At 67.8% G+C, this 46,846-nt stretch carries 48 protein-coding genes (1 of these 48 cut by a window edge); 21 read left to right on the top strand and 27 right to left on the bottom strand.

The window, feature by feature from the left end:
• Window positions 1-326: 326 nt before the first annotated feature.
• The 5 genes from AC5P8U_RS18355 to AC5P8U_RS18335 all read right to left on the bottom strand — a co-directional run bounded on the left by AC5P8U_RS18355 (window position 327) and on the right by AC5P8U_RS18335 (window position 5,231).
• The gene (locus AC5P8U_RS18355) at window positions 327-1,154 is read right to left on the bottom strand and encodes a methyltransferase domain-containing protein (protein ID WP_061478371.1); all 828 of its coding nucleotides are present in this window, start codon (window positions 1,152-1,154) and stop codon (window positions 327-329) included.
• Between the two features lie 63 nt (window positions 1,155-1,217).
• Window positions 1,218-2,213, bottom strand: a complete 996-nt coding sequence (dusB, locus tag AC5P8U_RS18350; protein WP_072167924.1) for a tRNA dihydrouridine synthase DusB — start codon at window positions 2,211-2,213, stop codon at window positions 1,218-1,220.
• Window positions 2,214-2,360: 147 nt separating this feature from the next.
• Complete coding sequence (locus tag AC5P8U_RS18345; RefSeq protein WP_065178745.1) at window positions 2,361-2,792, bottom strand: hypothetical protein; 432 nt, start codon at window positions 2,790-2,792, stop codon at window positions 2,361-2,363.
• Window positions 2,793-2,941: 149 nt separating this feature from the next.
• Complete coding sequence (locus AC5P8U_RS18340) at window positions 2,942-3,907, bottom strand: ribokinase (RefSeq protein WP_088497859.1); 966 nt, start codon at window positions 3,905-3,907, stop codon at window positions 2,942-2,944.
• A gap of 25 nt (window positions 3,908-3,932) precedes the next feature.
• Window positions 3,933-5,231, bottom strand: a complete 1,299-nt coding sequence (locus AC5P8U_RS18335) for a NupC/NupG family nucleoside CNT transporter (protein ID WP_072167869.1) — start codon at window positions 5,229-5,231, stop codon at window positions 3,933-3,935.
• A gap of 193 nt (window positions 5,232-5,424) precedes the next feature.
• On the opposite strand from AC5P8U_RS18335, the gene AC5P8U_RS18330 reads away from it, so the two are divergent.
• From AC5P8U_RS18330 to AC5P8U_RS18310, 5 genes are all read left to right on the top strand, one after another.
• Window positions 5,425-6,396, top strand: coding sequence for an aldo/keto reductase (locus tag AC5P8U_RS18330; RefSeq protein WP_072167870.1), 972 nt, complete (start codon window positions 5,425-5,427; stop codon window positions 6,394-6,396).
• Between the two features lie 198 nt (window positions 6,397-6,594).
• On the top strand, window positions 6,595-6,789 hold the full coding sequence (gene hemP, locus AC5P8U_RS18325) for a hemin uptake protein HemP (protein ID WP_005412278.1): 195 nt from the start codon (window positions 6,595-6,597) through the stop codon (window positions 6,787-6,789).
• A gap of 153 nt (window positions 6,790-6,942) precedes the next feature.
• Window positions 6,943-9,135: a TonB-dependent hemoglobin/transferrin/lactoferrin family receptor gene (locus AC5P8U_RS18320; RefSeq protein WP_353080554.1), complete on the top strand. Its 2,193-nt coding sequence runs from the start codon at window positions 6,943-6,945 to the stop codon at window positions 9,133-9,135.
• Between the two features lie 4 nt (window positions 9,136-9,139).
• Window positions 9,140-9,739 (top strand): ChuX/HutX family heme-like substrate-binding protein, encoded by a 600-nt coding sequence (locus AC5P8U_RS18315; protein WP_088497861.1) that lies wholly within the window; start codon window positions 9,140-9,142, stop codon window positions 9,737-9,739.
• A gap of 72 nt (window positions 9,740-9,811) precedes the next feature.
• Window positions 9,812-10,747, top strand: coding sequence for a DUF6607 family protein (locus AC5P8U_RS18310; protein WP_072167873.1), 936 nt, complete (start codon window positions 9,812-9,814; stop codon window positions 10,745-10,747).
• A 101-nt stretch (window positions 10,748-10,848) separates the two neighbouring features.
• On the opposite strand, the gene AC5P8U_RS18305 is transcribed toward AC5P8U_RS18310, so the two are convergent.
• Complete coding sequence (locus AC5P8U_RS18305; protein ID WP_111007866.1) at window positions 10,849-13,362, bottom strand: ABC transporter permease; 2,514 nt, start codon at window positions 13,360-13,362, stop codon at window positions 10,849-10,851.
• A complete protein-coding gene (locus AC5P8U_RS18300) occupies window positions 13,359-14,006 on the bottom strand; it encodes an ABC transporter ATP-binding protein (protein WP_072167875.1) in 648 nt (215 codons plus the stop codon). Before AC5P8U_RS18300 ends, AC5P8U_RS18305 begins: the two co-directional genes overlap by 4 nt.
• A 75-nt stretch (window positions 14,007-14,081) precedes the next feature.
• Here AC5P8U_RS18300 and AC5P8U_RS18295 point away from each other — a divergent pair, with 75 nt between their 5' ends.
• The 3 genes from AC5P8U_RS18295 to AC5P8U_RS18285 all read left to right on the top strand — a co-directional run bounded on the left by AC5P8U_RS18295 (window position 14,082) and on the right by AC5P8U_RS18285 (window position 16,952).
• Window positions 14,082-14,726, top strand: coding sequence for an arylesterase (locus tag AC5P8U_RS18295; RefSeq protein WP_061478363.1), 645 nt, complete (start codon window positions 14,082-14,084; stop codon window positions 14,724-14,726).
• Window positions 14,727-14,813: 87 nt separating this feature from the next.
• Window positions 14,814-15,527, top strand: a complete 714-nt coding sequence (locus AC5P8U_RS18290) for a response regulator transcription factor (protein WP_002811889.1) — start codon at window positions 14,814-14,816, stop codon at window positions 15,525-15,527.
• A gap of 153 nt (window positions 15,528-15,680) precedes the next feature.
• A complete protein-coding gene (locus tag AC5P8U_RS18285; RefSeq protein ID WP_005415333.1) occupies window positions 15,681-16,952 on the top strand; it encodes a sensor histidine kinase in 1,272 nt (423 codons plus the stop codon).
• A 231-nt stretch (window positions 16,953-17,183) separates the two neighbouring features.
• Here the strand turns inward: AC5P8U_RS18285 and AC5P8U_RS18280 are convergent, their stop codons facing one another.
• A complete protein-coding gene (locus tag AC5P8U_RS18280; protein ID WP_088497864.1) occupies window positions 17,184-17,885 on the bottom strand; it encodes an SGNH/GDSL hydrolase family protein in 702 nt (233 codons plus the stop codon).
• Between the two features lie 212 nt (window positions 17,886-18,097).
• On the opposite strand from AC5P8U_RS18280, the gene AC5P8U_RS18275 reads away from it, so the two are divergent.
• The 9 genes from AC5P8U_RS18275 to AC5P8U_RS18235 all read left to right on the top strand — a co-directional run bounded on the left by AC5P8U_RS18275 (window position 18,098) and on the right by AC5P8U_RS18235 (window position 25,472).
• Window positions 18,098-18,493, top strand: a complete 396-nt coding sequence (locus AC5P8U_RS18275; protein WP_072167877.1) for a diacylglycerol kinase — start codon at window positions 18,098-18,100, stop codon at window positions 18,491-18,493.
• A 30-nt stretch (window positions 18,494-18,523) separates the two neighbouring features.
• Window positions 18,524-19,273 carry a TerC family protein gene (locus AC5P8U_RS18270; RefSeq protein WP_072167878.1) on the top strand — a complete coding sequence of 250 codons (750 nt, stop codon included), beginning with the start codon at window positions 18,524-18,526 and terminating at the stop codon, window positions 19,271-19,273.
• Window positions 19,274-19,534: 261 nt separating this feature from the next.
• Window positions 19,535-20,695 (top strand): MFS transporter, encoded by a 1,161-nt coding sequence (locus tag AC5P8U_RS18265; RefSeq protein ID WP_072167879.1) that lies wholly within the window; start codon window positions 19,535-19,537, stop codon window positions 20,693-20,695.
• Window positions 20,696-21,239: 544 nt separating this feature from the next.
• Window positions 21,240-21,860: a LemA family protein gene (locus AC5P8U_RS18260; RefSeq protein WP_151355479.1), complete on the top strand. Its 621-nt coding sequence runs from the start codon at window positions 21,240-21,242 to the stop codon at window positions 21,858-21,860.
• A gap of 3 nt (window positions 21,861-21,863) precedes the next feature.
• The gene (locus AC5P8U_RS18255) at window positions 21,864-22,751 is read left to right on the top strand and encodes a TPM domain-containing protein (RefSeq protein ID WP_447897318.1); all 888 of its coding nucleotides are present in this window, start codon (window positions 21,864-21,866) and stop codon (window positions 22,749-22,751) included.
• Window positions 22,751-23,245 carry a TPM domain-containing protein gene (locus AC5P8U_RS18250; RefSeq protein WP_005415340.1) on the top strand — a complete coding sequence of 165 codons (495 nt, stop codon included), beginning with the start codon at window positions 22,751-22,753 and terminating at the stop codon, window positions 23,243-23,245. The genes AC5P8U_RS18255 and AC5P8U_RS18250 overlap by 1 nt, the downstream gene beginning before the upstream one ends.
• A 51-nt stretch (window positions 23,246-23,296) precedes the next feature.
• Window positions 23,297-24,184, top strand: coding sequence for a prolipoprotein diacylglyceryl transferase (lgt, locus tag AC5P8U_RS18245; protein WP_005415341.1), 888 nt, complete (start codon window positions 23,297-23,299; stop codon window positions 24,182-24,184).
• Window positions 24,181-24,975: a thymidylate synthase gene (locus AC5P8U_RS18240; protein WP_447897317.1), complete on the top strand. Its 795-nt coding sequence runs from the start codon at window positions 24,181-24,183 to the stop codon at window positions 24,973-24,975. Before lgt ends, AC5P8U_RS18240 begins: the two co-directional genes overlap by 4 nt.
• 5 nt (window positions 24,976-24,980) lie before the next feature.
• Window positions 24,981-25,472 (top strand): dihydrofolate reductase, encoded by a 492-nt coding sequence (locus AC5P8U_RS18235; protein WP_072167883.1) that lies wholly within the window; start codon window positions 24,981-24,983, stop codon window positions 25,470-25,472.
• Between the two features lie 86 nt (window positions 25,473-25,558).
• Here AC5P8U_RS18235 and AC5P8U_RS18230 read toward each other — a convergent pair whose 3' ends face one another.
• From AC5P8U_RS18230 to AC5P8U_RS18185, 10 genes are all read right to left on the bottom strand, one after another.
• On the bottom strand, window positions 25,559-26,206 hold the full coding sequence (locus AC5P8U_RS18230) for a DUF1287 domain-containing protein (RefSeq protein WP_111201129.1): 648 nt from the start codon (window positions 26,204-26,206) through the stop codon (window positions 25,559-25,561).
• Window positions 26,203-27,225 carry a symmetrical bis(5'-nucleosyl)-tetraphosphatase gene (locus AC5P8U_RS18225; RefSeq protein ID WP_447897316.1) on the bottom strand — a complete coding sequence of 341 codons (1,023 nt, stop codon included), beginning with the start codon at window positions 27,223-27,225 and terminating at the stop codon, window positions 26,203-26,205. The genes AC5P8U_RS18230 and AC5P8U_RS18225 overlap by 4 nt, the downstream gene beginning before the upstream one ends.
• Window positions 27,226-27,240: 15 nt before the next feature.
• Window positions 27,241-27,624: a Co2+/Mg2+ efflux facilitator ApaG/CorD gene (apaG, locus tag AC5P8U_RS18220; protein ID WP_008268668.1), complete on the bottom strand. Its 384-nt coding sequence runs from the start codon at window positions 27,622-27,624 to the stop codon at window positions 27,241-27,243.
• 13 nt (window positions 27,625-27,637) lie between these two features.
• Window positions 27,638-28,441, bottom strand: a complete 804-nt coding sequence (gene rsmA / locus AC5P8U_RS18215; RefSeq protein ID WP_061478350.1) for a 16S rRNA (adenine(1518)-N(6)/adenine(1519)-N(6))-dimethyltransferase RsmA — start codon at window positions 28,439-28,441, stop codon at window positions 27,638-27,640.
• On the bottom strand, window positions 28,438-29,418 hold the full coding sequence (pdxA, locus tag AC5P8U_RS18210) for a 4-hydroxythreonine-4-phosphate dehydrogenase PdxA (RefSeq protein WP_111008015.1): 981 nt from the start codon (window positions 29,416-29,418) through the stop codon (window positions 28,438-28,440). The genes rsmA and pdxA overlap by 4 nt, the downstream gene beginning before the upstream one ends.
• A 3-nt stretch (window positions 29,419-29,421) precedes the next feature.
• On the bottom strand, window positions 29,422-30,765 hold the full coding sequence (locus AC5P8U_RS18205; protein WP_151355186.1) for a peptidylprolyl isomerase: 1,344 nt from the start codon (window positions 30,763-30,765) through the stop codon (window positions 29,422-29,424).
• Window positions 30,762-33,242, bottom strand: a complete 2,481-nt coding sequence (gene lptD / locus AC5P8U_RS18200) for an LPS-assembly protein LptD (RefSeq protein WP_447897313.1) — start codon at window positions 33,240-33,242, stop codon at window positions 30,762-30,764. Before lptD ends, AC5P8U_RS18205 begins: the two co-directional genes overlap by 4 nt.
• An 89-nt stretch (window positions 33,243-33,331) precedes the next feature.
• Complete coding sequence (locus AC5P8U_RS18195) at window positions 33,332-34,270, bottom strand: histone deacetylase family protein (protein ID WP_188241497.1); 939 nt, start codon at window positions 34,268-34,270, stop codon at window positions 33,332-33,334.
• Window positions 34,271-34,279: 9 nt separating this feature from the next.
• On the bottom strand, window positions 34,280-34,834 hold the full coding sequence (locus AC5P8U_RS18190) for a cob(I)yrinic acid a,c-diamide adenosyltransferase (protein WP_111008017.1): 555 nt from the start codon (window positions 34,832-34,834) through the stop codon (window positions 34,280-34,282).
• An 8-nt stretch (window positions 34,835-34,842) separates the two neighbouring features.
• Window positions 34,843-35,427 carry a hypothetical protein gene (locus tag AC5P8U_RS18185; RefSeq protein WP_069139530.1) on the bottom strand — a complete coding sequence of 195 codons (585 nt, stop codon included), beginning with the start codon at window positions 35,425-35,427 and terminating at the stop codon, window positions 34,843-34,845.
• Window positions 35,428-35,536: 109 nt separating this feature from the next.
• On the opposite strand from AC5P8U_RS18185, the gene ubiH reads away from it, so the two are divergent.
• Both ubiH and AC5P8U_RS18175 read left to right on the top strand, forming a co-directional pair.
• Window positions 35,537-36,745 (top strand): 2-octaprenyl-6-methoxyphenyl hydroxylase, encoded by a 1,209-nt coding sequence (ubiH, locus tag AC5P8U_RS18180; RefSeq protein WP_053500463.1) that lies wholly within the window; start codon window positions 35,537-35,539, stop codon window positions 36,743-36,745.
• Window positions 36,742-37,923, top strand: coding sequence for a UbiH/UbiF family hydroxylase (locus AC5P8U_RS18175; protein ID WP_088496055.1), 1,182 nt, complete (start codon window positions 36,742-36,744; stop codon window positions 37,921-37,923). The genes ubiH and AC5P8U_RS18175 overlap by 4 nt, the downstream gene beginning before the upstream one ends.
• Window positions 37,924-38,097: 174 nt before the next feature.
• Here the strand turns inward: AC5P8U_RS18175 and AC5P8U_RS18170 are convergent, their stop codons facing one another.
• The 6 genes from AC5P8U_RS18170 to AC5P8U_RS18145 form a co-directional block, all read right to left on the bottom strand.
• A complete protein-coding gene (locus AC5P8U_RS18170; RefSeq protein WP_072167892.1) occupies window positions 38,098-38,496 on the bottom strand; it encodes an EF-hand domain-containing protein in 399 nt (132 codons plus the stop codon).
• Window positions 38,497-38,560: 64 nt separating this feature from the next.
• Window positions 38,561-39,628 carry a 23S rRNA (cytidine(2498)-2'-O)-methyltransferase RlmM gene (rlmM, locus tag AC5P8U_RS18165; RefSeq protein WP_188241494.1) on the bottom strand — a complete coding sequence of 356 codons (1,068 nt, stop codon included), beginning with the start codon at window positions 39,626-39,628 and terminating at the stop codon, window positions 38,561-38,563.
• Window positions 39,612-40,172: a nucleoside deaminase gene (locus AC5P8U_RS18160; RefSeq protein WP_005415358.1), complete on the bottom strand. Its 561-nt coding sequence runs from the start codon at window positions 40,170-40,172 to the stop codon at window positions 39,612-39,614. The genes rlmM and AC5P8U_RS18160 overlap by 17 nt, the downstream gene beginning before the upstream one ends.
• 97 nt (window positions 40,173-40,269) lie before the next feature.
• The gene (locus tag AC5P8U_RS18155) at window positions 40,270-40,992 is read right to left on the bottom strand and encodes a DUF6348 family protein (RefSeq protein ID WP_188241493.1); all 723 of its coding nucleotides are present in this window, start codon (window positions 40,990-40,992) and stop codon (window positions 40,270-40,272) included.
• Window positions 40,993-41,040: 48 nt separating this feature from the next.
• Window positions 41,041-41,694 carry a hypothetical protein gene (locus tag AC5P8U_RS18150; protein WP_188241492.1) on the bottom strand — a complete coding sequence of 218 codons (654 nt, stop codon included), beginning with the start codon at window positions 41,692-41,694 and terminating at the stop codon, window positions 41,041-41,043.
• Window positions 41,695-41,737: 43 nt separating this feature from the next.
• Complete coding sequence (locus AC5P8U_RS18145; protein ID WP_111008393.1) at window positions 41,738-43,486, bottom strand: glutamine--tRNA ligase/YqeY domain fusion protein; 1,749 nt, start codon at window positions 43,484-43,486, stop codon at window positions 41,738-41,740.
• A gap of 197 nt (window positions 43,487-43,683) precedes the next feature.
• Between AC5P8U_RS18145 and AC5P8U_RS18140 the strand changes: the two genes are divergently transcribed.
• Window positions 43,684-43,947, top strand: coding sequence for a putative signal transducing protein (locus AC5P8U_RS18140; RefSeq protein ID WP_005415362.1), 264 nt, complete (start codon window positions 43,684-43,686; stop codon window positions 43,945-43,947).
• Between the two features lie 30 nt (window positions 43,948-43,977).
• A complete protein-coding gene (gene msrA, locus AC5P8U_RS18135; protein ID WP_181503452.1) occupies window positions 43,978-44,643 on the top strand; it encodes a peptide-methionine (S)-S-oxide reductase MsrA in 666 nt (221 codons plus the stop codon).
• 640 nt (window positions 44,644-45,283) lie between these two features.
• Here msrA and AC5P8U_RS18130 read toward each other — a convergent pair.
• From AC5P8U_RS18130 to AC5P8U_RS18120, 3 genes are all read right to left on the bottom strand, one after another.
• A complete protein-coding gene (locus tag AC5P8U_RS18130; protein ID WP_447897606.1) occupies window positions 45,284-46,240 on the bottom strand; it encodes a transaldolase in 957 nt (318 codons plus the stop codon).
• Window positions 46,241-46,290: 50 nt separating this feature from the next.
• Window positions 46,291-46,695, bottom strand: a complete 405-nt coding sequence (gene rnk, locus AC5P8U_RS18125) for a nucleoside diphosphate kinase regulator (RefSeq protein WP_049414505.1) — start codon at window positions 46,693-46,695, stop codon at window positions 46,291-46,293.
• Between the two features lie 123 nt (window positions 46,696-46,818).
• Window positions 46,819-46,846: the 3' end of a LysR substrate-binding domain-containing protein gene (locus AC5P8U_RS18120; protein ID WP_111008012.1), read on the bottom strand. It continues 935 nt past the right edge of the window; the window shows 28 of its 963 coding nt (coding positions 936-963); its start codon lies off the right edge, out of view; its stop codon occupies window positions 46,819-46,821.

The following is a 46,846-nucleotide window of genomic DNA, read 5'->3' as shown; positions in this document are numbered from 1 at the left end:
TGAAGGGACATCGGCGTTGGCAGCCACGCATGGCGTGGCTCTACTGCGTCGATCAGCGCCCGCAGCCGGTGCCGTTGAGTAGATCCACGCCATGCGTGGATGAAGGGACATCGGCGGTGGCAGCCACGCATGGCGTGGCTCTACTGCGTCGATCAGCACCCGCAGCCGGCGCCGTTGAGTAGATCCACGCCCTGCGTGGATGGCGGGACATCGGCGGTGGCAGCCACGCATGGCGTGGCTCCACTGCGTCGATCAGCGCCCGCAGCCGGCGCCGTTGAGTAGATCCACGCCATGCGTGGATGCGGGAGCATTAGTGCCGCGTCGGCTCAATACACCGTCGCGCGGCCCTGCACGAACGAGTAGAAGAACACCGCATTCGGGTCGTTCTGCACCAGGCGGAACTCGCGGCGCATGCCTTCCACGGTGTCCTCGTCCACCGAGCCGGCCTGCAGCAGCTGGTCGGCCGCCGACAGCAGCAGCTGCTCCCAGAACGCGATCATGGTCTTGCGACGCGCCGGTTCGCGGTTGTCCAGGTGGATGGTCTTGATCTCGGTATGCACGTCGCGGAAGCCGCCCGCTAGCAGCAGGTTGCCCAGCTTGGCGCCGACGAACGGGTCGCCGCCGTGGTCGTACTGGAAGTCGTTGAAGGCCATCCAGTAGCGCCAGATGTGCGGCGAGTACGGGTCGAGCAGGAACGAGGCATTCATCACTTCGGTGATGTAGACCGGCGAACCCGGTGCCAGCACGCGGCGCACTTCGCTCAGCACGCGGGCAGGGGAGGGGACGTGTTCCAGCACCCAGCACAGGAACGCCGCATCGAAGCTGCGGGCCTCGAACGGCAGTTCGCCGGCATCGGCCTGCTGCAGGGTGTAGCGGTCGCTGCACCACGGCGTGCGCGCCAGGTTCTCGCGCGCCGTGGCCAGCTGCGTTTCGCTCAGGTCCACGCCGGTCACGTGCAGCTCGGGGAAGCGGCGCAGCAGGATCTCGGTCTGCGCACCGACGCCGCTGCCGACTTCCAGCAGGCGCCGTGCACCGCTGTAGTCGATCTGGCCGAAGATGCTCGATTCCAGCAGGCGCGCCTGGGTCATCAGGCGCTGCTGTTCGGTGCCGGAAAACCCGTGCAGGTAGGTCGGAGAGGAGATCGGCGGGGTCATGGAGGCGGGCTCTGGGAGTTCAATTCGGTCGAGCAGGCTCGACGTTGTGACGCGGCAGTGCGGTCAGGCCGCCGAAGGCAGCGCCGGTTCCCCGGCAATCAGGCGGTCGAAGTACTCGGTGGTCAGCGCGATCTGGCTCTGCGGGTCTTCGGCACGGTTGACCACCGCACGGAAGGCGGCGTTCTCCGGCCGGTCCCTGGCATACCAGCCCAGGTGCTTGCGCGCGATGCGCACGCCCTGCGGTTCACCGTAGAACGCGTGCAGCGCATGCAGGTGGCCGAGCAGGATGTCGCGCACTTCGGCCAGCGATGGCGGCGGCAGTTCCTGCCCGGTGGCCAGGTAATGCGCCACTTCGCGGAAGATCCACGGCCGGCCCTGCGCCGAGCGGCCGATCATCACCGCATCCACGCCGGTCTGCTGCAGCACGTAGGCGGCCTTCTGCGGCGAATCGATATCGCCATTGGCGATCACCGGAATGCGCAGCGCGGCCTTGATCTCGCCGATGGTGGCGTACTCGGCCTGGCCGGTGTAATGCTGGTCGCGGGTGCGGCCGTGCACGGCCAGCGCGGCGATGCCGCTGTTTTCGGCAATCCGGGCAATGACGGGCCCATTGCGGTGGTCACAGTCCCAACCGGTGCGGATCTTCAGGGTGACCGGCACGTCCACCGCGTTGACCACGGCTTCGAGGATGCGCGCCACCAGCTGCTCGTCGCGCATCAGCGCCGAGCCGGCCCAGGCGTTGCACACCTTCTTGGCCGGGCAGCCCATGTTGATGTCGATGATCTGCGCGCCGTGGTCGACGTTGTAGCGCGCGGCTTCGGCCAGCTGCTGCGGCTCGGTGCCGGCGATCTGTACGCTGATCGGTGCCGGTTCGCCGTCATGGTCCATGCGGTGGATCGACTTGCGCGTGTTCCAGAAGCGCGGGTCGCTGATGGTCATTTCCGAGGCGGCCAGTCCCGCGCCCAGCCGTTTGCACAGCAGGCGGAAGGGCTTGTCGGTGACGCCGGCCATGGGCGCCAGCACGACGTTGGGGGCAATGGTGTACGGGCCGATCTGCATGCGCCCATTGTAGAGCGCGGGCGCGGCCTGGGCGGTGTCGGCGGGCCCCGGGTTCAGGCCGATCGGCACCGACCTCATGCCGTACCGGCATCAGCAGATGCTTGACGGTTGCTTCCGCCGCCCCCAAGGGCGGGCGATGGTAGGTGGCTAACCCAGGCTCTGCCAGGCCTGGCGGGTACCCAGGGCGAAGGCCAGCCCCAGGCCCAGGCAGGCCAGCGAACTGACCACCCAGAAGCGCCGGCCGTTGTACCCCGGCCGGAACAACGCCAGGCCGAAGCCCATCGCGGCGCGCAGCAGCAGCAAGGCAGCGATGGCGGGCAGGACCAGGCGACTGGCCGGCAGTGGCGAATGCCAGCCCGCGGCGGCCAGTGCGTACAGGGTCCAGGCCACCAGCAAGGCAGTGATGCCGGCGGTCATCAGCGGTGGCCACCAGTGCCCCGCATGCGCGAGCCGGACCACGCGCTGGCCGGCACCGAAGTATCTGTACCACGCGGCGCCGAAGGCGATGCAGCCGATATGCAGCAGCGCCGCAGCGGCACTGCCTGCGGCCGCGACCAGCAACCAGGGGAATCCGTCCATGTCCTGCCCGTGCAAGGAAGCTGCGCGGATCGTGAGCGAGGGGCAGGATGTGGGCAATGCGACAGGCGGTCGCAGGGGCTGGGCAATGGGCAAAAGAAAGGCCCAGGTGCCTGTACACCCGGGCCTTGTCATCCACGCGTGGCGTGGAATTACTTGGCTTCGGCGTCGGCCGGGGTGAAGCGCGGCATTGCCGCTGCAGCGCCTTCCTTCTCGGTCGAGCGACCGGCGAACTGGTTGGCAAAGCGCACGTGGCGGGCGAACGGGGCGTCGGCCACCTGCGCCAGCGACGCGGCCAGCGCACCGTTGAAGGCATCACCGGCACCGGTGGTGTCGATGGCCTGCACCTGCTCGGCGCCGACGCGGTAGTACGGCTGGCTATCGCCGCGCAGGTTCTCGTCGGCATGCGAGACGAACACGCCCACCGAACCCAGGGTCACCACCACGGTACCGTTGCCGACCAGCTTGCGGCAGAGCGCATGCAGGCTGGCGCCATCCAGCGCGGCGACATCGTTGGCATCCACGCGCTCACCGACATGGCGGCCGAGCAGCGCGGCGAACTCGGTCTCGTTCGGGGTGATCACATCGGCCAGCTTGAGCAGGCCGATGGTCGAGGGCGCGTCGGCCGGTGCGGTGTTGAGCACGGTGGTGACACCGGCCTCGCGGGCCGTGGCCAGCGCCGCTTCGATGGTCTGCACCGGCGATTCCAACTGTACCAGCACTACCTTGGCGCCGGTCAGCAATGCCTGCTGCTGTTGCAGGAAGTCGGTGCTGAGCGCGGCGTTGGCGCCCGGGCCGATCACGATGGTGTTGCGGCCACGCGCGTCCACGTAGATGCCCGCAGTGCCGGTCGGCTCGCTGCTGGCTTCGGCAATCAGGCCGAAGCCATCGTGCGCGGCCAGTTCGCGTGCGGTGGCGCCGCCGGCGTCATCGCCCAGCGCGCACACGAAGTGCGTGTCGGCGCCGGCGCGGCAGGCCGCGACCGCCTGGTTGAAGCCCTTGCCACCGGGGCCGGTGCTGTAGCGGCCGGCAATGGTCGCACCCGGTGCCGGCAGCGACTCGCACCGCCACACGTGATCGACATTGAAGGAACCGACGACAACGACACTGCTGCTCATAGGAAATCTTTTCTCAACCAGGGGTTCAACTGAAGTGCGTCAGCACGCCGGCGATGGTCGCCGTCATGAAGGTGGCAATGGTACCGCCCAACACCGCGCGCAGGCCGAACTTGGCCAGATCGTGGCGACGTTCCGGCGCCAGGCCGCCGATGCCGCCGATCTGGATCGCGATCGAGCTGAAGTTGGCAAAGCCGCACAGCGCGTAGGTGGCGATCAGGCGACCTTCGTCGGACAGGCTCACGCCCGCTACCTGGCCGTTCACGATCTGCGACAGCTCGGTGTAGGCCACGAACTCGTTGATCACGACCTTCTGGCCGATCAGCGAACCGACGGTGGTGGCATCAGCCCACGGGGTACCGATCACCCAGGCAATCGGGGCCAGCACGTAACCGAAGATGGTCGACAGGTTGGTCGGCTTGCCGATGGCAGCGGCCAGGCCGGTCACATCGCCGATCCAGGTCAGCGGGGCGTTCAGCAGCGCGATCAGGGCGATGAAGGCCAGCAGCATCGCGCCGATGTTCAGCGCCAGCTTCAGGCCGTCACCGGCACCGGCAGCGGCCGCGTCGATGATGTTGCTGGAGGTCTTCTCGACTTCCATCTTCACCGTGCCGCGGGTCAGCGGGGTGCCCGTTTCCGGAATCAGCAGCTTGGCCACGACCAGGGTGGCCGGTGCGGCCATGATGCTCGCCGCCAGCAGGTGCTTGGCGTAGAAGGCCTGCTGCACCGGGTCGCCGCCGCCGAGCATGCCCACGTAGGCCGCCAGCACGCCGCCGGCGATGTGGGCCATGCCGCCGATCATCATGGTCAGCAGCTCGGACTGGGTCATCCTGGCGATGTACGGGCGCACGGTCAGCGGCGCCTCGGTCTGGCCGATGAAGACGCTGGCGCAGACGCTGGTGGTTTCCGCGCCGGACACGCGCATCACCTTGGTGATCGACCAGGCCATCACGCGCACGATCGCCTGCATGACGTTGAGGTGGTACATGACCCCCATCAGCGCCGAGAAGAAGATGATGGTCGGCAGCACCTGGAAGGCGAAGATGAAGCCGTAGTTCTTGGTGTCCATCAACGAGCCGAAGATGAAGCCCGAACCCTCGTTGACGAAGCTCAGGACCTTGACGAAGCCCTTGCCCAGCGCATCGAACACGTCGCGCCCGCCCGGCACCAGGATCACCAGCGCCGCGAAGGCGATCTGCAGGGTGATACCGGTGGCAACCAGCTTCCAGTCAACCGCACGCTTGTTGTTGGAAAACAACCAGGTGATGCCGATCAGCACCGCCAACCCGAACAGGCCGAAGCCGATCCTGCCCAAACCTTCGACCATGTGAGTGACTCCCCTGGGGCGTCGCGAAAAACGGGAAGCCTAGTGCAGGGCAGGGGCCGGGGCAAGAAAAAGCAGCGTGCGCGCGCCCATCGGTACCGATCAGGCCAGCAACGGCAAGGGCTTGCGGCCGGCGGCGGCAGGTAGAATGGGGCTCGATCCCGGCCCGGATGCGGGCCCGCAGCAGGAGATTTGCATGCAATACCGCCGCCTGGGCTCCACCGGCCTGCCGATTTCCGCCCTGTCCTTCGGCGCCTGGGTGACCTTCGGTGACCAGATCCCACGCGACGAGGCCCGCAACCTGGTGGCTGCCGCCTGGGACCACGGCGTCAACTTTTTCGACAACGCCGAGGGCTATGCCAACGGCCGCGCCGAACAGGTGATGGGCGATGTGATCGCCGACCTGCGCCTGCCGCGCGACGGCATCTGTGTCTCCAGCAAGGTGTTCTTCGGCAGCGCCAGGGACCCACGGCCAACCCAGCGCGGCCTGTCGCGCAAGCATGTGACCGACGCCTGCCATGCCGCGCTCAAGCGCCTGCGGGTGGACTACCTGGACCTTTATTACTGCCATCGCCCGGATCCGGACGCGCCGATCGCCGAGACCGTGCATGCCATGGATACGCTGGTGCGGCAGGGCAAGATCCTCTACTGGGGGACCTCGGAGTGGTCGGCGATGCAGATCCAGCAGGCGCTGGACATCGCCGAAGCACGCAACCTGCAGGGCCCGTCGATGGAGCAGCCGCAGTACAACCTGCTGCACCGCGAACGCGTCGAGGTCGAGTATGCGCCGCTGTATGCCAGTGCCGGCCTGGGCACCACCATCTTCTCGCCGCTGGCCTCGGGCCTGCTGACCGGCAAGTACGACCAGGGCATTCCGGCCGATGCGCGGCTGGGCCGCGAGGGCATGGAATGGCTGCAGGCGCTGGTGCTGGGTGACGACTCCGAGGCCCGCCTGGCCCAGGTGCGCCGCTTCAGCGAAGCAGCGCGTGAGCTGGGCCACGCCCCGGCCACGCTGGCGATTGCCTGGTGCCTGCGCAATCCGAACGTCTCCAGCGTGATCCTCGGCGCCAGCCGGGTCAGCCAGCTGCTGCAGAACCTGCAGGCGCTGGAGGTGCTGGAGCAGGTCGATGCGGCTGGCTGGGCGCAGGTCGAAGCCGCCTTCGCCTGAACCCCGGGGCCGACCGGGCCTGGGCCTCGGTCGGGCCGGCTCGGGCTCGTGCCTCGGTAGAGTCGCGATTTGATTGACATGATCTATCGAATCCCAGAATTCGATCATTAATCCCATCAATCAAATTGAGAATGGTTGTTGATTGTCAACTGAGAATCATTATCATTTGACTCGTCCCTCGCACGAGTCCAGATGCTCATGAATGCTCAACCTGTACTGCTGCGCCCCGAAACGCTGACCCTCCGCGATCGTCCGGTCCGTGTCGTTCCGCCGGAAGAGGTCATCGACAGCGAAGCCCTGCTCAAGGGCCGTCGTGAAATCCTGATCCAGCACGGCGACCGCTTCTACCGCCTGCGGCACACCAGCAACGACAAGCTGATCCTGACCAAGTAACCGCGGCCTGGTCGCCCGCCTCCCTCCCTCCTGCCGGCAGCGCCGGCAGGGTGGGCGACCCGTCCGCGCCCGCTCTCTCCCCCTCGGTCTACCGCGTGCACCTCCCGGGTGTGCCGGTAACCGGGGGTTCCCCTGCCTGACCGAACGAACCCGATGACCCGCCCTACCGCCCTTTGCCTCGCCGTCTGGATGGCCCTCCCCCTGTCCGCCCATGCTGCCGCCGCGGCCACCGCCGCGCCCGATGCGCGCGACTTCGACCGCGTGCAGGTCACCGCCACCCGCACCGAGCGGGCAGTGAGTGACGTGGCGGCCACCGTCGATGTCATCGACCGCGAGCAGATGGACCGGCACCTGGTGCAGGACATCAAGGATCTGCTGCGCTACGAGCCGGGCCTGTCGGTCAGCCGCAGCGCCGCGCGCTTCGGCCTTGGCAGCATCCGCATCCGTGGCCTGGACGGCAACCGCGTGCGCGTGCAGACCGATGGCATCGCCATGCCCACCAGCTTCAACATCGGCTCGTTCTCCAACGCCAACCGCAACTTCACCGATCTGGACACGCTCAAGCGCGTGGAGATCGTGCGTGGCCCGGCCAGTTCGCTGTACGGTTCCGACGCGCTCGGGGGTGTAGTGGCCTTCGTCACCAAGGATCCGGCCGACTACCTGAAGGATGGCAAGGACAGCTACGTCGGCCTGAAGTTCGGCTACGACGGTGAGTGGAAGGGCCTGCTCGGCGGCGTGACCGGCGCGTTCGGCGGCGAACACTGGAGCGGCATGATCAACATCAACCATCGCCAGGGCCAGGAAACCGGCAACAAGGGCGATGTGCGCAGCCTCGACAACACCCGGACCGCGCCCAACCCGCAGGACCGCGACGGTCGCAGTGGCCTGGCCAAGCTGGTCTATGCACCGAGCGAGGACCAGCGCTTCCGCCTGACCGTGGAAGGCAACGAAGACACCACCGATACCAACGTGCTGTCCTCGATCGACCGTACCACCACCACCGGCATGAAAGCGCGCGACACGCAGAACCGCACCCGCGTGTCGTTCGCCCATGAAATGGATGCGCTGGACAAGGGCTTCGCCGACAGCCTGCATTGGCAGCTGTATACCCAGCACAGCGAGACCAACCAGGTCACCGACGAAGACCGCGCCAACCGCAGCCGCCGCCACCGCGAGTTCAATTTCGACCAGCGCGTTTACGGCTTGCAGGCGCAGTTCAACAAGGCGTTCAGCACCGGCAGTGTCGAACATGCGCTCACCTACGGCTTCGAAGGCGCGCGTACCGAGATCCGCCAGAAGCGCGATGGCTATCAGGTTCTGGCCAATGGCCAGACCAGCACTACCATCCTGCCTGACGCCTTCCCGGTACGCGATTTCCCGATCAGCAAGACCACCGAGCTGGGCCTGTATGCGCAGGATGAAATGCGCATGGCGGGCGGCAAGCTGTCGCTGGTGCCGGGCGTGCGCGTGGATCGCTACGAGCTGAAGCCGGAAGTGGACAGCATCTTCGCCGACGACAATCCCGGCGTTGCGGTGGCCAGGCTGACCAAGACCAGCGTCTCGCCGAAGCTGGGCATGGTCTATCGCTTCACCGACGAATGGTCGCTGTTCGCCGGCTACTCGCATGGTTTCCGTTCGCCGCCGTACAACGACGTCAACCTGGGCTTCACCAACTTCGCCTTCGGTTACACCGCCATCCCCAATCCGGACCTGAAGCCGGAAACCAGCGACGGCCTGGAGCTGGGCCTGCGCTTCCTGTCACCGGCCGCCTACGTCAGTGTCAGCGGCTACTACAACGAGTACAAGGACTTCATCGAGTCGCAGTCGCTGGTCGGTACCAACGCGCAGGGCCTGATGGTGTTCCAGTCGCGCAACATCGCCGATGCGCGCATCTACGGTGCTGAACTGAAGGCTGGCGTTGACTTCGGCCAGATCAACCCGGCGCTCCAGGGTTGGGCGCTGCGCAGCTCGGTGGCCTGGTCGCGCGGTGACAACAAGACCGAGGACACGCCGCTGGATTCGGTCGACCCGCTGCGCAGCACCGTCGGCCTGATGTACGACACCGACGCCTGGGGCGTCGAACTGGCCGGTACCTTCGTCAAGCGCAAGGACCGCGTCACTGCAGCGACGGTGTATCGCCCGGCCGGCTACGGCGTGGCCGACCTGATGGCGCACTGGAACTTCGCCCCGGGCGCGACCTTCAACGTCGGCGTGTTCAACCTGGGCGACAAGCGCTACATCGATTGGTCCAATGTGGGTTCGACGCTGTCGCCGACCAGCCGCGTGCTGGATCGCTACACCAGCCCGGGCCGCACTCTTTCCGCCAGCCTTGCCGTTTCCTGGTGACCCCATGAGCCGAGCCTTGTCCGCACGCAGGAATGACGCCATCGCCGTGCAGGGCAGCGCGGCCTGGCCGACCCCGGCACAGCTGGCCACGCTCGGCACTGTGTTGTGCCTGTACCACGCCGACGGCAACGAGCTGGGGGGCTGGCGCCAGGCGGTGCGCGTGCACGCCTGCCAGAGCGTGGACAGCGAGGGCATACGCGAAAGCCTGTGTTTCCTTGATGCCCGCGGCCGCTGCGTGTGGCGCCTGTACCTGCTGCCCGACAGCGATTTCCTGGCCTGGGACCGGTTGGTCGCGGCGTTGCCGCCGGGCCCGCAGCACGACCGCGATGGCAGTGTGAGCGAACGCCTGTGGCGTCGCCTGGCCGGGCACCTCGGTGGCCAGCGCTGGCGCCTGTGCACGCTGCGCCTGCATGCCGCGGACGAGGGCCGCACCCTGGCGGCCAGCCTGTCGACCCTGTCCTCGCTGGGCGCGGCCACCGCGCGTCGCATCGCGCGATTGGAAGGAGCCGAAGGCGAGCTGGCGATCGACGATTGCTGCTGCGCCGACGCCGCGCGCCGGCCGGCACCGCGTATCCCCGGCGACCTGCCGCTGATCCGCCTGTGATCCTTTCCTGATGGAACGCCCGACGGCCCTGGACGGCCTCTCAACGAACCTGCAACCCCGAAGGAAGACCCGATGAAGTTCCAGACAGCCAGCGTCATGCTGCTGCTCGCTGCCAGCGGCGTGGCCAGCGCGCAGCCCTCCGACATCGCCCGCGACCACGACAGCATCCTGGCCATGCAGGGCGAGTACACCGTCGACTTCGCGTTCGACGAGACCGTGCTGCTCAAGCCCGGCTACGAGCGTGCGCCGGCGATGCGCAGCGGCGGCAGCGAAGTGGTCATCGTGGTCGAGGACACCCCGCAGCGCATCGTGCTGCAGCACCTGTTGCTCGATGAGAAGAGCGGCCACATCACCAAGCACTGGCGCCAGGACTGGGTCTACGAAGCGCCCAGCCGTTTCGAGTTCAGCGCCGATCAGACCTGGCAGGTACGCCGCATTCCCGCAGCGGTGAACCAGGGCGCCTGGACCCAGTGCGTGTATGAAGTGAGCGATGCACCGCGCTACTGTGGCACCGGCAAATGGACGTACACCAACAACGTGCCGAGCTGGACCAGCGACCTGAGCTGGCGCCCGTTGCCGCGTCGTGAGTACACCAAGCGCAGCGACTACAACGCGCTGGCCGTGGTCAACCGCCACACGCTCACGCCCAATGGCTGGACCCACGAGCAGTTCAACACCAAGGTGCAGCGCAACGCCGACGGCAGCCAGGTGGAGATCGCCCGCGAGTTCGGCTTCAACGACTACGTCAAGACAACCGAGGTCGACTTCACCCCTGCCCGCGCCTATTGGAAAGCCACTGCAGGCTACTGGGCCAAGGTGCGCCAGCGCTGGGACGGCTTCCTCGGTCAGGCCCCGGGCGTGCACCTGAAGACCAAGCTCGATGGCATGGCGATGATCATTCCGCTGTTCACCCAAGCCGAAGCGATCCAGTCCGGCAAGCAGGTGAAGGACACGCAGATCGACGAGGTCTTCGCCAAGTACGTGGAAAAGGCGCCCAAGGAAGGCTGATCGCCGCGATGGAGATGGGTGCCGGGCGTACCCGGCACCGCATCCACCGGCTGCCGGTGGGGCCGGGCTTGCTCGGCACGCCATCCGGAGGCGCAACCGCCTCAGGCCTCACGCAACGCCAGTGCCGGCGGCGTATGCAGGATCGCCCGCGTACCCCACCAACCCGCCAACAGGCTCAAGCCGATGCCGACTACGCCGCCGATCAGCAGCCCCGGCCACGGCGGCAGCAATGGAAGCTCGAACACCTTCTGCGAGACCGCCACGCCGATCGCAGCGGCCGCGCCCACTGCCAGCATCGCCGCCAGCGTGCCCAGCGCGCCGAACTCCACCAGTACCGCGCCGCGCAGCTGGCGCCGGGTCGCGCCCAGCGTGCGCAGCACCGCGCTGTCGTAGCGACGCTCGCCGGCGGTGGCCTGCAGCGCGGCCAGCAGCACCAGCACACCAGCCAGCAGGCTGAACACCATCACCAGCTGCACCGCCTGCGCCACGCGCTCCATCACATCGCGCACCTGCGAAATCACCGCATCCACGTCCAGCAGCGACAGGTTCGGCTGCGCGCGTACCAGTTCGCCCAGGCCCGCCGCCTTGCCGGCCGGCAGATGGAAGGCCGACAGCAGGTTGTGCGGGGTGTCGCCCACCGCATTCGGGTTCAGCAACACGAAGAAGTTCGGCCGGAAGGTGTTCCAGTCCGCCTTGCGCACGCTGGTGACGGCGAACTCGCGTTCCTGCTCGCCCACTGCAATGGTGATGCGATCGCCCGGGTACACGCCGTAACGCTTGGCCCAGCCGATTTCCACCGAAGCTTCCGGCGCGGTGCTGTCGGCTTTCCAGAACGTGCCATTGACCAGCGTATTGGCCGGCGGGAAGGTGCTGCGCCAGCTGAAATTCAGTGGCCGGTTCTCGTCATCGTCATCGCGCTGGCCGCCTTGGGCCGGTTGCCCGTCCTGTCCTGGCTCGCGGTCTACGCGCAGCGGCGGCTTGCCGTTGATCGCGATCAGGCGGCCGGTCGCCATCGGTTCGATGCTGGCGTCGCCGGCGCCCAGTCCACGCAATGCGGCCAGCACACTGTCGCGCTGCTCGGGCTGGATGTTGATCAGGAAGTAATTCGGCGTATCCGCAGGCAGTCGCTCGCGCCATTGCTGCAGCAGGCCGGGGCCGGTCACTGCCAGCAGCAGCAACGCGCACAGCGACAGCGACAGCCCGACCAGCTGCATCACCGCGAGCAGGCGGCGCCGGGTCAGCGCGGCCAGGCCCAGCCGCCAGTTGCCATGCAGGCGGTGCTGCAGGCCGCGCAGCAGCTGCAGCAGCACGAAGCCGACCGCACCGGCCGCCAGCGCCAGCGCGGCCAGGCCGCCCAGCACCCACAGCGCCAGCTTCAGGTCGCCGGTGACTTGTACCGCCAGCAGCAGGCTGGCCGCCAGCGCTGCCACATAGGCCAGCAGTGACGCCGGCGGCAGGGCGGCGAAGGAACGGTTGAGCACGCGCATCGGCGGCACCCCACGCAGGCGCAGCAGCGGCGGCAGGCCGAAGCCGAACAGCAGCAGCAGGCCGATGCCGGCGCCGGTCAGCGCAGGCATCGCCTCGGGCAACGGCAGGCGCTGCGGCACCAGGCTGCCCAGTACCTGCACCAGGCCTTCCTGCGCGGCCATGCCCAGGCCGATGCCGAGCGCACAGGCCGGCACCGCCAGCATCAGCAGCTGCAGTGCCAGGCCCAGCAGGATGTCGCGCTGGCGCGCACCCAGGCAGCGCAGGATCGCCACCTGGTCGATGCGGCGCAGGGCGAAGCGGTTGGCCGCCAGCGCCGTGGCCACGCCGGCCAGCAGTACCGCCAGCAGCGCGCTCAGGCCGAGGAAGCGGCCGGCCAGGTCGAAGGCCTGGCGCACGCCGCGCTGGGTGTCATCCACGCTCAGCAGGCGCAGGCCTTTCACCTGCGGCAGCAACCACTGGCGCAGCGCGGCAACCTGATCGGCTGGTCCGGCGAACATCAGCCGGTAGTTGATGCGGCTGCCCGGGCCGAGCAGTCCCGTGCCGTCCACGTCGGCGCGGTTGACCAGCAGGGTGGGGGAGAGCGTCAGCAGGTCGCCACCGGTGTCGGGCTCGGCCTCGATGATGCCGGCGATGCGCAGCGTGCCGGCGCCGAACTCGAGATCATCGCCGGCCTTCAGCCCGAGCCCCTGCAGCAGGCGTGGGTCGGCATAGGCCTGGCCCTTGGGCGGCATGCCGGCGTCTGCGATCAGCGCCCCGCCGGGCGTGGCCCGTACCCGCAGCGTGCCGCGCAGTGGATAGCCCGCCTGAACCGCCTTGATGCTCGCCATCTGGCTGGCCTCGCCATGGAACAGCACGCTGCCGAAGCTGGCGATGCGGGTGTAGGCCAGTCCACGCCGTTGTGCCTCGTCGGCGAATGCCTGCGGCGGGTCATCACGCCCGGCGATGCCGAGATCGCCACCGAGCATTTCCGCCGCGCTGCCGGTCAGCGCCAGGTTGACCCGGTTCACCAGCGTGCCCACCGCGGTCATCACCGCCACGCCCAGCACCAGTGCGGCGAACACCGTCAGCAGGTCGCCGGCCAGCGCCTCGCGGCGCAATGCGCGCCACGCGTGGCGCAGCACGTTCATGCCTGTGCCCCACGCTCGACCGGCAGCAGGCGGCCGTCATCGATGCGGTGGATGTACTGGCAACGCTGCGCCAGGCGCAGGTCGTGGGTGACCAGTACCAGGGTGGTGCCGCTGCCGGCGTTGAGTTCGAACAGCAGGTCGCTGACGTGCTGGCCGGTGGCGTGGTCCAGCGAGCCGGTCGGTTCATCGGCGAACAGGATGCGCGGGCGGGTGACGAAGGCACGCGCCAGTGCCACGCGCTGCTGCTCGCCACCGGACAGCTGGCGCGGGTAGTGGCGGGCACGATGGGAGAGGCCGACCTGGGCCAACACTTCATCGACCCGCGCGCGATCCTCGCGCCCAGCCAGCTCCAGTGGCAACGCGACGTTCTCGGCGGCGGTCAGCGCCGGCAGCAGATGGAAGCTCTGGAACACGAAGCCGACCGCGCGCGCGCGCAGCTGGGCCCGCGCCTCTTCATCGAGGTCGCCCAGGTCCTGGCCCGACAGCGCAATACGGCCGCGGCTGGGCAGGTCCAGCCCGGCCAGCAGGCCGAGCAGGGTGGTCTTGCCCGAACCGGAAGCGCCGACGATGGCCGCGCTGGTGCCTTCATGGACGGTCAGGGTGATGTTGTCCAGTATGTGGACTTCACCCTCCGGGCCCTGCACGGATTTGCCGACCTGGTCGACGGCGATGGCGACGGGCGCGCTGCGGGGGGACAGGCTGTCGATGAGGAGACTCCAATGCGCAAGACGGGATGGAGCCGGCGAGCCGGCGCGATGATGGTGCTGCTGCTAGGGTTCCTGCTGTTGCCGGGGCTGGCCTGTGCCAAAGGTCCGGCCGGCACCGTGCTGGTGCTCGGCGACAGCCTCAGTGCCGCCCACAATATCCCCGCCGACGCCGGCTGGGTCAGCTTGCTGCAACAGCGGGTCAGGCAGCAGTCGAAAACCCCGGCGCGCATCGTCAACGCCAGCATGAGCGGGGAAACCACCGCCGGCGCGCTGACCCGCCTGCCGGGCCTGCTGGCCAGGGAGAAGCCGACCGTGGTGGTGATCGCGCTGGGCGGCAATGACGCGCTGCGTGGGCTGACCCCGGCGCAGGTGCAGGGCAACCTGGGAAAAATGGTGCAGGCCAGCCAGAAGGCCGGCGCCAAGGTGCTGCTGCTGGGCATCGACGTGCCCCCCAACTACGGACCGGCCTACCGCCAGCGCCTGGCCGCGGCCTACAAGGCGCTGGCCACGCAGTACAAGGTGCCGCTGCTGCCGTTCCTGCTGGAGGGCGTCGCCCTGCAGCCGGGCATGATGCAGGCCGACGGCCTGCACCCCACGGCGCAGGCGCAGCCGAAGGTGCTGGACAACGTCTGGCCGCTGCTCAGGCCGCTGCTCTGAACCGTTTGTGTACCTCTTGACGGAACTTCACATCGCGTCCACCGTCGATCCGGCATGTTTCACAAAGCTGAAGTTAGAGGGAATCACATGCGTCAGACGAAGGAGACCTCCGGCTTGGTGCTGGTGGTCGAAGACAACCGCAACATCTCCGAGATGATCGGGGAATACCTGGAAGGTCGCGGCTTCGAAGTCGACTATGCACAGGACGGCCTGGATGGCTACCGCCTCGCGGCGGAGAACAGCTATGACGTCGTGGTGCTCGATCTCATGTTGCCGCGCCTGGACGGCATTGAAGTGTGCCGTCGCCTGCGCAACGATGCGCGCAAGTCCACGCCGGTGCTGATGCTCACGGCACGCGACACGCTGGACGACAAGCTCACCGGCCTCGGCTTCGGCGCCGATGACTACCTGACCAAGCCGTTCGCGATCCAGGAGCTGGAAGCCCGCCTGCGCGCGCTGATCCGTCGCGAACGCCGCCAGGTCGGTTCGGAGGTGCTGAAGGTCGCCGACCTGGTCCTCGATCCGGTCAGCATGCGGGCTACCCGTGCCGGCACCGAGCTGCAGCTGTCGCCGATCGGCCTGCGCCTGCTGACCATCCTGATGCGCGAATCGCCGCGCGTGGTCACCCGCCAGGAGATCGAACGCGAGATCTGGGGCAATGGCCTGCCGGATTCGGACACCCTGCGTAGCCATCTGTACAACCTGCGCAAGATCATCGACAAGCCGTTCGACCGTCCGCTGCTGCACACCGTGCAGAGCGCCGGCTATCGCATTGCCGATATTGCCCAGCCGATGGCCTGATCGGGGCCCGGCCTGTGCAGCATCAGGCCCGGCCGGGCAACGACCCCGCACCGGGCACGGATGACCGGCCGGCGTTGCCGCCGGTCAGCGTCCGTGCACGACTACGGCGCAGCGCGCTGCCTATAATCGCAGCGCTCTGACCGGGACCCCGCAATGCCGCACGGCCTGCCGCGCAAGATCCGTATCGCCTTCATCCTGCAGGCAGTCCTGGCCAGCCTGGGCATCCTGCTCGGTGCCTGGCTGGTCTCGCTGGTGATCAAGCACAGCCTGGTCGGCGCCGCCCTGCGCGAGGAAGCGGCCTATTACTGGACGTTGCACGAGGCGTCGCCGGTGCAGCCGCCGCCCAACACCCACAACATCCGCGGCTACCTGCTGGAAAGCGGGCAGTCGGCACTGTCATTGCCGGCCAACCTGCGCACCCTGGAGCCTGGCTTCCACGAGCTGCCCCAGGACGATCAGCTGGTGCTGGTCGACGTGCGCCCTGCCGGTCGCCTGTACCTGGTGTTCCTGCGCTCGCGCGCGGAGATGCTGGCGTTCTGGTTCGGCATCGTGCCGGTGCTGCTGACCCTGTTGGCGGTGTATGGCGCCAGCTGGGTCACCTACCGTGCCTCCAAACGACTGGTGTCGCCGGTGAACTGGCTGGCGCGGCGCGTCTCGCGCTGGGACCCGGGCCACCCCGAAGCGGCCGATCTGGAGCCGAACAAGCTGCCGGCGGACATGCAGGGCGAGACCCGCCAGCTGGCGGCCGCACTGCATTCACTGGCCAACCGGGTCAGCGCGCACGTGGCGCGCGAGCGCAACTTCACCCGTGATGCCAGCCATGAGCTGCGCACGCCGTTGACCGTCATCCGCGTGGCCAGCGACATGGCCCTGGGCGATGAAACCCTGCAGCCGCGCCTGCGCCGCAGCCTGCAGCGCATCCAGCGTGCAGGCCGTGACATGGAAGCGGTGATCGACGCGTTCCTGATCCTGGCCCGCGAGGCCGATGTCGAACCGCAGATCGAGCTGTTCGACGTCAACGACATCGTCCGCTACGAGGTGGACAACGCCAACGAGCTGCTGGGCAACCGGCCTGTATCGGTGCACCTGCACGGCGAAGGCCCGGTACAGCTGCACGCACCGCCGCGGGTGCTGCAGGTGGTGGTCAGCAACCTGGTGCGCAATGCCTGCAGCTACACCGACGAAGGGCGTATCGACGTGCACGTGCTCAATGACCGGGTGGTGGTGCGCGATACCGGCATCGGCATGTCCGCCGAGGCGCTGTCGCGCGCGTTTGAACCGTTCTACCGCGCCGAGCCGAGCCGCCCGCAGGGCACCGGCCTGGGCCTGTCGATCGTGCGCCGGCTGTGCGACCGCTTCGGCTGGAAGGTCAGCCTGGCCAGCGAGCCGGGCAAGGGCACCGAGGCCACGGTGATCTTCCGGTAGAGGGATTTTGCCGGGCTGCGCCCGGCACCCGCCGAGGCAACATCAACATCAAAAGCGGGCATTCCGTGGAATGGCGGGGCGGTATGGGTTTGCAGGACACGCCGTAAACCCGTCCATGGGGGCTCGATGGCGCCATCCATGGCGCCAACGGTCCTGCAAACCCACACCGCCCCGCCTTCGACAGTTTCCCGCGATCCGCAGTCGATCCACGCCATGCGTGGATGGGGTTGCTCAGTTGCAGTTGACCTTCGGCGCCAGCGCCCTGGTCCAGATGTCATAGCCGGCCGGGGTCATGTGCAGCATGTCCTCGCGGAACAGCGTCGCATCCGGCTGGCCGTCGGCGCCGAGCATCGGCGTGTAGATGTCGGTGAAGCCGGTATTGGGCAGCTTGGCCAGCGCGGCCTTGATCAGCGTGTTGGCCTCGTTGATCGCCGGCAGCAGGTGCGCGCGCGACGGGCTCGGCTTGATCGACAGGTACTCCACCCTGGTCTTCGGCAGGTCGCGATGCACGCGCTGCACGAAGGCAACCACGTCGTCGCGCACCTGCACTGGGCTGCGGCCACTGTTGAGGTCGTTGTCGCCCGCATAGAAGAACACCTTGCAGGGCGCGTAGGGCACCACGATGCGGTCGGCGTACCAGGTGCTGTCGCGCACTTCAGAGCCGCCGAAGCCGCGGTTGAACACTGGCTGGCCAGGGAAGTCGGTGGCCAGGCTCTCCCAGAAGCGGATCGAGGAGCTGCCGATGAACTCGATGCCACCGCGCGGCGGCGGGTTGGACTGGTCGGCGCCGGCGAAGCGGGCCATGTCGCCGGCCCAGGCCACGTTGGAGACCTGTTCGGGCACCCGCGGCGACTTGGCCGGGCTCAGCGCCTGGGCCAGCGGTGCGGCAGTCAGCAGGCCCAGCATCAGCAGGCAGGTACGGCGACGGGACATCAGGCGCTCCAGCAGGCAAGGGGGCATCCATCATAGGAGCATGCCCGGGCCGTTGCTTGCCCCTGGCAGGCCGTTCAGCGGGCCGGCGCGGGCTGCGGTTGGCGGCCTTGTGGCAAAATGGCCGCCATCTGCCTATTCCTGTGCACCCATGATTCCCTGCCGTGCGTCTGAGCGGTCGCTGCGCCGCGTCCCCGTTGCTGGATATTCCACCCGTGGCTGATCAGTTCGGCCACCTGCCGCGCGGCCCGCGCCGCATCTTCCAGGCCGCCCGCTGGTCCTGGCAGGGCCTGCGCGCTGCCTGGCTGTACGAGTCCTCGTTCCGGCTTGAGGTCTACCTGCTGATCCTGCTGACGCCGATCGCGATCTGGCTGGGCCAGACGCCGGTCGAACGCGCGCTGCTGATCGGCTCGATGCTGCTGGTGCTGGCGATGGAGCTGGCCAACTCGGCCATCGAAGCGGTGATCGAACGTTACGGCAGCGAGATCCATGAGCTGGCCGGCCGCGCCAAGGACATGGGCTCGGCGGCGGTGTTCGTGCTGATGATGAACGTGCTTCTGTGCTGGGCGCTGGTCGTGGTCCCGCATGCAATGGCCGGCAAATACGGCTGATCCCTCATTCCCCCTTGTTGAAGACTTCCCATGTCCCTTGAGTTTCTTGCCGATCCGAATGTCTGGTTGACCCTGTTCACGCTGAGCGCGCTGGAAATCGTGCTCGGCATCGACAACCTGGTGTTCATCTCCATCGCCGTCAGCAAGCTGCCAGAGCACCGCCGCCCGTTCGCGCGTCGGCTCGGCATCGCGGTGGCCTGTATCACCCGTATCGGCCTGCTGGTATCGCTGGCGTACCTGGCGCACATGCAGGCGAACCTGTTCACCGTGGCCGGCATGGGTATTTCCATCCGCGATCTGGTGCTGATCGTTGGTGGCCTGTTCCTGATCATCAAGGGTTGGATGGAGATCAAGGAAATGATCACCGGTGGCGAGGATGAAGATCCGAGCACGACCAAGACCTCGGCCGTGTTCGGCTACGTGATCGCGCAGATCGCGGTCATCGACATCGTGTTCTCGCTGGACTCGGTGATCACCGCGGTCGGCATCGCTGACCACGTGCCGGTGATGGTCGCCGCGATCCTGCTGTCGGTGGCGGTGATGCTGCTGGCCGCCAACCCGCTGGGCCGCTTCATCGACGCCAACCCGACCGTGAAGATGCTGGCGCTGGCCTTCATCCTGCTGATCGGTGCGGTGCTGATCCTGGATGGCCTGGACGTGCACATTCCCAAGCCCTACATCTACGCCGCGATGGGCTTCTCGGTGCTGGTGGAGTGGCTGAACCTGCTGATGCGCCGCCGCGCCCGCGAGCACCACGTGCCGGGTGCCGGCGACTGGTAAGCGCATGACCCCGAACCCCCGGCCAACGCCGGGGGTTCTTCGTTCTGCCTTGTAGAGCCGAGCCCGTGCTCGGCTGACCGGCAGGAAGCAGCCGAGCATGGGCTCGGCTCAACACCGGAACGCGGTTTTTGCACTTGTGTCTGCGTTCCGGCCTCCACTTGTGAACCAGGATCAACAGTGTTTTCCCGGGGCGAGGCTTAATCCGGCGCAGCAAAGCGCGCAGGCTACGCACTCCCGATTCCCGCCCCCAGGACCCCCCCCATGAATTCCAGAGCCGCCTTGCTGGCGCTTGCCGTTGGCGCCTTCGCCATCGGAACCACCGAGTTTGCCCCGATGGGCCTGTTGCCGGTCATCGCCGACGGCGTCGGCGTTGGCATCCCCACTGCGGGCATGCTGATCACCGCCTATGCCGTGGGCGTGATGCTGGGCGCGCCGGTGATGACCCTGCTGATGGGGCGTTTCGGCAAGCGCACCGCGCTGATGCTGCTGATGTCGATCTTCGTGGTCGGCAACCTGCTGTCCGCGCTGGCGCCGAACTACGGGCTGCTGCTGCTGTCGCGCCTGGTCACCAGCCTTAACCACGGTGCCTTCTTCGGCATCGGTGCGGTGGTCGCCGCCAGCCTGGTGCCAAAGGAAAAGCAGGCTGCTGCCGTGGCCACCATGTTCATGGGCCTGACCATTGCCAACATCGGTGGCGTGCCGCTGGCGACCTGGGTCGGCCAGCAGCTGGGCTGGCGCCTGTCCTTCGCCGGTACTGCGGCGTTGGGCCTGATCGCGATCACTGCGTTGGGCTTCGCGCTGCCGGCGTCCGCGCCGGGACCGCGCCCGGACGTGCGCCGCGAACTGAAGGCGATCCTGCAGCCGCAGGTGCTGCTGGCCATGGCCACCACCGTGCTTGGTGCGGGTGCGATGTTCACGCTGTACACCTACGTCGCACCGGTGCTGACCGAGTTGACCGGCGCTTCCAATGCCTTCATCGCGGTGTCGCTGGCCCTGATCGGCATCGGTTTCACCCTCGGCAACGGCATCGGTGGGCGCATGGCTGACTGGTCGCTCGATGGCGCCACCCGTATCCTGCTGGCTGCCCTGGCGGTGCTGATGTTCGTGCTGCCGCTGGCCTTCATGAGCCACGCCACCGCGGCGCTGGGTGTACTGCTGTTCGGTGCGGCGACCTTCGCCCTCGTGCCGCCGCTGCAGATCCGGGTGATGCAGGTGGCCAGCGAGGCGCCGGGCCTGGCGTCGTCGATCAACGTGGGTGCATTCAACCTGGGCAATGCGGTAGGTGCCGCGCTGGGTGGTGCGGTGATCAGCTTGGGCCTGGGCTACGCCGCCATTCCGGTGGCCGGTGGCCTGCTGGCCGCGTCGGGCCTGCTGCTGGCATGGCTGGGGCGTAGCCGCACTGCGGTGGCTGAGGCCTGCTGAGGGCGGAGGGTTTCCTGCAGGGCTTGCAGCCCTGCACCCGCCGAATCAACGTCAACGTCAACGTCAACGGCAAAAGCCTGCATTCCGTGGGTTGGCGGGGTGGGTCCGGTTGAGGGGGACGCTGCAAGTACGTCCATGTAAGCTCGGTCGCCGCATCCATGCGGCTCACGCCCCCTCAACCGGACCCACCCCGCCTTCGACAGATTCCCGCGATCTGTCGTAACGGCGTTCCGCTCTGGTAGGTGTCGACCTTGGTCGACCCGAATGCCTGAAGAACCGGCTTTTGCTTTTGATTTTTTCTTTTGATCTTCCCGCGGTGCGCAGGAAATTGTCCGTGGCCGGGAGGGTGGGTCGGCTGGGGGCGTGAGCCGCATGGATGCGGCGACAGCTTACATGGACGTACTTGCAGCGGCCCCCAGCCGATCCACCCACCCGGCCCACCCCGAGCTGGCTGGACCACACCGCGGAGGGGGCGGCGCCCGATGGCCGGTCTTTCACCTAAACCATGGCATGCTCGGCGCCAAGCCCACCCGGAACCTCCGCCATGCGCCTGTTCACCCGTGTCCTGCCCCTGATGCTGCTGGCCTCCCTGTTGTCCGGCTGCGGCTACAACGCCATCCAGCAGAAGGACGAGGCGGTCAAGGCCAGCTGGTCCGAAGTGCTCAACCAGTACAAGCGCCGCGCCGACCTGGTGCCCAACCTGGTGCAGACCGTCAAAGGTTTCGCCAGCCAGGAAGAGCGCGTGCTGACCGAAGTCACCAACGCCCGCTCGCGTGTCGGCCAGATCAACGTCAACGCCGATGACGAAGCCTCGCTCAAGCAGTTCCAGCAGGCCCAGGGTGAACTCGGCAGCGCGCTGTCGCGGCTGCTGGTGGTGACCGAGAACTATCCGGTGCTGAAGTCCGACCAGAACTTCCGCGACCTGCAGGCCCAGCTGGAAGGCACCGAGAACCGCATCACCGTTGCCCGCGGCCGCTACATCCAGCAGGTGCAGGACTACAATACCTACATCCGCTCGTTCCCGCAGGTGATCACCGCCAAGATCTTCGGCTACAAGACCAAGCCGAACTTCACGGTGGACAACGAAGCGCAGATCTCCAACGCACCGGCGGTGGATTTCGGCAACGCGCCGCAGCAGCAGCCGGCAACGCAGCCGGGCCACTGACCGATGCGCCTGGCCACTGCGCTGCTGGCCCTGCTGCTGTGGCTCCCGCTGGCGGCACAGGCTCAGCAGCTGGCGCCGATTCCGGCGCTGGATTCGCCCGTGGTCGACACCACCGGCACGCTGGAGGCTGCGCAGAAGCAGGCACTGGTGCAGCAGGCGCTGGACCTGCAACAGCGCAAGGGCAGCCAGCTGCAGGTGCTGGTGGTACCCACCACCCAGCCGGAGGACATCGCGCAGTACACCACGCGGGTCTTCGACCAGTGGCAGATCGGCCGCAAGGGCGTGGATGACGGCGTGCTGCTGGTGGTGGCCAAGGACGATCGGCGCGTGCGGATCGAGCCGGGTTACGGTCTTGAAGGCGCGATTCCCGATGCCATCGCCAACCGGGTCATCCAGGAATACCTGGTGCCGCGTTTCCGCGCCGGCGACTACGCCGGGGGCATCACCGATGCCACCGCCGTGCTGGTCAAGCTGATCGATGGCGAAACGCTGCCGGCACCGGTCAGTGGTCATCGTGGGCGCGAGCCGGGTGGCGGCGGCGATACCTGGTTCCTGGCGCTGTTCATCGGTGTGTTCGCCGGCAGCATCCTGCGCGGCGTGTTCGCGCGCGTGCCGCGACCGCTGCGCGGCCTGCTCGGCGGTGCCGGTGCGGCGCTGGCGGCGTTCCTGTTCACCTCCACCCTGATGGCCAGTGGCCTGGCCGGCGTGGTCGGCCTGATCGTGGCGATGCTGTCCGGTCATCCGGGGCGCTTTGCCGGCGGTGGTGGCTGGGGCGGTGGCAGCTGGGGCGGGGGAGGCGGCTTCGGCGGTGGTGGTGGATTCGGCGGTGGTGGCGGCTGGGGCGGCGGCGGTGGCCGTTCCGGTGGCGGTGGCGCTTCGGGAGGCTGGTGATGATCCAACGTCTGTTCCGTCATGTATGTTCGCCGTCGGTACGTCGCGCGTTCCCGCCAGCCACGCTGCAGGCGATCACCGAGGCCATCGCGGCCGGTGAGCAGCGCCACGGCGGTCAGGTGATGTTTGCGGTGGAGGCTGATCTGCCGCTGGCCGCGTTGTGGCACAAGGTCACCCCGAGGCAGGCCGCCGAGCATGCCTTCGCACGCCTGCGCACCTGGGACACCGCCCACAACAACGGCGTGCTGATCTACCTGCTGCTGGCCGACCATGCCATCGAGATCGTCGCCGACCGCGGCCTGCATGGCCGGGTCAGCCCGGCGCAGTGGCAGCGGGTCTGCACCCATCTGCGCGAGGGCCTGCGTGGTTCCAATCCGGTGGAAGCGCTGCAGGATGCCATCGACGAGGTCTCCAGCCTGATCGAAGGGCACTTTCCGGCCTCGACCCGGTCGAACGATGACGCGTTGCCGAACTCGCCCCAGCTCCTTGGTTGAGCCGGGGCGGCACTGGCCCGAGAATAGGCGTTCAACCGCAAGGCACCTTCCATGATCTATTTCCACGACATCGACCCCATCGCCCTCTCGCTGGGGCCGATCAAGGTGCACTGGTACGGCATCATGTACCTGCTCGGCTTCACTGCGGCCTGGCTGCTGGGCCGCACGCGCATCGCCGCCGGGCGCCTGCCGGGCGTCGATGCCAACGGCTTCTCCGACCTGTTGTTCTACGCCATGCTCGGCGTGGTGCTGGGCGGCCGCATCGGCTACATGCTGTTCTACGCGCTGGGGGATTTCCTGCACAACCCGCTGCTGCTGTTCAAGGTGTGGGACGGCGGCATGAGCTTCCATGGCGGCCTGCTGGGCGTGCTGGGTGCCTGCTGGTGGTGGTCGCGCAAGCACGCGCTGCACTTCTTCGACACCATGGATTTCATGGCGCCGCTGGTACCGCTGGGCCTGGGTTTTGGTCGCATCGGCAACTTCATCGGCGCCGAGCTGTGGGGCAAGTACACCGACGGCACGTGGGGCGTGGTGTTCCCGTCGGGCCTGCCGGCGCCGCTGAACCAGTTGGACCACGCGACCCTGCAGGCGCAGTTCGCCACCGGCGCGCTGAACCAGTTCGCCCGCCATCCCTCGCAGCTGTATGAAGCGTTCCTGGAAGGCCTGGTGATGTTCGTGGTGCTGTGGACGGTGTCGGCCAAGCCGCGCCACCGTTACCTGGTCGGCGGCCTGTTCGCGCTGATGTACGGCCTGTTCCGCTTCGCCGTCGAATTCGTACGCATGCCCGACAACGGCGTCTATGTGGCCTTCGACTGGCTGACCCGTGGCCAGATCCTCAGCCTGCCGCTCATCGCCTTCGGCCTGGTGCTGCTGGCGATGTCGCGCCGCGCGCCGGTGCTGCAGCCGCAACCGGTGATGGCTGCGGAGGGCAAGGCATGAAGGCCTACCTGGATCTGCTCGCGCATGTGCTGGAACATGGCGCGGAGAAGAGCGACCGCACCGGCACCGGCACCCGCAGCGTGTTCGGCTGGCAGATGCGCTTCGACCTCAATGAAGGTTTCCCGCTGGTCACCACCAAGAAGCTGCACCTGCGCTCGATCATCCACGAGCTGCTGTGGTTCCTGAAGGGCGATACCAACATCGGCTACCTGAAGGACAACCAGGTACGCATCTGGGACGAGTGGGCCGACGAGAACGGCGATCTCGGCCCGGTCTACGGCAAGCAGTGGCGCAGCTGGGCCACCGCCGATGGCCGCGAGATCGACCAGATGCAGTGGCTGGTGGACGAGATCAAGCGCAACCCCGATTCGCGCCGCCTGGTGGTCAGCGCCTGGAACGTGGGCGAGCTTTCGCAGATGGCGCTGATGCCGTGCCACAACCTGTTCCAGTTCTACGTGGTGGACGGCAAGCTCAGCTGCCAGCTGTACCAGCGCAGCGGCGACATCTTCCTCGGCGTGCCGTTCAACATCGCCAGCTATGCGCTGCTGACCCACATGGTGGCGCAGGCCACGGGCCTGGGCGTGGGCGACTTCGTGCATACGCTGGGCGACGCGCACCTGTATTCGAACCACTTCGAGCAGGCGCGCGAGCAGCTTTCGCGTGAACCGCGCGCGCTGCCGAAGCTGTGGTTGAACCCGGAGGTGACCGACCTGTTCGGCTTCCGGTTCGACGACATCCGCATCGATGGCTATGACCCGCACCCGGCGATCAAGGCGCCGGTGGCGGTGTGAGTGCCATGAAGCTCTCGATGATCGTGGCGCTGGACCGCAACCGTGGCATCGGCCAGGGCAATGCGATGCCCTGGCATCTGCCGGATGATTTCAAGCACTTCAAGGCGCTCACCCTGGGCAAGCCGATCCTGATGGGGCGCAAGACGGCCGAGTCGATCGGCCGCGTACTGCCGGGGCGGACCAACCTGGTGCTGACCCGCAGCGGCCAGGTGCCGTTCGCGGGCATGCGCGCGGTGGCGTCGCTGGACGAGGCGAAGGCGATTGCCGAAGGCGAGGGCGCCAGCGAGCTGTGCATCATCGGCGGCGGCGAGATCTTCCGCCAGCTGCTGGACCAGGCCAGCGACCTGTACCTGACCTGGGTGGATGCCGAAGTCCCCGCGGATACCCATTTCCCCGAGGTGGACGTGCAGGACTGGCGGGAAGTGAGCAGCGAGCCGCACCCGGCCGATGACCGCCACGCCTATGCGTTCCGCTTCGTGCATTACGTGCGCCGCTGAGGATGGTTTCCTGTAGAGCCGAGCCATGCTCGGCTGCTGTTGCCTGACCCCTCCCGTAGCCGAGCATGGCCCAGCACTACAGGGGCCTACGGCATCCGGTAGTGCCCGATGATCGCGTGCTGGAACAGCAGGTTCTCTTCACGCGTGCCGCGTGCGATGTTGTGCAGCACCAGCGGTGTGCCATTGGCCAGCCTCCGGTCGGAGACGATGCCGACATGCAGCAGACCGTTGCCGTTGAGCTTCCAGGCCACGATGTCACCGGCCGCATAGTCGGTGGCGAGGGCGGTGACCGGTTGCTGCCAGCCCTGCCGTTCGAACCAGCGCATCAGGTTCGGCACACGTCGATGATCAATGTTGCGGTCCGGCCGTGACAGGCCCCAGATCGCGGGATACGCGCTGAAGTTGCCGCGCATGTCTTCATGCACGCGCGCCTGCAGGTCCAGGCCCTGGCTGCGCAGGGCGCGCACCACCACGTCGGTGCACACGCCGCGATCAAGCGGGACGTCGCCGCCAGGATAGGACAGGACCTGGTAGGCGGGATCGTAACGGGTGGTGACGCCGATCTGCGCGCGCGCTGCAGCCACCAGTGGCGGCGAAGGCGCCTGTGCCTGCGAACGCGCGGGGACGGCGTTTCCGCCGCCAGTGGGAGCCGGGGCCGAAGCAGGCTGGCAGCCGCTGGCCAGGGCCAGCGTCAGCAGCAGCACCCTCCATGGTGCCCAGCCGCGTCGCGTCATGCCTGCGGCGCGGCGCCGTTGTTGTGAGGTCCACCGGAGCCCCCACCGCCACCACCTCGACGGCGACGACGGCGCGGACCACGGTTGCCCGGGTTGGCAGCAGCGGCGTTGCCGCCGCCCGGTTCCTTGCCCTGCACCGCAGTGGAGGGGCGCTCGTGCGCCGGTCGCGCCGGTGGGCGGGCGTGGGGTACGGGTGCCGGTACATCGCGGCCCGGCACCTGCACCACGCGCAGCTCGTCGGTATCGAGCTGGATCGCGGTCAGCTTGCCGCCCCAGACTGCGCCGGTGTCGATGGCGTGCACGCCCTGGGTGATGGTCAGGCCCAGCGCCGACCAGTGGCCGCAGACGATCTTGAGGTCGCGCTCGACCCGGCCGGGTACTTCGAACCAGGGGTAGAGTCCCTGTTCCTGCGTGCCGGGGGTGCCCTTGTCCTCGATGCCGATGCGCCCGCGCGGGGTGCAGTAGCGCATGCGGGTGAGCACGTTGATGATCGCGCGCGAACGGTCGTAGCCGGACAGGTTCGGCGCCCAACTTGGCTTGTCGCCGTACATGTTGCGGAACAGCTTGCGGTAGCCGGCGCCGTGCAGCTGCACCTCGACTTCGGCAGCGTGCTTCTCTGCCATCTGCGTGGTCCACTTCGGCGCCAGGCCGGCGTGCACCATCATCCAGCCCAGCTCGCGATCCACATGCACCAGCTTCTGCAGGCGCAGCCAGTCCAGCAGTTCGTCGCGGTCCTCGGCCTGCACGATGCGCAGCAGGTCCGGGTTGACCTTGCGCTGCTCCTCTTCGGTGCGTGCACCGACGGCCAGCAGCGAAAGATCATGGTTGCCCAGCACCACCACGCTGTGATAGCGCAGCGAATGCACCAGCCGCAGCGTCTCCAGCGACTGGCCACCACGGTTGACCAGGTCGCCGCAGAACCACAGGGTGTCCTGCGCCGGGTCGAAGCGGATCTTCTCCAGCAACCGCTGGGTAACGTCGTAGCAGCCCTGCAGGTCGCCGATCGCCCACACACTCATCGTTCGGCCTCCGTGTCAGTGCAGGGTACGCGGCACGGCCAGCACGAACGGTGCGACCGGCGCGGCAAATTCGGTGCCATCGTCGGCGACCATGTCGTAGTGCCCCTGCATGGTCCCGTGATCGGTTCCCAGCATGACACCGGACGTGTAACGGAAGTCTTCACCGGGGCGCAGCCGCGGCTGCTCGCCGATCACCCCGTCGCCATCGACATGCTCGACACGGCCATTGGCATCGGTGATGCGCCAGTGGCGTGCGACCAGGCGTGCGGCGACCCGCCCCTGGTTGTGGATGCGGATCGTGTAGGCGAACGCAAAGCGACCGTCTTCCGGCGCGGATTGATCGTCGAGGAAGCGCGGCGCGACTTCGACGGAGATGGCATATACGTCAGCGTCTTCCATACCGGCAGTGTAATCAGGAGGCATTGGCCAAAGCGATGAATTCGGCCACGTCCAGCTGTTCGGCGCGGGCATCGGGACGCACGCCGGCAGCGATGAACTGCTCGGCGGACACTACATTGTTCAGGGCATTGCGCAGCGTCTTGCGGCGCTGCCCGAAGGCGGCCTTGACCACCTCGGCGAAGCGCGTGTGGTCGTTGATGCTGATCGAGGCCGGGTCACGCGGCACCAGCCGCACCACGGCGGAATCGACCTTCGGCGGCGGCCGGAACGCGCCCGGCGGCACCACGAACAGGGAGGTCACCTGGCAGTAGGCCTGCAGCATCACGCTGAGGCGGCCATACACCTTGCTCCCGGGGCCAGCCGCCATGCGGTCGACCACTTCCTTCTGCAGCATGAAGTGCATATCGCGGATCACCGCGGCATGCTCCAGCGCATGGAACAGGATCGGTGAGGAGATGTTGTAGGGCAGGTTGCCGACCAGGCGGATCGGCTGGCCGTCGGCCAGTTCGGTGAAGTCCACGCGCAGCACGTCGCGGTGGACGATGGTCAGCTCGCCCAGCGGCTCGGCGGCGGCGGTCAGCGGCGCGATCAGGTCGCGGTCGAACTCGATCACCGTCAGCTTCGGGTGCACGCGCAGCAGCGGCAGGGTGATGGCGCCCTGGCCTGGACCAATTTCAACCAGGCGGTCACCATCTTTCGGATTGACCGCCATCACGATCTTGTCGATGTAGTGGCGATCGGCCAGGAAATGCTGGCCAAGCTGCTTCTTGGCCGGTGCGGTGAACACCGGGCCGGAGGGGGAATGCGGGGAATTCATGCGCTCAGTGTACGTTGCCGCGCCAGCTGCGCACACAGCGTCGTTGCCGCCTGCAGGCTGGAAGGATCGGCGATGCCGCGGCCGGCCAGGTCCAGCGCGGTGCCATGGTCGACCGCCACGCGCGGGTAGGGCAGGCCCAGGGTCAGGTTCACCGCCTGCTCGAAGCCGGAATACTTCAGCACCGGCAGGCCCTGGTCGTGGTACATCGCCAGCACGGTGTCGAAGCCGGCCAGCTTGGCCGGCAGGAAGGCGGTGTCGGCCGGCAGCGGGCCGACGAGGTCCATGCCCTCCGCGCGCAGGCGCTGCAGCAGGGGGATGACCAGGTCCAGTTCCTCGCGTCCCAGATGGCCGTCTTCGCCGGCATGCGGGTTCAGCCCGAGCACCGCGATGCGCGGCGCAGGCAGGCCGAACTCGCGGCGCAGCGCGGCATGCACCGTACGCAGGGTATGTTCCAGGCTGGGCGCGGTGATCGCATCGGCCACCTCGCGCAGCGGCAGGTGGGTGGTGGCCAGGGCCACGCGGACAATGTGATTGGCCAGCATCATCACCACCTTCACTCCGGCCTGGTCGGCCAGCAGTTCAGTGGTACCACTGTAGGCAATGCCGCCTTCGTTGATGACCGCCTTGTGTACCGGGCCGGTCACCACACCGTGCAGCTCACCGGACAGGCAGGCCTGGCCGGCGCCGAGCAGGGCACCGATGACCGCGCTCGCATTGGCCGGATCGGCCTGGCCGAAGTGGCTGGGCGCCGCGTTGCGGACGGCGCGCAGGCGCAGATCGCCCGGGACGCGTGCTTCGGCGTCCTCGGGCAGCAGTTGCAGGGGCAGGTTCAGCGCGGCCGCGGCCGCGCGCAGGGTGTCCGGGTCGGCGAAGGCCAGCAGCCGGCAATCTTCACGCGGCTGCTGGACGAGGCGGACACACAGCTCCGGGCCGATCCCGGCGGGCTCGCCCGGTACCAGAGCGAGCTCGGGGCGCATCGGTCAGGACTGCGGCGGAGTGGCGGTGTTTTCCGCGCGGTCGCCGCTGCGGAAACTGACGTAGGCTTCGCCACGCAGTTCCTGCAGGAAGCGGTTGTACTCGTCTTCCAGCTTGCGACGGCCGATGGTCTCGCGGACCTGGGCACGCTGGTTGTCGGTGGTCACGTCGGTCTGGCGGGTCGCCACGCGCTGCACGATGTGCCAACCGGCGTCGGTGCGGAACGGCTGGCTGACGCCACCATCCTGCAGGCCACTCACCTGCTGGCCGAAGGCCGGACCGAACGCGTCAGCCGGGAACCAGCCGAGATCACCGCCCTGGCCCTTGCTGTTGTTGTCCTCGGAGGACTCCCTGGCAACGGTCTGGAAGTCGGCGCCGCCAGCAATGCGGGCGCGCAGGGTATCGATCTTGGCCTTGGCAGCGGCATCGGTCTGGTTGTCGTCCACGCGGACCAGGATGTGGCGGCCGTGGTACTCGGTGACCGTCTGCTCACCGGCGGCGGAACTGCTGTCACGCACTTCCACCAGCTTCAGCAGCTGGAAGCCGCTCGGGCCGCGGATCGGGCCGACCACCTCGCCCGGCTTCATCTTTTCCATCAACTGGGCAAAGGCCTGCGGGATTTCATCCAGGCTGCGCCAGCCCAGATCGCCGCCTTCCAGTGCGTTCGGGCTGTCCGAATAGCGCACGGCCGCCGCGTTGAAGTCCAGCTCGCCCTTGTCCAGCAGGGCCTTCACGCCATCGGCCTTCTTCTGGCCGGTGGCGATCTGGTCGGCGTTGGCACCGTCGGGCAGGGCGATCAGGATGTGCGCCAGGTGGTACTGGTTGCCTACCGCGGCCTGCTGCTTCAGCGCGGCGTCGACTTCACCCTCGCTGACGCTGATGCGGCTCTGCGCGAAGCTCTGGCGCAGGCGCTGCACGGTGATCTCGTCACGCACCGACGCACGGAAATCGTTGAAATCGATACCGTCATGGGCCAGGCGCTGGCGCAGCGCGTCCAGGTTCGAACCGTTCTGCTGGGCAATGGCGTTCATCGCCTGGTTCAGCTCCTGGTCGCTGACACGGATGCCGCTGCCCTGGGCGCGGGCCACCTGCAGCTTGACCAGCACCAGGCGTTCGAGCACCTGGCGGCTGAGCACGTCTTCCGGCGGCAGCTGGTTTTCGCGGCCAGCGTACTGCGCCTTGATGTTGGCGATCGCACGCTGGAGCTCGCTCTGCAGGATCACGTCCTCATCGACGACGGCAGCGATGCGGTCAAGCGGCTGCGCCTCCTGGGCAAGCACCTGCAGGGGGGCGGACACGCTGGACACCGCCAGCAGCGAGGCGAGAAGAACGGGGAAGCGCTTGGTCATGGGATCAGGTTCGGATCGTAGTCATCCCGGGTCGCCCCGGTGTTGCTCGGCGGCACGAGATAGAGGTCGTCGCGGTTGTAGCCGAGGATAGCACGGCGCAGGGTACGGTCCGTGTCCTGCCCCAGGGAGCTCAGGCCCTTGAGCACGAACTCCAGCTGGATGGCGTTGTTCATCTCGCCTTCGCGGTTGCGGACGTAACGGCGGGCGACCGCACGCACGGCCAGGCAGCAGCTGTCCCACTGGACGCCGGCGATGATTTCCAGCGGTTCCTTGTCCTGCAGCGAGTAGTAGTAGCGACCGACCAGGCTCCAGCGCGCATTCAGCGGGTACAGGAACGACAGGTCGGCCTGTTCCAGCAGGGTACGGTCGTGCTTGTTGGCGGTGGCCGGGGCGCCCGAGTTGATGCGGTAGCGGTAGCTCAGGTTGATCACGCCATCGTTGGGCATCAGGTAGCGGGCACGGACGCTGGCCAGATCCTCGCGCTTGTACTTCGGGTCCCACTGGTAGGTGGCACCCAGGGTCCAGCGGTCGTTGATCATGTAGTTGCCGTCGGCGATCCACGCCGACTTGCCCTTTTCCACCGGCGCGCCGCCCGGAGTGACGGTCACCCGCGACTCGTCGAAATACTGGATCTGGCCGATGGCAGCCGAGAAGCGTTCCTTGCCGGTGGTCTGGTCGATGAAGCGGGTGCCCAGTGCCAGGGTCAGCTGGTTGGCATCGTTCTGGCGGTCGGCGCCGGTATAGCGCGAGTCGCGGAACAGCTGGCCCCAGCTGAAGGTGAAGTCACGCGTATCGAAGATCGGCAGCTCGTCCTGGTTGCGGTACGGCGTGCGCAGGTAGAACAGGCGCGGTTCCAGCGTGTGCAGGAATGACTTGCCGCCGATGGTGGTCTCGCGATCGAAGAACAGGCCGGCGTCGATGCTGCCGATCGGCAGGCTGCGGCTGGGCGATTTGTTGCCGCGCAGCTGCTCCGGCGTGGCGGTGTTCGGGTCGATGCCCTGCGAGGCCAGCACGTTGCGGCGGACGCTGTCAGCGAGGCCCTGGTCCAGGTCGTAGCCGGTGTAGCGGTAGGCCAGGGTCGGGGTGATGTACCAGGCCGCGCCGCTGATCGGGAACGACACGTACGGCTTCACGTCCAGGCGCGAGCCGCCGTACATGCGCTGGGTCTGGCCGTTGCGCGTGTACTGCAGGTCGGGTCCCGCATCGGCGCCGTACTTGAAGTTGATGTCGTCGTGGGTGAAGCGCACGGCTTCGGCATAGATGCCGGTTTCCAGCCACGGCAGGACCGGCTTGTCCCAGTTGAGGTACAGGCGCGGCTGGCGGTTGTACGGCAGCGCGCTTTCATTGAGCGTGTAGTCGGTCAGCTGCCAGCGGTCGGCCATGATGCCGGCCGTCCAGTTCCGGCCGGTGCCGTACAGGCCCACGGTGCTCTGCAGGTTCGAGGCAGTCACCCCGACCAGGCGGTTGGCGAAGTCCTCGACATAGCGCTCGTCGCTGACCCAGGCCAGGTTGGCGCGGGCCTGCCAGTGGCTGTCCACGTTGTGGTAACCGCTGAACATCACCCGGCCGCGGTCGCGGTCGCGCAGCTTGTCGTTGGGCATGAACGCGGTCAGCAGTTCACCGCGGCCGCCGTTGTAGAGATAGCGGAACTCGTTGTCGAGCATCAGGCCGCGCCGGCTCATGTAGCGCGGGGTCAACGTGTCGTCGTAGTTCGGCGCCAGGTTGAAGTAGATCGGCTGTGCGTAGTCGAATCCGTTGCGCCCGGACATGCCCAGCTGCGGGAACAGCAGGCCGGTCTTGCGCCGGTCATCGATCGGGAACTTGAAGTACGGCGCCCACAGCACCGGTACCTTGCCGATCCGCAGCACGGCGTTGCGGGCGGTGCCGAAGCCCTCGTCGTTGTCCACTTCGATCTGCGGCGCCGACAGTTTCCACACCGGCTGTGACGGGTCGCAGGTGGTGTAGGTGGAGCGGTGCATCTGGCCGACCGCGCCCTGCAGGTCGACCGACTCGGCATCGCCGTTGCCGCGGCGCGACACCAGCTGGTACTTGATGTCGGTGATCTTGTGGGTGTCGCTTTCCTGGTTGCCCTCGGCGCGCTTGGCGACCATGCGGATCGAGGAGTCCTGGTAGCGGACATTGCCGTCGGCGATGTAGTTGCCGCTCTCGGTATCGAAGCTGAGCTTGTCGGTGCCGACGAACTGGTCGCCGCGGCGCAGGGCCACGTTGCCTTCGTACTGCGGCACGGTGGTCGTGCCCAGCAGCTGGTCACCCTCGATGTCGGTCGGCTGCTGCTCGCGCGCAGCGCTGGCGGCGGCCTTGTCCTGCCCCGGGACCGGGGTGGGGGCATCGGTGAACGCGGGAATCACGTCGGTAGCCGGGCACAGGCCCCAGTTGAGCGGCTTTTCATCGGCCATTGCCGGCAGGCAGATGGCGATGCTCAGAGGCAGGGGAAGCAGGCGGAGGGCTCGGCGCACGCGGTTCGGATTCGGGCGAAAACGGACGGTAGCTTGCCCCATCCCTTGCATAGGGGCAATGAAGGACGCGGGAGCCTGCCGGCTCGGGTTCATCCGGAGATGCTGCCGGGAGGGGGCAGCAGCAGGGCCCGGACATGGGCCACGCTGCACTCGGCAAGGGCCTGCAGGTCATAGCCGCCTTCCAGCATCGAGACCACCCGGCCGGCCGCATGGCGGCGCGCCAGCGCATGCAGTTCCCGGGTGATCCAGGCGAAATCGTCGGTTTCAAGCATCAGGTCGGCCTGCGGGTCGCGCAGGTGGGCATCGAAGCCGGCCGAGATCAGCAGCAGCTGAGGGCGGAAGTCGTCGATGGCCGGCAGCATCTCGTCGGCCCACACGTTGCGGAAGCGGAAACCGCCACTGCCGGGGGGCAGCAGGATGTTCATCAGGTTGCCGGCACCGCGGTCGCGGCGCAGGCCGGAATTGGGGAACAGGCCGGCCTGGTGGGTGCTGTAGTACGAGACCCGGGCGTCGTGCTGGAAGATGTCCTGGGTGCCGTTGCCATGGTGGACATCGAAATCGACCACCGCGATCCGCTCCAGCCCATGGCGGTCGCGGGCATGGGCTGCGGCAATGGCAATGTTGTTGAGCAGGCAGAAGCCCATCGCGGTGCTGCTGGTGGCGTGGTGGCCCGGGGGCCGCACCGCGCAGAACGCCAGCGGATCCTCGCCCAGCATCACTGCATCGACCGCGGCCACCCCGGCGCCGGCGGCGTGCACGGCGGCACTGGCCGAGCCCGGCGAGGTCCAGGTGTCCATGTCCAGCTGGCGCAGCGGCGCGCTCTGCGGCTGCAGCACGAAGTCGAGCAGGGCACTGTCGTGGACCCGGGTCAGTTCGCCGAACTTGGCCGGCGGCGCCTCGCGCCAGTCGAGCTGGCCGGGGAACGCGGCGTGCAGGGCATCGAGTACTTGCTGCAGGCGTTGCGGGCACTCCGGATGGCCAGGGCCGGGGTCATGCAGCAGGCAGGACGGATGGGTGAAGACCAGCATCGTGCCGACTCAGCGCTGGCGCTGCTGTGGCTGCCACAGCGCTTCGCCATGGCCGTCGGCGCGGGCCAGTACGCGGGACAGCACGAACAACAGGTCCGACAGCCGGTTGAGGTACTGCAACGCCTCGCTGCGCACGGCTTCGTGGCGGGCCAGGGTGACCGTCTCGCGCTCGGCGCGGCGGACGATGGTGCGGGCCAGGTGGCAGCGTGCGGCGGCCTCGCCACCGGCCGGCAGGATGAACTCCTTCAACATCGGCAGGTTGGCGTTGTAGTGGTCCAGCTGCTGTTCCAGTGCCGAGACATCGGCGGCGTGGATGGCGGCGTGGCCGGGGATGCACAGCTCGGCACCCAGGTCGAACAGTTGGTGCTGCAGATGCACCACCAGCGCGCGGACATCCTCGGGCAGCGCGGTGGCAAGCAGCAGGCCAAGCGCAGCGTTGGCTTCATCGACGGTGCCGTAGGACGCCACCCGGGCGTCGTCCTTGCCGACGCGCTGGCCGTCGCCGAGGCCGGTACTGCCGTCGTCGCCGGTGCGGGTATAGATGCGCGAGAGGCGATGACCCATGGCGCGGCTCAGTGCCGGATGTCGCGGCGGGCCTGCTGGAGCTTCAGTACCTGCTCCACGGCCAGCTGCAATGCCGCCGCCAGCGCCACGTAGATCGCGGTGGTGCGCAGGTAGGGGCCGAACCATTGTGCGTAGTTCTGCGCCCAGCCGGCCAGCGTCGGCTCGGCCACGTTGCGGGTGGTCCAGTAGAAACCGCCCTGCGCCAGCAGGTGGCAGACCGCCACCGAGGCCACCAGCAGCAGCGTACCCTTGGCCAGCACCGGCCAGCGTGCGCCCTGGTAGTTGCGGCCCAGCAGCATGCCGCCGGCCCACAGCGAGAAGTATGCCGGCAGCAGCAGCCAGTAACCCGGCGACACGCAGTAGTGCTGCCAGAAATCCAGGCCGCTGCTGCGGATCACGATCCAGTCCACCAGCACGGCGAACACCATCAACAGCGGAAACGCCCAGCGTGTCCACGTGGCCAGGTAGAAGCCACCGATGAAGAACACCGCCCAGGAGGCATCGGGGATCGCCGCGAAGTGGTTGACCCGGGTCGCCGCCAGCAACAGCACAAGGACGGACAGGACGAAGGCGCGGTTGGCGGTGGCGGACATGGCAGCGGGCCCGGAGCGGATTCAGGTTTCATTCTAGCCCGCCGCGCCGGTTGGCGCAGGTCGGGTGATGTTGGGTGTTCGGGCAGGGCGAGCGCGTATCATGAACATCATGAGTGAACGACATGACGTGCTGATCGTCGGTGGTGGCCTGGTCGGTGCCAGCCTGGCCATCGCCCTGGACCGCCTGGGCCGCGATGTGGGCCTGCTCGAGGCCAGCCCGGCCGGCGAGCTGCCGGCGGTATTCGACCAGCGCAACCTCAGTTTTGCCGCTGCCACGGTCAATGCGCTGACCGCGCTGGGGGTCATGCAGAAGCTGGCGATGGCGCCGGGCCCGATCCGCCGCATCCACGTCAGCCGCGCCGGCGATTTCGGCCGCGTGCAGCTGGAGGCTTCCGACTACGACCGGCCGTGGTTCGGCCAGGTGGTGGTGGCGCGGGACTTCGGCCAGGCGCTGGAAGCGCGCCTGCAGGAGCTGCCGCGGCTGCGGCGCTACCGGCCCATGCGCTTCCTGGGCCTGGGCGAGGTGGTCGATGGCTACCGCCAGGTGCGGGTGGCCGACGAGACCGGCGAACGCGTGCTGCAGGCCCGGCTGGTGGTGGGGGCCGATGGCACGACCAGTGGCGTGCGCGGCGCGCTCGGCATCGAGGTCGACCGCCATGATTTCCAGCAGACCCTGTTCGTGGCCCGCGTGCGCAGCCAGCGCGCGCCGGACGGCACCGCCTGGGAGCGCTTCACCGATACCGGCCCGACCGCCCTGCTGCCGCGTGGTGATCGCCACTTCGGCACCGTGCACGGTGTTGCGCGCGACCAGGCCGATGCGGTGATGGCGCTGGACGATGCGGCTTGGCTGCAACGCCTGCAGAACGCGATCGGCTGGCGCGCCGGCCGGCTGCTCGAATCCGGCCCGCGCAGTGCTTATCCGCTCATCCAGGTGCTGGCGCGCGCGTTGGCCGGAGAGCGCGCGGTGCTGCTCGGCAATGCCGCGCAGACCATCCATCCGCTGGGGGCGCAGGGCTTCAACCTGGGCCTGCGCGATGCGCTGACCCTGGCTGAACTGCTGGAGGATGCGCATGAGGATGCCGGCAGCGATGCACTGCTGCAGGCCTATGTCGCGCGCCGCGAAGAGGACCGCCGGCAGACGGTGGCGTTCTCCGGCGGGCTTGCGCGCCTGACCAGCAATCCGGCGCCGTTGATGCGGCCGCTGCGCAGCCTCGGCCTGGTGGCCGCGCAGCGCGCCTCGGTGCAATCGATGCTGGTCGGTGGTGCGATGGGCTTCCGCGGCGAGGTGCCGCGGCTGTGCCGTGGAGAAGCGGCATGAGCCGGCGCGCGCGTCTTGATGTGGCCATCATCGGCGGTGGCGTGGTCGGTGCCGCGTGTGCGCTGGCGCTGGCTGATGCTGGCCTGTCGGTGGCGCTGGTGGAAGGTCGCGAACCGGCGCCGTGGCAGGCCGCACAGCCGGACCTGCGCGTGTTCGCCTTCGCTGCCGACAACGTACAGCTGCTGAATCGTCTTGGTGTGTGGCCGGCGATCGCGCAGGCCCGTGCATGGCCCTACCGGCGCATGCAGGTGTGGGACGCTGCCGGTGGCGAGGATCTGCTGTTCGACGCCGATCGCTTCGGCCGTCGCGAACTGGGCTACATCGTCGAGAACGGGCTGCTGCAGGACCGCCTGTGGTCGGCGCTGCCGGCGGCGGGTGTGCAGCTGCACTGCCCGGCACGGGTGGACGCGCTGGAGCAGGACGAGGACGGCGTGCGCCTGCGCCTGGATGACGGGCGTCGCCTGGAAGCGGCGTTGGCGGTGGCCGCCGACGGCGCCGAATCGACCCTCCGCCAGCTGGCCGGGATCGAGGTGGAACGCCATGACTACCACCAGCGTGGCGTGGTGGCCTACGTGGACAGCGATCTTCCCAACCAGGCCACGGCCTGGCAGCGCTTTCTGCCAAGCGGGCCGCTGGCGTTGTTGCCGGTGGCCGAACGCCGCAGCTCGATCGTCTGGACCCTGCCCGAGGACGAGGCGGCGCGTGTTCTGGCGCTGGACGAGGACAGCTTCAACCGCGAACTGACCCGCGCCTTCGCGGCACGCCTGGGTGAGCTGCGGTTGGCCTCATCGCGTGCGGCATTCCCGCTGCGCCGCCAGCTGGCCCGTCACTACGTGGCCGGTCGTGTGCTGGCGTTGGGTGACGCGGCGCATGTGGTGCATCCGCTGGCCGGGCAGGGCGTGAACCTGGGGCTGCGTGATGTCGCCGCCCTGCAGCAGTGGCTGGCACCCTCGGCAGAGCGCCGCGGCCAACCGCGGCTGTCGCCGCAGCGCCTGCAGCGCTGGGCACGTGAACGGCGGAGCGACAACCACATCGCCGCCTACAGCTTCGATGCGATCAACCGCCTGTTCTCCAACGACGAAATGCACCTGACCCTGGCCCGGGGCCGTGCGCTGGGCTGCGTCGGCCGATGGCCGCCGCTGGTGCAGGCGTTCTGGAAGCGCGCCGCCGGCGTCTGACCGGAATTCAGACCGCACGACGCGACGGGCGTCGCTGGCGTGTTACCAACCACGGGACGCCGCTTTGGCACCTACCGATAGCGGATCGTGCGCGCGCCGTCGGTGATCAAAAAAGGGGACGGAGGGGATTAAGTCGTATGTGCACATACGACTTAATCCCCTCCGTCCCCTTTTTCAATCCACCAGCCAACCGGCCAGGTCTGCACGATCCAGCTTGCCGCGACGCTTCACGTCCAACGCATTGAACTCATCGGCCAGCGCCGGGTTGGCCTGTGCTTCCTCGCGGCTGATGAAACCGTCGCCATTCACGTCAAGGTCGCTGAAGCGGATGCGGTACTGGCCAACCACGCTGCTGGGTTCCAGCGAGCGCACGGTCACCTGTGCCTCGCCGGCCGGCTGCGGAATATCGACGCTGCCGGTGACGCGGCCGGCATCCAGGGGCTGCTGACGGATGGCGCCGCCGGTCGGGCCCAGCGGCTGGCTCTGCGCAGGGGTGGACGGACCATGCTGGGCCATCGCCGGTACCGAAGCCAGCAGGGTGGCCACCAGCACGGCGGAACGGGGAAGGTTCATGACAGGCTCCTTGCCAGAGGGTACCGGGAGCGTACTCCCGGCAACCTGTGCCGCCGATGACGGATCAGCGCAGCGGCGAGGCCAGCACGGTGATCTCTTCACGATCGTGATAGAGCTGCTTGGCGCGCACCTCCAGCGGCTTGCCGGCCTGGTCCTGGAACAGGTCCAGGCACAGCCGGGTCTCGTCCCAGCGCTTCTTCATCGGCAGCTTCAGATTGAAGATCGCATGCCTGCACCAGCCCTCGCGGAACCAGGTGGCCATGCGTTCGGCGACGCGGCGCGGCTGCTCGACCATGTCGCAGACCATCCAGTCCAACGGTTGTTCCGGATGCCAGTGGAAGCCATCGGCGCGCAGGTGCTCGACCAGGCCGGTGTCCAGCACGTGCTGGCGCAGCGGGCCATTGTCGATGCTCAGCACGTGCATGTGCTGCCGGGTGAGCACCCAGGTCCAGCCACCTGGGGCGGCGCCAAGGTCGGCCGCGCGCATGCCGGGCTTGGCCAGCGTCTCGCGTTCTTCCGGCGTCAGCAGGGTCAGCAGCGCTTCGTCCAGCTTCAGCGCCGAACGCGAAGGCGCTTCGGGCAGCAGCTTCAGGCGCGGAATGCCCAGTGCCCACGGCGCGCTGTCGGCCGGGTCGGCCACGCAGACGAAGGCGTGGGTACCATCGACGAACACCACATGCAGGCGCGGCAGGCGGGTGTTCGGCTTGTCGCTGAGCTTGCCGGCCTTGCGCAGCGCCGGGCGCAGCGCGTTGCAGAAGGCACGCGCCAGCCCGGACAACGGCTTGCCAGCGTCGGAATCGGGATGCTCCACCCACAGGTCGCCGAAGCGCGGCGCATCGGCCAGCACCTCCAGCATCGGCGTGATGCGGTCGGCCGGATCCAGCTGTGGCAGCTCAGCGAGCACAACCAGCTTCTGCCGCGCGAAGATCAGTTCGCGCCAGCGCAGGCGCGGTGCCAGCGCCGCGGCCTCGTCGCACATGAACAGCACGTAGCCGTCATTGCGCTGGGTGCGCGCATAACCGGCGAAACCGGCTTCGCCGGCACGGAACTGCAGTTCGCCGGCCAGCTCGGGCTCGAAACCCTGCCGGCACAGGCACAGCAGGCCGATGCCGGTTTCAGTAACGGGCGCCATCGCTTTCCCCATAGGCACGCAGCACGCTGCGCGCGGCGTCGCGGTTCAGGCCCTGCACCACTTCGATGCCACGCTTGTTGAGCTCGCCGACCCAGTCGGCCGGCAGCGGGCCTTCGTCGAACGGGGTCAGTTCTTCGACGTCGGCTGCACTGGCACCGATCAGCAGGCGGTCGATGCCCGCCCATACGGTGGCGCCGTAGCACTGGCAGCATGGCTGCGAACTGGTGGCCAGGGTGACCGGCGACAGCACCGCGTTCAGGCGCGGGGTCTGCAGGCGCTGCTGGGCCAGCATGTAGGCCATGTTCTCGGCATGCGCCAGCGAAGTGGCGTGCGGCATCACCCGGTTCACGCCGGCGGCGATCACCTTGTCATCCGGGCCGAACACCACGGCGCCGAACGGGCCGCCACTGGCGTGCTCGACGTTCAACCGCGACAGCTCGATCGCCAGCGCGACCTTGGCCTCATCGCCCGGATATCGACGATCCAGGTCGATCTGGTCGTGGATCCAGGCGGGAAGGGTCAGGTGGACTTGCGCGTACAGCATCGCGGGGGTGCCTCGTAGGGAATGGAAGAAGGTGCGGTTGCTTGGGAAACCGGCGCGCAGTGTAGCCGCACCGGCCTGTATCGGGTGTGGCGGTGGGTCAGCCGGGCGAGCCGGTGCGGATCACCACGTACTGCTTGCGGAACTCCAGCCCGGCCTGCGGCCAGCTGGCGGCATACGCGCGCAGCAATGGCAGGGCAGCGGCGAAGTCGTGGCCATTGACCCGGCAATCGGCCTCGCACAGGCCATCGGCATCGCGCGAGGCGAACAGGCGGATGGCCAGGAATGGGCGCGCTTTCAGCAGTTCGTCGAAGGCGTCCATGCTCCTGGTGAACAGGCAGCACGGACAGGACCCATGGTCGTCCTCGCTGCAGGTGCTGGCGTCCACCTCGTGCTCGCGGTAATGCGCCAGCGGACCCAGCACCACGGTGCGTTCGTGTTCCTGGCCGTCATCGCCGGCCGGATAGGTCAGGCCCATCATCGGCAGGCCCTGTGCGTCTTCGGCGCCGATCGCGGTCTGCAGGGTCAGCAGGTCCACCCGTGCCCAGGCCTGGAAGCCGGCCAGCAGCGATGCCTGTTCATCGGCACCGTTGGCGTGCTGGTACTCGAACAGGCCGTCAGCGAACAGCAGCGGATGCTGGCTTTCGATGACGGTGGAGGTCTGCCAGCCGCCGTTGTCGCGCGCGTATGCGGCCATCGCATGCGGGGTCAGGCGCAGTCCGCTGTCCAGCAGCAGCGCGTTGCCGTCGATGCGGCTGGCGACGCTGGCGTCCTGCAGCGCCTGCTGCAGCAGTGGGAGGAGGGCGGTGGACGTCGTGGTCATGTCGGGCCTGTGGATGGATCGGGTGGAGCATCCAGGCCGGGCCTGGTGCTAGCGGTCGAGCGCGTCAAGTTCGGCGCGATAGCGCTGCGCGTCGGACTGCTGCTGCGGGTCGTTGCCGTGGTCGCGCAGCCAGCTTTCCAGCTCGCGGCGATAGTCCGCGCGGAAACCGGCATTGCCCGGGCTGAAGTGCAGCTTGCGCGCCGCCACCTCCACCCGCTCGCGCGCGCTGGCACGGGCTTGCGCGATGCCGTGCGGCGATTCGTTGGTGAGGATGACGAAGTTGCGTGGGAAGCCCGGCGTGTACTTCACGACGAACGGCTGGTCCTGCGCAGGGATACGGATGGCGTTCTCCAGCGGCCACAGCGAGGCGGTGTTGGTATGGAACACCACCTCCACGTCGCGGTCCTCGGCGGTGCGCAACACCGCTTCGTAACGCCAGATGTACTGTTCGTTGAGCGTGGAATTGGTTTCCTCGGCCTTCACGATCACGGCTTCACCGCGCTCGCCCACCGCATTGAGGAAAGTGGCGTTGAGGAAGCTGCCGAGGAAGATGTTGAGCATCGCCAGCGGAAACACCACGATGGCGTAGATCGGCGAGCGCCGCCACCACGAGACCAGCCCGGCCAGCACCATTGCTGCAAAGAACGTCAGCAGCGGATGCTGCGAGATGAACCAGAGCAGGGCGGACAGGGCGGTGATCATCGTCGGGGGTGTGCGGGCGCCATCCCGGCGCCCGCGCAGGTCCTCAGGCCGACCAGGTGTCGCGCAGGGTCACGCTGCGGTTGAACACCGGCTTGGCTTCGGTGTGATCGCGGCGGTCGGCGACGAAATAGCCGGTGCGCTCGAACTGGAACGACTGCTCCGGTGCGGCGCTGGCTGCGGCCGGCTCGACATAGCCGGTGACGGTACGGCGCGATTCCGGGTTCAGGTAGTCGCGGTAGGTCTTGCCTTCCGATTCGTCATCCGGGTTCGGCACCGAGAACAGGCGGTCGTACAGGCGGATCTCGGCCGGCACGCCGTGCACGGCGCTGACCCAGTGGATGGTGCCCTTGACCTTGCGGTTGGCGCCTTCCATGCCCGGACGCGATTCCGGATCGAGCCAGCCGCGCAGTTCGATGATGGTGCCGTCGGCATCCTTGATCACTTCGTCGCAGCGGATGATGCCGGCGCCACGCAGGCGCACTTCGCCGCCCGGCACCAGGCGCTTCCAGCCCTTCGGCGGCACTTCGGCGAAGTCCTCGCGATCGATCCACACTTCGCGGGCGAACGGAACTTCGCGGCTGCCGAAGCTCTCGTCCTTCGGGTGGTTGCTGAAGGTCAGCAGTTCTTCGTGGCCTTCCGGAAGGTTGGTCAGCACCAGCTTGACCGGATCGACCACCGCCATGCGGCGTGGTGCGGCGCTGTCGAGGTCCTCGCGCAGTGCGCCTTCCAGCACGCTGAAGTCGATCAGCGAATTCTGCTTGCTGATGCCCACGCGCTCGGCGAACAGGCGCATCGCGGCCGGGGTGTAGCCACGGCGGCGCAGGCCCTGCAGGGTCGGCATGCGCGGGTCTTCCCAGCCATCCACGAGCTGTTCGGTGACCAGCGCCATCAGCTTGCGCTTGCTCATCACCGTGTAGTTGATGTTCAGGCGCGAGAACTCGATCTGGCGCGGCTTGGCCGCTTCGCGTGGCAGCCCGGCATCGACCAGCGGCTGGGTCAGCGCGTCGTCATGGGCGAAATCGACGTTGTCCACGCACCAGTCGTACAGCGGGCGGTGGTCTTCGAATTCCAGCGTGCACAGCGAGTGGGTGATGCCCTCGATCGAATCACCCAGCGCATGGGCGAAGTCGTACATCGGGTAGATTGGCCACGCGTTGCCGGTGTTCTGGTGCTCGACGTGCTTGATGCGGTACAGCGCAGGATCGCGCAGGTTGATGTTGCCGCTGGCCATGTCGATCTTCGCGCGCAGGGTGCGCGCGCCATCCGGGAATTCACCGGCGCGCATGCGGCGGAACAGGTCGAGGTTTTCCTCGACGCTGCGGTCGCGCCACGGCGACGGGCGACCCGGCTCGGTCAGGGTGCCGCGGTAGGCGCGCACTTCTTCGGCCGACAGGTCGCAGACATAGGCCTTGCCCTGTTCGATCAGCTTCTCGGCGGCCAGGTAGTAGGCCTGGAAGTAGTCCGAGGCGTGGCGCAGTTCGTTCCACTCAAAGCCCAGCCAGCGCACGTCGTCCTGGATCGCGGCCACGTATTCCGGATCTTCCTTGGCCGGGTTGGTGTCGTCGAAGCGCAGGTTGCAGACGCCGCTGAACTCGCCGGCGATGCCGAAGTTCAGGCAGATCGACTTGGCATGACCGATGTGCAGGTAGCCGTTCGGCTCCGGCGGGAAGCGGGTCTTGATCGCCTGGTGCTTTCCGCTGGCCAGGTCCTCGCGCACGATCTGGCGGATGAAATCGCGCTTCTCGTGGCTGTCGGCGGGGGTCTCGGGGCTGGCAGGGGTGTGCTCGGACATGAGTCGGCGAAAAGAAAGGCAGAAAGACCAACAGTCTAGCGCGTACCGGGCAGAACTGCCGGGGTTGCCGGCCAGCGGCCGGCACTACCCGGCGTCTTCCGGTAGTGCCGGCCGCTGGCCGGCAACTCTCGGGTCCCGCCCTCTCCACCATTCAGCCCCCAGGCGTATGCTGGACCCTTGCCCCGAGGAGCCGCCACATGCACATCGTGTACAAGGCCGACAACCTGTTCGACGCCCATCTGGTCAAGCACGCCCTGGAAGACGCCGGTATCCCCGCGTTCGTGTTCGGAGAGCAGTTGCTGGGCGGGATGGGCGAGCTGCCGCTGTTTGGCGTGTTGCGGGTCGGCATCCCCGATGCGGCGCGGCCGCAGGCCGAGGACATCGTAGCGGCGCTGGACTTGGGCCAGGCCCCGTCCGACCCCATTTCCGATGCAGACGACATTGCCGGCCTTCCGGCGTAGGAGCGCATCATGTTGGGAATTGGCCAGGGCATCCTCGGCATCGGCGCCTTCAAGCAGCGCCTGCCGCGCCCGGAAGAGGCGCTACCGGGGCGTGACCAACCACTGCCGCTGCACAGCAACCAGCACTTCGTGAACAGCCATCCGCTGAAGGACCGTTTCGCCGGCCTGCAGCAGATCCGCTTTGCGCTGGGCTGTTTCTGGGGCGCCGAGCGCAAGTTCTGGACCGAGCCGGGCGTGTACAGCACGTCGGTCGGCTATGCAGGCGGCATCACGCCGAACCCGACCTATGAAGAGGTCTGCTCGGGCCTGACCGGCCACACCGAAGTGGTACAGGTGGTGTTCGACCCGGCGGTGGTGAGCCTGGAGCGGCTGCTGCAGCTGTTCTGGGAAAGCCACGATCCAACCCAGGGCATGCGTCAGGGCAACGACACCGGCACCCAGTACCGCTCGGCGATCCATGCCACCGACGAGGCCCAGTACAAGGCCGCGCTGGCCAGCCGCGAGGCCTACCAGGCGCAGCTGGCTGCGGCCGGCTACGGCCCGATCACCACCGAGATCGTGTACCCGGCACCGGCGTACTACTACGCCGAGGACTACCACCAGCAGTACCTGGCGAAGAATCCGAACGGCTACTGCGGCATCGGCGGCACCGGCGTGAGCTGCCCGATCGGGGTGGATGTGGAGGCGCCGCGCTGACGCGCGGTGGTCCGCCTGCGGCGGGCAACGTCAACATCAACATCAACAGCCAAAGCGGCTCTGGGTTGCTGATGGTTGGGCGGGACGGGGGCGGCTGGCAGGACACGCCGTAAACCCGTCCATGGGGGCTCGATGGCGCCATCCATGGCGCCAACGGTCCTGCCAGCCGCCCCCGTCCCACCTTCGACAGTTTCCCGGTGACGGTGGGCAAGAGCATGGGTTACTGACGAACTGAAGAAAAACAAAAAGGACGCGGCGTTTGCCGCGTCCTTTTTGTTTGATCCTGCAGTGCTTTCTGTAGAGCGGAGCCATGCTCCGCTCCAAGCAAGCGAAGCGCGCGACCCGCTGTTGCTCTTCTTTCCTTCTTCCGTGGCGGGCGGCCGCAGGAAACTGTCGAAGGCGGGGTGGGTAGGCCGTGCAGGGGCGTGAGCCGCATGGGCCCGAGGCATGCCTCGGGCGGGTTGGGCAGGACGCCCAACCCCGGTCTTGCCGTGTGCGCAGGACAGCGCACACGAGCAAGCGGCGGCCAAGCCTCCAGGGATGGATTCACGGCGTCTCCCGCGAACCCAACCCGCCCGACCCAGCACGGCTTTTGCTCTGAGCCCCCCGCCACGAGGGGCTCAGCCGTTGGCCGGAATCCTCACAGTGCCGCGCGGATCCGCTCGCGCAGCGCTTCCAGATCCTTGGCAAACGCATCGATGCCGGTCGCCAGCTTCTCGGTCGCCATCGGATCGGCCGCCAGATCCGCCGCGAACTTCGCCGCATCGATCGGTGTCACCGCCGTGCCAACGGCGGCGCCGGCCACCAGCTTGCGCGGCAGCTCGCCGTGGTCGGCGTCCAGCTTTTCCAGCAGGTCCGGCGAAATCGTCAGGCGGTCGCAGCCGGCCAGTGCTTCGATCTGCGCGGTCGAACGGAACGAGGCGCCCATCACCACTGTCGGCGAACCGCGACGCTTGAATTCGGCATACACGCCGCGCACGAACTTCACGCCCGGGTCTTCATCGATGGTGGCCGGGGCCTGGCCGTTGGCCACGTACCAGTCCAGGATGCGGCCGACGAACGGCGAGATCAGGAACGCCCCGGCTTCGCTGCAGGCCAGCGCCTGGGTCGGGTTGAAGATCAGCGTCAGGTTGCAGTCGATGCCCTCGGCCTGCAGGATGCGCGCGGCTTCCACGCCTTCCCAGGTCGCGGCGATCTTGATCAGGATCTTCTCGCGCGGCACGCCGGCGTCGGCGTACATCTGGATGAACTGGCGGGCCTTGGCCACGGTGGCAGCGGTGTCGTGAGCCAGGTCGGCATCCACCTCGGTGGACACCCGGCCCGGCACCAGCGTGCTCAGCAGCGCGCCGACGCCGATGGTCAGGCGGTCGGCCACGGCGTGCACCACGGCTTCGCGGTCGCCCGTCTGCTGGCGGCCCCAGGCCAGTTCGCGTTCGATCAGCTCGGCGTAGACCGGCAGGTCCAGCGCCTTCTTCACCAGGGTCGGGTTGGTGGTGCAGTCCACCGGCTGCAGGCGCTTGATCGCCTCGTAGTCACCGGTATCGGCAACAACCACGGACAGTTCGCGCAGCTGGGACAGTTTGGACGGGGTACTCATTACGGCTCCTGGGACAGGGGGATCGAATCGCGCGCGGTGCGCAGCGGTAATCAGGGGCGGTCGTTGTGGACCGCGGTCACGCGCAGGCGCAGCTTGCGGCCGCCGGGCGCGGTCCAGTCGATGCTCTGGCCGATCGAAAGGCCGAGCAGGGCACTGCCGACCGGGGCCAGCACGGAAACCTTGCCTTCATCGACGTTGGCTTCGCGGGGGAAGACCAGGGTCAGGACGTGCTTTTCGCCCGACACTTCATCTTCGCACTCCACGCGCGAATGCATCATGACGATGCCTTCGGGAATCTGGTCCGGTGCCAGCACGGTGGCCCGGTTGAGTTCTTCAGCAAGCGCGAGCGCGGCAGGCGTCTGGCTCAGCGCGGGAGATTCGAGCATGGCGTCCAGGCGGTCCATGTCGAAGGTAGAAACGGTGATCGACGGCGGCAGGCCGCTGGCGGTGTTCATGGTGACGCTCCTTGGTTGAAAGCCATGCAAAAGGCGGCACCTGCTGGCGCCGCCTGTCTGTATTGTGGGGACAAATGCGGCCGGAATCGACTCCTGCCGATTCCGGGCCGGTGCTGCAGGGGTTCAGCCGTTCAGCGCCGGGCCGGGCAGG

This window comes from Stenotrophomonas sp. YJH_SMC_81, from assembly GCF_059370875.1.
This window is presented reverse-complemented; position numbering and strand designations above follow the sequence as displayed.

Excerpts from the sequence above, each read along its gene's own strand:
- AC5P8U_RS18320 (WP_353080554.1), top strand. The coding sequence starts at position 6,943 with ATGACCCGCCCTACCGCCCTTTGCCTCGCCGTCTGGATGGCCCTCCCC.
- AC5P8U_RS18240 (WP_447897317.1), top strand. The coding sequence starts at position 24,181 with ATGAAGGCCTACCTGGATCTGCTCGCGCATGTGCTGGAACATGGCGCG.
- pdxA (WP_111008015.1), bottom strand. The coding sequence starts at position 29,418 with ATGCGCCCCGAGCTCGCTCTGGTACCGGGCGAGCCCGCCGGGATCGGC.
- AC5P8U_RS18295 (WP_061478363.1), top strand. The coding sequence starts at position 14,082 with ATGCGCAAGACGGGATGGAGCCGGCGAGCCGGCGCGATGATGGTGCTG.
- AC5P8U_RS18205 (WP_151355186.1), bottom strand. The coding sequence starts at position 30,765 with ATGACCAAGCGCTTCCCCGTTCTTCTCGCCTCGCTGCTGGCGGTGTCC.
- AC5P8U_RS18355 (WP_061478371.1), bottom strand. The coding sequence starts at position 1,154 with ATGACCCCGCCGATCTCCTCTCCGACCTACCTGCACGGGTTTTCCGGC.
- AC5P8U_RS18225 (WP_447897316.1), bottom strand. The coding sequence starts at position 27,225 with ATGAGTGTGTGGGCGATCGGCGACCTGCAGGGCTGCTACGACGTTACC.
- AC5P8U_RS18290 (WP_002811889.1), top strand. The coding sequence starts at position 14,814 with ATGCGTCAGACGAAGGAGACCTCCGGCTTGGTGCTGGTGGTCGAAGAC.
- AC5P8U_RS18190 (WP_111008017.1), bottom strand. The coding sequence starts at position 34,834 with ATGGGTCATCGCCTCTCGCGCATCTATACCCGCACCGGCGACGACGGC.
- AC5P8U_RS18195 (WP_188241497.1), bottom strand. The coding sequence starts at position 34,270 with ATGCTGGTCTTCACCCATCCGTCCTGCCTGCTGCATGACCCCGGCCCT.
- AC5P8U_RS18230 (WP_111201129.1), bottom strand. The coding sequence starts at position 26,206 with ATGACGCGACGCGGCTGGGCACCATGGAGGGTGCTGCTGCTGACGCTG.
- AC5P8U_RS18280 (WP_088497864.1), bottom strand. The coding sequence starts at position 17,885 with ATGTCCCGTCGCCGTACCTGCCTGCTGATGCTGGGCCTGCTGACTGCC.
- dusB (WP_072167924.1), bottom strand. The coding sequence starts at position 2,213 with ATGCAGATCGGCCCGTACACCATTGCCCCCAACGTCGTGCTGGCGCCC.
- AC5P8U_RS18235 (WP_072167883.1), top strand. The coding sequence starts at position 24,981 with ATGAAGCTCTCGATGATCGTGGCGCTGGACCGCAACCGTGGCATCGGC.
- ubiH (WP_053500463.1), top strand. The coding sequence starts at position 35,537 with ATGAGTGAACGACATGACGTGCTGATCGTCGGTGGTGGCCTGGTCGGT.
- rsmA (WP_061478350.1), bottom strand. The coding sequence starts at position 28,441 with ATGAATTCCCCGCATTCCCCCTCCGGCCCGGTGTTCACCGCACCGGCC.
- AC5P8U_RS18310 (WP_072167873.1), top strand. The coding sequence starts at position 9,812 with ATGAAGTTCCAGACAGCCAGCGTCATGCTGCTGCTCGCTGCCAGCGGC.
- AC5P8U_RS18150 (WP_188241492.1), bottom strand. The coding sequence starts at position 41,694 with ATGATCACCGCCCTGTCCGCCCTGCTCTGGTTCATCTCGCAGCATCCG.
- AC5P8U_RS18155 (WP_188241493.1), bottom strand. The coding sequence starts at position 40,992 with ATGACCACGACGTCCACCGCCCTCCTCCCACTGCTGCAGCAGGCGCTG.
- AC5P8U_RS18145 (WP_111008393.1), bottom strand. The coding sequence starts at position 43,486 with ATGTCCGAGCACACCCCTGCCAGCCCCGAGACCCCCGCCGACAGCCAC.
- AC5P8U_RS18330 (WP_072167870.1), top strand. The coding sequence starts at position 5,425 with ATGCAATACCGCCGCCTGGGCTCCACCGGCCTGCCGATTTCCGCCCTG.
- rnk (WP_049414505.1), bottom strand. The coding sequence starts at position 46,695 with ATGAACACCGCCAGCGGCCTGCCGCCGTCGATCACCGTTTCTACCTTC.
- hemP (WP_005412278.1), top strand. The coding sequence starts at position 6,595 with ATGAATGCTCAACCTGTACTGCTGCGCCCCGAAACGCTGACCCTCCGC.
- AC5P8U_RS18305 (WP_111007866.1), bottom strand. The coding sequence starts at position 13,362 with ATGAACGTGCTGCGCCACGCGTGGCGCGCATTGCGCCGCGAGGCGCTG.
- AC5P8U_RS18265 (WP_072167879.1), top strand. The coding sequence starts at position 19,535 with ATGAATTCCAGAGCCGCCTTGCTGGCGCTTGCCGTTGGCGCCTTCGCC.
- AC5P8U_RS18285 (WP_005415333.1), top strand. The coding sequence starts at position 15,681 with ATGCCGCACGGCCTGCCGCGCAAGATCCGTATCGCCTTCATCCTGCAG.
- AC5P8U_RS18340 (WP_088497859.1), bottom strand. The coding sequence starts at position 3,907 with ATGAGCAGCAGTGTCGTTGTCGTCGGTTCCTTCAATGTCGATCACGTG.
- AC5P8U_RS18175 (WP_088496055.1), top strand. The coding sequence starts at position 36,742 with ATGAGCCGGCGCGCGCGTCTTGATGTGGCCATCATCGGCGGTGGCGTG.
- AC5P8U_RS18270 (WP_072167878.1), top strand. The coding sequence starts at position 18,524 with ATGTCCCTTGAGTTTCTTGCCGATCCGAATGTCTGGTTGACCCTGTTC.
- AC5P8U_RS18345 (WP_065178745.1), bottom strand. The coding sequence starts at position 2,792 with ATGGACGGATTCCCCTGGTTGCTGGTCGCGGCCGCAGGCAGTGCCGCT.
- AC5P8U_RS18260 (WP_151355479.1), top strand. The coding sequence starts at position 21,240 with ATGCGCCTGTTCACCCGTGTCCTGCCCCTGATGCTGCTGGCCTCCCTG.
- apaG (WP_008268668.1), bottom strand. The coding sequence starts at position 27,624 with ATGGAAGACGCTGACGTATATGCCATCTCCGTCGAAGTCGCGCCGCGC.
- AC5P8U_RS18130 (WP_447897606.1), bottom strand. The coding sequence starts at position 46,240 with ATGAGTACCCCGTCCAAACTGTCCCAGCTGCGCGAACTGTCCGTGGTT.
- rlmM (WP_188241494.1), bottom strand. The coding sequence starts at position 39,628 with ATGGCGCCCGTTACTGAAACCGGCATCGGCCTGCTGTGCCTGTGCCGG.
- AC5P8U_RS18255 (WP_447897318.1), top strand. The coding sequence starts at position 21,864 with ATGCGCCTGGCCACTGCGCTGCTGGCCCTGCTGCTGTGGCTCCCGCTG.
- AC5P8U_RS18185 (WP_069139530.1), bottom strand. The coding sequence starts at position 35,427 with ATGTCCGCCACCGCCAACCGCGCCTTCGTCCTGTCCGTCCTTGTGCTG.
- AC5P8U_RS18315 (WP_088497861.1), top strand. The coding sequence starts at position 9,140 with ATGAGCCGAGCCTTGTCCGCACGCAGGAATGACGCCATCGCCGTGCAG.
- AC5P8U_RS18140 (WP_005415362.1), top strand. The coding sequence starts at position 43,684 with ATGCACATCGTGTACAAGGCCGACAACCTGTTCGACGCCCATCTGGTC.
- lgt (WP_005415341.1), top strand. The coding sequence starts at position 23,297 with ATGATCTATTTCCACGACATCGACCCCATCGCCCTCTCGCTGGGGCCG.
- AC5P8U_RS18170 (WP_072167892.1), bottom strand. The coding sequence starts at position 38,496 with ATGAACCTTCCCCGTTCCGCCGTGCTGGTGGCCACCCTGCTGGCTTCG.
- AC5P8U_RS18250 (WP_005415340.1), top strand. The coding sequence starts at position 22,751 with ATGATCCAACGTCTGTTCCGTCATGTATGTTCGCCGTCGGTACGTCGC.
- AC5P8U_RS18335 (WP_072167869.1), bottom strand. The coding sequence starts at position 5,231 with ATGGTCGAAGGTTTGGGCAGGATCGGCTTCGGCCTGTTCGGGTTGGCG.
- AC5P8U_RS18160 (WP_005415358.1), bottom strand. The coding sequence starts at position 40,172 with ATGCTGTACGCGCAAGTCCACCTGACCCTTCCCGCCTGGATCCACGAC.